At 62.9% G+C, this 56,355-nt stretch carries 57 protein-coding genes and 1 tRNA gene (1 of these 58 only partly in view); 49 read left to right on the top strand and 9 right to left on the bottom strand.

The features are described 5' to 3' along the window. The 36 genes from rpoB to GSQ90_RS03140 form a co-directional block, all read left to right on the top strand. On the top strand, positions 1-53 hold the 3' end of the coding sequence (rpoB, locus tag GSQ90_RS03315; protein ID WP_158813280.1) for a DNA-directed RNA polymerase subunit beta. 4,069 nt of this gene lie to the left of the window's left edge; only the last 53 of its 4,122 coding nucleotides appear in the window; the start codon falls outside the window, past its left edge; its stop codon occupies positions 51-53. Positions 54-169: 116 nt separating this feature from the next. Continuing rightward, positions 170-4,384 carry a DNA-directed RNA polymerase subunit beta' gene (gene rpoC, locus GSQ90_RS03310; RefSeq protein ID WP_158813278.1) on the top strand — a complete coding sequence of 1,405 codons (4,215 nt, stop codon included), beginning with the start codon at positions 170-172 and terminating at the stop codon, positions 4,382-4,384. A gap of 211 nt (positions 4,385-4,595) precedes the next feature. Beyond that, on the top strand, positions 4,596-5,090 hold the full coding sequence (locus GSQ90_RS03305) for a hypothetical protein (protein ID WP_158813276.1): 495 nt from the start codon (positions 4,596-4,598) through the stop codon (positions 5,088-5,090). Between the two features lie 404 nt (positions 5,091-5,494). Further along, positions 5,495-5,866, top strand: a complete 372-nt coding sequence (gene rpsL / locus GSQ90_RS03300; RefSeq protein WP_113889154.1) for a 30S ribosomal protein S12 — start codon at positions 5,495-5,497, stop codon at positions 5,864-5,866. Positions 5,867-5,893: 27 nt separating this feature from the next. Continuing rightward, complete coding sequence (gene rpsG, locus GSQ90_RS03295) at positions 5,894-6,364, top strand: 30S ribosomal protein S7 (protein WP_158813274.1); 471 nt, start codon at positions 5,894-5,896, stop codon at positions 6,362-6,364. Positions 6,365-6,397: 33 nt separating this feature from the next. Further along, complete coding sequence (gene fusA / locus GSQ90_RS03290; protein ID WP_158813272.1) at positions 6,398-8,473, top strand: elongation factor G; 2,076 nt, start codon at positions 6,398-6,400, stop codon at positions 8,471-8,473. A 64-nt stretch (positions 8,474-8,537) separates the two neighbouring features. Then, positions 8,538-9,728, top strand: a complete 1,191-nt coding sequence (tuf, locus tag GSQ90_RS03285) for an elongation factor Tu (RefSeq protein WP_158813271.1) — start codon at positions 8,538-8,540, stop codon at positions 9,726-9,728. 62 nt (positions 9,729-9,790) lie between these two features. Next, positions 9,791-10,099 carry a 30S ribosomal protein S10 gene (gene rpsJ, locus GSQ90_RS03280; protein WP_158813269.1) on the top strand — a complete coding sequence of 103 codons (309 nt, stop codon included), beginning with the start codon at positions 9,791-9,793 and terminating at the stop codon, positions 10,097-10,099. 57 nt (positions 10,100-10,156) lie between these two features. Further along, positions 10,157-10,879, top strand: coding sequence for a 50S ribosomal protein L3 (rplC, locus tag GSQ90_RS03275; protein ID WP_158813266.1), 723 nt, complete (start codon positions 10,157-10,159; stop codon positions 10,877-10,879). Positions 10,880-10,883: 4 nt separating this feature from the next. Continuing rightward, on the top strand, positions 10,884-11,504 hold the full coding sequence (rplD, locus tag GSQ90_RS03270; RefSeq protein WP_158813264.1) for a 50S ribosomal protein L4: 621 nt from the start codon (positions 10,884-10,886) through the stop codon (positions 11,502-11,504). Then, entirely contained in the window at positions 11,501-11,797 is a 297-nt protein-coding gene (locus GSQ90_RS03265) for a 50S ribosomal protein L23 (RefSeq protein ID WP_158813262.1), read from the top strand. Before rplD ends, GSQ90_RS03265 begins: the two co-directional genes overlap by 4 nt. A 9-nt stretch (positions 11,798-11,806) precedes the next feature. Further along, a complete protein-coding gene (gene rplB / locus GSQ90_RS03260) occupies positions 11,807-12,646 on the top strand; it encodes a 50S ribosomal protein L2 (protein ID WP_158813260.1) in 840 nt (279 codons plus the stop codon). Between the two features lie 3 nt (positions 12,647-12,649). Further along, the gene (gene rpsS, locus GSQ90_RS03255) at positions 12,650-12,928 is read left to right on the top strand and encodes a 30S ribosomal protein S19 (RefSeq protein ID WP_158813258.1); all 279 of its coding nucleotides are present in this window, start codon (positions 12,650-12,652) and stop codon (positions 12,926-12,928) included. Positions 12,929-12,933: 5 nt separating this feature from the next. Further along, complete coding sequence (gene rplV / locus GSQ90_RS03250; RefSeq protein ID WP_158813256.1) at positions 12,934-13,329, top strand: 50S ribosomal protein L22; 396 nt, start codon at positions 12,934-12,936, stop codon at positions 13,327-13,329. Between the two features lie 10 nt (positions 13,330-13,339). After that, positions 13,340-14,071 (top strand): 30S ribosomal protein S3, encoded by a 732-nt coding sequence (gene rpsC / locus GSQ90_RS03245; protein ID WP_158813254.1) that lies wholly within the window; start codon positions 13,340-13,342, stop codon positions 14,069-14,071. A gap of 20 nt (positions 14,072-14,091) precedes the next feature. Further along, positions 14,092-14,505, top strand: coding sequence for a 50S ribosomal protein L16 (gene rplP / locus GSQ90_RS03240; RefSeq protein WP_158813252.1), 414 nt, complete (start codon positions 14,092-14,094; stop codon positions 14,503-14,505). Between the two features lie 11 nt (positions 14,506-14,516). Beyond that, positions 14,517-14,732: a 50S ribosomal protein L29 gene (gene rpmC, locus GSQ90_RS03235; RefSeq protein ID WP_158813250.1), complete on the top strand. Its 216-nt coding sequence runs from the start codon at positions 14,517-14,519 to the stop codon at positions 14,730-14,732. A gap of 11 nt (positions 14,733-14,743) precedes the next feature. Continuing rightward, positions 14,744-14,992 carry a 30S ribosomal protein S17 gene (gene rpsQ, locus GSQ90_RS03230; protein ID WP_158813248.1) on the top strand — a complete coding sequence of 83 codons (249 nt, stop codon included), beginning with the start codon at positions 14,744-14,746 and terminating at the stop codon, positions 14,990-14,992. 103 nt (positions 14,993-15,095) lie between these two features. After that, positions 15,096-15,464 (top strand): 50S ribosomal protein L14, encoded by a 369-nt coding sequence (gene rplN / locus GSQ90_RS03225; protein ID WP_158813246.1) that lies wholly within the window; start codon positions 15,096-15,098, stop codon positions 15,462-15,464. Then, positions 15,464-15,781, top strand: coding sequence for a 50S ribosomal protein L24 (gene rplX / locus GSQ90_RS03220; RefSeq protein ID WP_158813244.1), 318 nt, complete (start codon positions 15,464-15,466; stop codon positions 15,779-15,781). The genes rplN and rplX overlap by 1 nt, the downstream gene beginning before the upstream one ends. After that, positions 15,774-16,487 carry a 50S ribosomal protein L5 gene (rplE, locus tag GSQ90_RS03215; RefSeq protein ID WP_246731391.1) on the top strand — a complete coding sequence of 238 codons (714 nt, stop codon included), beginning with the start codon at positions 15,774-15,776 and terminating at the stop codon, positions 16,485-16,487. Before rplX ends, rplE begins: the two co-directional genes overlap by 8 nt. 35 nt (positions 16,488-16,522) lie before the next feature. Next, positions 16,523-16,828 carry a 30S ribosomal protein S14 gene (rpsN, locus tag GSQ90_RS03210; protein WP_158813242.1) on the top strand — a complete coding sequence of 102 codons (306 nt, stop codon included), beginning with the start codon at positions 16,523-16,525 and terminating at the stop codon, positions 16,826-16,828. 12 nt (positions 16,829-16,840) lie between these two features. Next, positions 16,841-17,239, top strand: coding sequence for a 30S ribosomal protein S8 (gene rpsH / locus GSQ90_RS03205; RefSeq protein ID WP_158813240.1), 399 nt, complete (start codon positions 16,841-16,843; stop codon positions 17,237-17,239). Positions 17,240-17,262: 23 nt separating this feature from the next. Further along, positions 17,263-17,796, top strand: coding sequence for a 50S ribosomal protein L6 (gene rplF / locus GSQ90_RS03200; protein WP_158813238.1), 534 nt, complete (start codon positions 17,263-17,265; stop codon positions 17,794-17,796). A gap of 10 nt (positions 17,797-17,806) precedes the next feature. Beyond that, positions 17,807-18,169 (top strand): 50S ribosomal protein L18, encoded by a 363-nt coding sequence (rplR, locus tag GSQ90_RS03195; RefSeq protein ID WP_158813236.1) that lies wholly within the window; start codon positions 17,807-17,809, stop codon positions 18,167-18,169. Positions 18,170-18,236: 67 nt separating this feature from the next. After that, positions 18,237-18,806, top strand: a complete 570-nt coding sequence (gene rpsE / locus GSQ90_RS03190; protein WP_158813234.1) for a 30S ribosomal protein S5 — start codon at positions 18,237-18,239, stop codon at positions 18,804-18,806. Between the two features lie 14 nt (positions 18,807-18,820). Next, positions 18,821-19,015 (top strand): 50S ribosomal protein L30, encoded by a 195-nt coding sequence (gene rpmD / locus GSQ90_RS03185; RefSeq protein ID WP_158813232.1) that lies wholly within the window; start codon positions 18,821-18,823, stop codon positions 19,013-19,015. A 10-nt stretch (positions 19,016-19,025) separates the two neighbouring features. Then, positions 19,026-19,508 (top strand): 50S ribosomal protein L15, encoded by a 483-nt coding sequence (gene rplO / locus GSQ90_RS03180; protein ID WP_158813229.1) that lies wholly within the window; start codon positions 19,026-19,028, stop codon positions 19,506-19,508. Between the two features lie 134 nt (positions 19,509-19,642). Further along, entirely contained in the window at positions 19,643-20,977 is a 1,335-nt protein-coding gene (gene secY, locus GSQ90_RS03175; protein WP_158813227.1) for a preprotein translocase subunit SecY, read from the top strand. Continuing rightward, positions 20,974-21,561 (top strand): adenylate kinase, encoded by a 588-nt coding sequence (locus GSQ90_RS03170; RefSeq protein ID WP_158813225.1) that lies wholly within the window; start codon positions 20,974-20,976, stop codon positions 21,559-21,561. The genes secY and GSQ90_RS03170 overlap by 4 nt, the downstream gene beginning before the upstream one ends. A 52-nt stretch (positions 21,562-21,613) precedes the next feature. Continuing rightward, positions 21,614-22,675 carry an enoyl-CoA hydratase/isomerase family protein gene (locus GSQ90_RS03165; protein ID WP_158813223.1) on the top strand — a complete coding sequence of 354 codons (1,062 nt, stop codon included), beginning with the start codon at positions 21,614-21,616 and terminating at the stop codon, positions 22,673-22,675. Next, the gene (locus tag GSQ90_RS03160; protein ID WP_158813221.1) at positions 22,672-23,151 is read left to right on the top strand and encodes a DUF6163 family protein; all 480 of its coding nucleotides are present in this window, start codon (positions 22,672-22,674) and stop codon (positions 23,149-23,151) included. The genes GSQ90_RS03165 and GSQ90_RS03160 overlap by 4 nt, the downstream gene beginning before the upstream one ends. 195 nt (positions 23,152-23,346) lie before the next feature. Then, positions 23,347-23,859: a transcriptional regulator LdtR gene (gene ldtR / locus GSQ90_RS03155; RefSeq protein WP_158813219.1), complete on the top strand. Its 513-nt coding sequence runs from the start codon at positions 23,347-23,349 to the stop codon at positions 23,857-23,859. Between the two features lie 388 nt (positions 23,860-24,247). Further along, a complete protein-coding gene (locus tag GSQ90_RS03150; RefSeq protein WP_158813217.1) occupies positions 24,248-25,555 on the top strand; it encodes a murein L,D-transpeptidase in 1,308 nt (435 codons plus the stop codon). Positions 25,556-25,621: 66 nt separating this feature from the next. After that, positions 25,622-26,470, top strand: coding sequence for a 3-deoxy-8-phosphooctulonate synthase (gene kdsA, locus GSQ90_RS03145; protein WP_158813215.1), 849 nt, complete (start codon positions 25,622-25,624; stop codon positions 26,468-26,470). Positions 26,471-26,555: 85 nt separating this feature from the next. Continuing rightward, on the top strand, positions 26,556-27,452 hold the full coding sequence (locus GSQ90_RS03140; protein ID WP_158813213.1) for a lysophospholipid acyltransferase family protein: 897 nt from the start codon (positions 26,556-26,558) through the stop codon (positions 27,450-27,452). 13 nt (positions 27,453-27,465) lie between these two features. Here the strand turns inward: GSQ90_RS03140 and queF are convergent, their stop codons facing one another. Beyond that, positions 27,466-27,933 carry a preQ(1) synthase gene (gene queF / locus GSQ90_RS03135; RefSeq protein WP_158813211.1) on the bottom strand — a complete coding sequence of 156 codons (468 nt, stop codon included), beginning with the start codon at positions 27,931-27,933 and terminating at the stop codon, positions 27,466-27,468. A 224-nt stretch (positions 27,934-28,157) separates the two neighbouring features. Further along, positions 28,158-29,462: an MFS transporter gene (locus tag GSQ90_RS03130; protein WP_158813209.1), complete on the bottom strand. Its 1,305-nt coding sequence runs from the start codon at positions 29,460-29,462 to the stop codon at positions 28,158-28,160. A gap of 323 nt (positions 29,463-29,785) precedes the next feature. On the opposite strand from GSQ90_RS03130, the gene GSQ90_RS03125 reads away from it, so the two are divergent. From GSQ90_RS03125 to GSQ90_RS03110, 4 genes are all read left to right on the top strand, one after another. Further along, positions 29,786-35,269, top strand: coding sequence for a GH36-type glycosyl hydrolase domain-containing protein (locus tag GSQ90_RS03125; RefSeq protein ID WP_158813207.1), 5,484 nt, complete (start codon positions 29,786-29,788; stop codon positions 35,267-35,269). A 15-nt stretch (positions 35,270-35,284) separates the two neighbouring features. Then, positions 35,285-35,800 carry a hypothetical protein gene (locus GSQ90_RS03120; protein ID WP_158813205.1) on the top strand — a complete coding sequence of 172 codons (516 nt, stop codon included), beginning with the start codon at positions 35,285-35,287 and terminating at the stop codon, positions 35,798-35,800. Positions 35,801-35,951: 151 nt separating this feature from the next. Beyond that, a complete protein-coding gene (locus GSQ90_RS03115) occupies positions 35,952-37,580 on the top strand; it encodes a CTP synthase (protein ID WP_158813203.1) in 1,629 nt (542 codons plus the stop codon). Positions 37,581-37,667: 87 nt separating this feature from the next. Next, positions 37,668-37,757, top strand: a tRNA-Ser gene (locus GSQ90_RS03110). Positions 37,758-37,798: 41 nt separating this feature from the next. Here GSQ90_RS03110 and GSQ90_RS03105 read toward each other — a convergent pair. From GSQ90_RS03105 to GSQ90_RS03095, 3 genes are all read right to left on the bottom strand, one after another. Beyond that, positions 37,799-38,107, bottom strand: a complete 309-nt coding sequence (locus tag GSQ90_RS03105) for a HigA family addiction module antitoxin (protein WP_158813201.1) — start codon at positions 38,105-38,107, stop codon at positions 37,799-37,801. An 8-nt stretch (positions 38,108-38,115) separates the two neighbouring features. Further along, the gene (locus GSQ90_RS03100) at positions 38,116-38,412 is read right to left on the bottom strand and encodes a type II toxin-antitoxin system RelE/ParE family toxin (protein ID WP_158813199.1); all 297 of its coding nucleotides are present in this window, start codon (positions 38,410-38,412) and stop codon (positions 38,116-38,118) included. A gap of 171 nt (positions 38,413-38,583) precedes the next feature. Beyond that, on the bottom strand, positions 38,584-39,828 hold the full coding sequence (locus GSQ90_RS03095; RefSeq protein ID WP_158813197.1) for an FAD-dependent monooxygenase: 1,245 nt from the start codon (positions 39,826-39,828) through the stop codon (positions 38,584-38,586). A 95-nt stretch (positions 39,829-39,923) separates the two neighbouring features. Between GSQ90_RS03095 and GSQ90_RS03090 the strand changes: the two genes are divergently transcribed. Both GSQ90_RS03090 and GSQ90_RS03085 read left to right on the top strand, forming a co-directional pair. Then, positions 39,924-40,535 carry a TetR/AcrR family transcriptional regulator gene (locus tag GSQ90_RS03090; RefSeq protein ID WP_158813195.1) on the top strand — a complete coding sequence of 204 codons (612 nt, stop codon included), beginning with the start codon at positions 39,924-39,926 and terminating at the stop codon, positions 40,533-40,535. 166 nt (positions 40,536-40,701) lie between these two features. After that, positions 40,702-40,908, top strand: a complete 207-nt coding sequence (locus GSQ90_RS03085; RefSeq protein ID WP_158813193.1) for a hypothetical protein — start codon at positions 40,702-40,704, stop codon at positions 40,906-40,908. Positions 40,909-41,295: 387 nt separating this feature from the next. On the opposite strand, the gene GSQ90_RS03080 is transcribed toward GSQ90_RS03085, so the two are convergent. From GSQ90_RS03080 to GSQ90_RS03070, 3 genes are all read right to left on the bottom strand, one after another. Continuing rightward, on the bottom strand, positions 41,296-42,129 hold the full coding sequence (locus tag GSQ90_RS03080) for an outer membrane protein (RefSeq protein ID WP_158813191.1): 834 nt from the start codon (positions 42,127-42,129) through the stop codon (positions 41,296-41,298). 165 nt (positions 42,130-42,294) lie between these two features. Continuing rightward, positions 42,295-46,614, bottom strand: coding sequence for a translocation/assembly module TamB domain-containing protein (locus GSQ90_RS03075; protein ID WP_158813189.1), 4,320 nt, complete (start codon positions 46,612-46,614; stop codon positions 42,295-42,297). Then, on the bottom strand, positions 46,614-48,608 hold the full coding sequence (locus GSQ90_RS03070) for an autotransporter assembly complex family protein (RefSeq protein WP_246731390.1): 1,995 nt from the start codon (positions 48,606-48,608) through the stop codon (positions 46,614-46,616). The genes GSQ90_RS03075 and GSQ90_RS03070 overlap by 1 nt, the downstream gene beginning before the upstream one ends. Positions 48,609-49,112: 504 nt before the next feature. Here GSQ90_RS03070 and GSQ90_RS03065 point away from each other — a divergent pair. Both GSQ90_RS03065 and GSQ90_RS03060 read left to right on the top strand, forming a co-directional pair. Continuing rightward, the gene (locus GSQ90_RS03065; protein WP_158813187.1) at positions 49,113-49,361 is read left to right on the top strand and encodes a hypothetical protein; all 249 of its coding nucleotides are present in this window, start codon (positions 49,113-49,115) and stop codon (positions 49,359-49,361) included. 335 nt (positions 49,362-49,696) lie between these two features. Further along, entirely contained in the window at positions 49,697-50,470 is a 774-nt protein-coding gene (locus GSQ90_RS03060) for an SDR family oxidoreductase (RefSeq protein WP_158813185.1), read from the top strand. Positions 50,471-50,627: 157 nt separating this feature from the next. Here GSQ90_RS03060 and GSQ90_RS03055 read toward each other — a convergent pair whose 3' ends face one another. Continuing rightward, entirely contained in the window at positions 50,628-52,730 is a 2,103-nt protein-coding gene (locus tag GSQ90_RS03055) for a lytic transglycosylase domain-containing protein (protein WP_158813183.1), read from the bottom strand. Positions 52,731-52,911: 181 nt separating this feature from the next. Between GSQ90_RS03055 and dapA the strand changes: the two genes are divergently transcribed. The 5 genes from dapA to GSQ90_RS03030 all read left to right on the top strand — a co-directional run. After that, positions 52,912-53,805 carry a 4-hydroxy-tetrahydrodipicolinate synthase gene (gene dapA, locus GSQ90_RS03050; protein ID WP_158813181.1) on the top strand — a complete coding sequence of 298 codons (894 nt, stop codon included), beginning with the start codon at positions 52,912-52,914 and terminating at the stop codon, positions 53,803-53,805. A gap of 15 nt (positions 53,806-53,820) precedes the next feature. After that, positions 53,821-54,300, top strand: a complete 480-nt coding sequence (gene smpB / locus GSQ90_RS03045; protein ID WP_158813179.1) for an SsrA-binding protein SmpB — start codon at positions 53,821-53,823, stop codon at positions 54,298-54,300. A 306-nt stretch (positions 54,301-54,606) separates the two neighbouring features. Continuing rightward, positions 54,607-54,945, top strand: a complete 339-nt coding sequence (locus tag GSQ90_RS03040) for a hypothetical protein (RefSeq protein ID WP_158813176.1) — start codon at positions 54,607-54,609, stop codon at positions 54,943-54,945. A gap of 64 nt (positions 54,946-55,009) precedes the next feature. Further along, positions 55,010-55,354: a hypothetical protein gene (locus GSQ90_RS03035; protein WP_158813173.1), complete on the top strand. Its 345-nt coding sequence runs from the start codon at positions 55,010-55,012 to the stop codon at positions 55,352-55,354. Between the two features lie 518 nt (positions 55,355-55,872). Then, the coding region (locus GSQ90_RS03030) for a substrate-binding domain-containing protein (RefSeq protein WP_158813171.1) at positions 55,873-56,355 on the top strand (483 nt) is incomplete at its 3' end.

The following is a 56,355-nucleotide window of genomic DNA, read 5'->3' as shown; positions in this document are numbered from 1 at the left end:
CCTCGACCAAGAAGCAGCTCGGCGAACTGCCGCCGGTCGAGGCGGCTGAGTAAAGCGCCCGCGTGCGTTTGCAAGAACCTTACAGGCGGGGCGATCGCGCGCCGCGCCTGTTTCCATCAACGCGAGCCATGGCGCGGTCGGAGCGCATGGCGGCGCAGGAGATGAAACAATGAATCAAGAAGTGACCAATCCCTTTGCTCCCGCGGTTCAGCCGCAGGCCTTCGATCAGATTCAGATCGCCATCGCCAGTCCGGAGAAGATTCTCTCCTGGTCGTTCGGCGAGATCAAGAAGCCCGAGACGATCAATTATCGCACGTTCAAGCCGGAGCGGGACGGGCTTTTCTGCGCGCGCATCTTTGGGCCGATCAAGGACTACGAGTGCCTGTGCGGCAAATACAAGCGCATGAAATACAAGGGCGTCATCTGCGAGAAATGCGGCGTCGAGGTCACGCTGTCGCGCGTCCGGCGCGAGCGTATGGGCCATATCTCATTGGCCGCGCCCGTTGCTCATATCTGGTTCCTGAAGTCGCTGCCCTCGCGCATCGGCCTGCTGCTCGATATGACGCTGAAGGATCTCGAGCGCATCCTCTATTTCGAATCCTATATCGTGCTCGATCCCGGCCTGACGCCTCTGAAGGACCGCCAGCTCCTTTCGGAGGACGATTACCTGCGCGCGCAGGACGAATACGGCCAGGACAATTTCACCGCGATGATCGGCGCCGAGGCGATCCGCGAGATTCTCAAAGGCATGAATCTCGCCAAGATCGCCGAGGATCTGAAGGTCGAGATCGCTCATTCCAAGAGCGAACTTAAGCCCAAGCGGCTCGCCAAGCGCCTCAAGATCATTGAGGCCTTCATGCATTCGGGCAACAAGCCGGAATGGATGATCCTGACCGAAGTGCCAGTGATTCCGCCCGATCTGCGTCCGCTGGTGCCGCTCGATGGCGGCCGCTTTGCGACCTCGGATCTCAACGATCTCTACCGCCGCGTCATCAACCGCAACAACCGCCTCAAGCGGCTGATGGAATTGCGCGCGCCCGACATCATCATCCGCAACGAAAAGCGCATGCTGCAGGAATCGGTCGACGCTTTGTTCGACAATGGCCGGCGCGGGCGCGTCATCACGGGCGCCAACAAGCGTCCGCTCAAATCGCTCGCCGACATGCTCAAGGGCAAGCAGGGTCGCTTCCGCCAGAACCTGCTCGGCAAGCGCGTCGATTATTCCGGCCGTTCGGTCATCGTGGTCGGACCTGAGCTGAAGCTGCATCAATGCGGCCTGCCCAAGAAGATGGCGCTTGAGCTGTTCAAGCCGTTCATCTACTCGCGCCTCGACGCCAAAGGCCTGTCCGCCACGGTCAAGCAGGCCAAGAAGCTGGTCGAGAAGGAGAAGCCGGAGGTTTGGGACATCCTCGACGAGGTGATCCGCGAACACCCGATCATGCTCAATCGCGCGCCGACCCTTCACCGCCTCGGCATTCAGGCTTTCGAGCCGGTGCTGATCGAGGGCAAGGCGATCCAGTTGCATCCGCTCGTCTGTTCGGCTTTTAACGCCGACTTCGACGGCGACCAGATGGCCGTGCACGTCCCGCTGTCGCTTGAAGCGCAGTTGGAAGCGCGCGTCCTGATGATGTCGACCAACAACATTCTGCATCCCGCCAACGGCATGCCGATCATCGTGCCGAGCCAGGACATCGTGCTCGGGCTCTATTACGTTTCGCTGATGCGCGACGGCGAGCCGGGGCAGGGCATGATGTTCTCCGACATTGGCGAGATCGAGCACGCTTTAGCCGCCAAGGCGGTGACGCTGCACGCCAAAATCAAGGGGCGCGCCTGGTCGTTCGACGCCGACGGCAAGCGTGTCGCCAAAATCTTCGACACCACGCCGGGCCGTCTGATTCTTGGACAGCTCGTGCCCGAGCACACCAAGATTCCCTTCGATGTCGTCAATAAGCTGATGACGAAGAAGGAAATCTCGAACATGATCGACATCGTCTACCGCAATTGCGGGCAGAAGGAGACGGTCATCTTCTGCGATCGCATCATGGCGCTCGGTTTCCGCGAGGCGTTCAAGGCGGGCATTTCGTTCGGCAAGGACGACATGGTGGTCCCGGATTCGAAGCCGCGGTTCATCGCCGAGACCTCGGCTTTGGCCAAGGAATACGAGCAGCAATATAACGACGGCCTCATCACCCAGGGCGAGAAATACAACAAGGTCGTCGACGCCTGGGCCAAATGCTCGGACAAGCTCGCCGAAGAAATGATGGCGGGCATTTCCGCCGTTCGCAAAGACAAGAGCGGGCGCGATCTGCCGATCAACTCGATCTATATGATGTCGCATTCGGGCGCGCGTGGGTCGCCAACCCAGATGCGCCAGCTCGCCGCCATGCGCGGTCTGATGGCCAAGCCGTCGGGCGAGATCATCGAGAGCCCGATCATTTCGAACTTCAAAGAGGGCTTGTCGGTTCTCGAATATTTCAACTCGACTCATGGCGCCCGTAAGGGCCTCGCGGACACCGCGTTGAAGACGGCCAATTCCGGTTATCTGACGCGCCGTCTTGTTGACGTCGCGCAGGATTCGATCATCACCATTCCCGATTGCGGCTCGACGCGCGGCATCGGCATGCGGGCGATTGTCGACGCCGGCACGGTCGTGGCGACGCTGGCGATCCGCATCCTTGGCCGCACCGCGGCCGAGGACATCAAGGACGCCGATGGCAAGGTGATCGTGCCGGCCGGCCGGATGATCGTCGAGGAGGATATCCCCGCGATCAACGCTGCTGGCGTCCAGGAGGTCAAAATCCGCTCGGTGTTGACCTGCGAGGCCGAGAACGGCGTTTGCGGTTCCTGCTACGGGCGCGATCTGGCGCGCGGCACTCCGGTCAATATGGGCGAGGCGGTGGGCGTCATCGCCGCCCAGTCGATCGGCGAGCCGGGCACGCAGTTGACGATGCGCACCTTCCATATCGGCGGCGCGGCGCAGCTCGCGGATCAGTCCTTCATCGAGTCGAGTTTCGACGGCGAGGTGAAGATCCGCAACCGGGCTGTCGCGCGCAATTCGGAAGGCGACATGATGGTGATGGCGCGCAACGTGGCGGTGGTGATCCTCGATCGCGACGGCACGGAGCGCGTGGTTCATCGCGTGCAATATGGCGCCCGTCTGAAAGTCGACGACGGCGACAAGGTCAAACGCGGCCAGCGCATCGCCGAATGGGATCCCTATACCCGTCCCATCATGACGGAAGTGGATGGCACGATCGGCTTCGAGGATCTTGTCGAGGGCGCTTCGATGTCCGAGCAGATCGATGAAGCGACCGGCATCGCCAAGCGCCTCGTTATCGACTGGCGCATGTCGCCGCGCTCGGCCAGTCTGCGTCCCGCGCTGGTCATCAAGGGCAAGGACGGCAAGATCGCCAAGGTGGCGCGCGGCGGCGACGCCCGCTACATGCTGCCGGTCGAGTCGATCATCTCGTTCGAACCTGGCTCCAAGGTCCATGCGGGCGACGTCATCACCCGCATTTCGATCAATAGCGCCAAGACGCGCGACATCACGGGCGGTCTGCCGCGCGTGGCGGAGCTGTTCGAGGCGCGTCGTCCCAAGGATCACGCGATCATCGCGGAAATCTCGGGGACGATTCAGTTCGGGCGCGACTTCAAGAACAAGCAGCGCGTTTCGATCGTTCCTTACGAGGAAGGCGCGGAGCCGGTCGAGTATCTGATCCCCAAGAGCAAGCACATCCATCTCCAGGACGGCGACGTCGTGGAGAAGGGGGATTATATCGTCGACGGCAATCCGGCGCCGCACGACATTCTGGCGATCAAGGGCGTCGAGGAACTCGCCGCCTATCTGGTCAACGAAATCCAGGAAGTCTACCGGTTGCAGGGCGTCAGCATCAACGACAAGCACATCGAAGTGATTGTCCGTCAGATGCTGCAGAAGGTCGATATCGTCGATCCCGGCGACACCGACTTCCTGTCGGGCGAGCAGATCGACGAGACCGAACTTGAATCGGCCAACGAGATCATGAAGGCCGAAGGCAAGAAGCTGGCGACCGGAACCCCCGTTCTGCTCGGCATCACCAAGGCCAGCCTGCAGACGCGCTCGTTCATCTCGGCCGCGTCCTTCCAGGAGACGACCCGCGTCCTTACCGAAGCGGCCGTCAACGGCAAGGTCGATACGCTGGAAGGCCTGAAGGAGAACGTCATTGTCGGACGCCTCATTCCGGCCGGCACCGGCGCTGCGATGACGAAGCTGCGCAGCGTCGCCACCATGCGCGACACGCTGATTCTCGCCCAAAAGGCGGAAGCTTCCAGCGCGCCGCAATTGCCGCCAGCCGCCGTCCCCAGCGAAGTTGCGCGGGCTGCCGAAAAGACCCCGGCGGAGTGAAAATGGTCCAATGAACCGCTTCGGCGGATTCAGCAAAGAGCCGCCTTCGGGCGGCTCTTTTGCGTTGCGGCGGCCATTTTCCGGCGGGCGAGAAGCCTCGCCGTCGCCTCGCCCTCGTCTTTTTTTGGCCCGGAAGTCACGTTCTGTTGCATCCCGTAAACAATTGTTAACGACGAATAGCCTGCGGGCGGAGCAATTAAGGGGCCGAGTCATGAAGTCGCAATTTCAAGCCGCCGCCGACAGCGAGACGGCCCATGCAGCCCCGATGTCGTCGACCAGCGCTTCCCTGCCGCCGCTCCTGGCCGGCGCTCGCGCCCGCGGCATGGCGGACGCTTTTGAGCTGCTTGGCGTCGCGGCGGCCTTCATCGACGAGGCCGGATTCGCGCTTCATATCAATGATCGCGCCCGACGCCTGTTGGGCCCGCAGCTTTGGGTCGATGACGGGCGGCTGAGGGCTGCGGACCGCGACCTGGATGAGGCGCTCAGCGCCGCGATCGAATCAGCTCTAATCAACGGCGCGCCGGCGCGCGCCGCCACGGACATTTCCTTCGCCTCCGAACTGCGGGGCGCCGTGGCCGTCAAGGTCCTGCCGGTCGCCGCCGAGGCGCATGATCCATTCCAGCTCCTCAGGGCCGTGGTCATCATCGAAGAGCAGGGCTACGCTGCTCCCTGGCGGGATAAAGGGCGTCTGGCCGGTCTGAATTGATTGGCGCTAAAACCAACGCGCGGCGCTGTCTGTTTTTTGCATTTTTCCTCCCTTTTTGTCGGATAAAAGGGGTTGACGCATTCGGGCGTCGCGAATATGGTCCGCGGACTTTCGACAGGCAGTAGAGACTTCGTTGTTCGGGGCGACTCGTCCGGAACCCACAGACTCTAAACGCTGACGATTTCATCGACGAGACGGTCATACTAATCGGGCGCGAGCCGGATTGGGCATGGGGCAAGATCGCGGTTCGCCGTGATCCTCTGCAATGGTCGCGCCTTAAGCCTCCGGGCTTAGCGGCGCGGTTTGTTTTGCGCGCAATGTTACCCCCGCGCAAGGCGAGACGGGATTTTGAGAGCGCCGCCGAAGGGCGGGGCGATGTGTTCTGACGCGACAAAGGGCGAGATATGCCGACGATCAGCCAGTTGATCCGCAAACCGCGGCAACCGAAGACATACCGCGAAAAGGCCCGCCATCTTGAGGCGAGCCCGCAAAAGCGCGGCGTGTGCACGCGCGTCTATACGACGACGCCGAAGAAGCCGAACTCGGCCTTGCGCAAAGTGGCGAAGGTCCGCCTCACCAACGGCTTTGAAGTCATCGGCTACATCCCCGGCGAGGGGCATAATCTGCAAGAGCATTCGGTGGTGATGATTCGCGGCGGCCGCGTCAAGGATTTGCCTGGCGTGCGTTACCACATTCTGCGCGGCGTGCTCGACACGCAGGGCGTCAAGGATCGCAAGCAACGCCGCTCGAAATACGGCGCCAAGCGGCCGAAGTAACCGCTTTAAGAGAATCAGGAGCAGGCCATGTCGCGCCGTCACAGCGCTGAGAAACGCGAGATCATCCCGGACGCCAAGTTCGGCGATCTCGTCGTTGCGAAGTTCATGAATACGATCATGTACGAAGGCAAGAAGTCGATCGCGGAAGCGATCGTCTATGGCGCTTTCGAGGGGATCGAAAGCAAGGTCAGGACCGATCCGCTGACTGTTTTCAAGCAGGCGCTTGAGAATGTCGCTCCTGCGGTCGAAGTGCGTTCGCGCCGCGTCGGCGGCGCCACCTATCAGGTGCCGGTCGAAGTGCGCACCGATCGCCGTCAGGCCCTGGCGATTCGCTGGATCATTTCGGCGGCGCGCGATCGCAACGACAAGACCATGGTCGACCGGTTGTCGGCCGAATTGCTGGACGCCTCCAACAATCGCGGCGCAGCCGTCAAGAAACGCGAAGACACGCATCGGATGGCGGAAGCCAACCGCGCCTTCGCCCATTACCGCTGGTAAAGCGGTCGCTGAACGGGATTTGGGATAAAGATTATGGCGCGCAGCCACGCAATTGAGGACTATCGTAACTTCGGCATCATGGCCCACATTGATGCGGGCAAGACGACGACGACGGAGCGTATCCTCTATTATTCCGGCAAGTCGCATAAGATCGGCGAAGTGCACGACGGCGCTGCGACCATGGACTGGATGGAGCAGGAGCAGGAGCGCGGCATCACCATTACGTCGGCCGCGACGACCACCTTCTGGCAAGACAAGCGCCTCAACATCATCGATACGCCTGGCCACGTCGACTTTACGATCGAAGTCGAGCGCTCTCTTCGCGTGCTCGACGGCGCCGTATGCGTCCTCGACGGCAACCAGGGCGTCGAGCCGCAGACGGAAACCGTCTGGCGACAAGCCGACAAATATCACGTGCCGCGCATCGTATTCGTCAACAAGATGGACAAGACCGGCGCCGATTTTTTCCGATGCGTCGATGAAATCAAAACCAAGGTCGGCGGCCGACCGGTTTGCATTCAATTGCCGATTGGTTCGGAAAACAATTTTAAAGGCATTATCGACCTTCTGCGCATGAAGGCTGTCGTCTGGGAAGACGAGGGGCTTGGCGCAAAATATCACGACGAGGAAATCCCGGCCGAACTGCTCGCCCAGGCCGAGGAGTATCGCCACACGCTGATCGAAGCGGCGGTCGAACTCGACGACGATGTCATGGGCGCCTATCTCGACGGCAAAGAGCCCGATTTCGAGACGTTGCAGCGCCTCATCCGCAAAGCGGTTCGCTACATCACTTTCGTTCCCGTGCTGTGCGGGTCGGCGTTCAAGAACAAGGGCGTGCAGCCTTTGCTCGACGCGGTCGTCGCCTATCTGCCTTCGCCGATCGATCGCGAGGCGATCAAGGGCATCGACATGAACACCGGCGAAGAAATCCTTCGCCTGCCCAAAGACACCGAGCCTTTCTCGATGCTCGGCTTCAAGATCATGGACGATCCGTTCGTCGGCACGATCACCTTCTGCCGCGTCTATTCCGGCAAGATCGAATCCGGCACGACGGTTCTCAATTCGACCAAGGACAAGAAAGAACGCGTTGGGCGCATGTTGCTGATGCACGCCAACAACCGCGAGGACATCAAGGAAGCCTATTCCGGCGACATTGTCGCGCTGGCTGGCCTGAAAGATACGCGCACCGGCGACACTTTGTGCGACCTGCAGAAGCCCGTCATCCTTGAGAAGATGGAGTTTCCCGAGCCGGTCATCGAAATCGCGATCGAACCGAAATCGAAAGCCGACCAGGAGAAGCTCGGCGTCGCTTTGGCCAAGCTCGCCGCCGAAGATCCTTCGTTCCGCGTCTCGACCGATCAGGAATCGGGCCAGACGATCTTGAAGGGCATGGGCGAACTGCATCTCGACATCAAGGTCGATATTTTGCGCCGCACCTACAAGGTCGACGCCAATATTGGCGCGCCGCAGGTCGCCTATCGCGAGAAGCTGACGAAGAAGGTCGAGATCAACTACACGCACAAGAAGCAAACGGGCGGCACCGGCCAATTCGCCAAGGTGACGATCGTGTTCGAACCGTCTGAGCCGGGCGTCGGTTCGTCGTTCGAATCGAAGGTCGTCGGCGGCGCGGTGCCCAAGGAATATGTCCCCGGCGTCGAAAAGGGCATCAACAGCGTGATGGGCTCGGGCATTCTGGCGGGCTTCCCTGTCGTGGATGTCAAGGCGACGCTGATCGACGGCGCTTATCACGATGTCGACTCGTCGGCGCTCGCCTTCGAAATCGCTTCTCGCGCGGCGTTCCGCGAAGCCTTGCAAAAAGGTGGAGCGGTTCTGCTCGAGCCGATCATGAAGGTCGAGGTCGTGACCCCCGAGGAGCATACCGGCTACGTGATGGGCGATCTTCTGTCCCGCCGCGGCCAGGTGTTGGGGCAGGACATGCGGGCGAATGCCGCCGTCATCAATGCGATGGTGCCGCTCGCCAACATGTTCGGCTACGTCAATAACTTGCGCTCAGGCACCCAGGGGCGCGCCAATTTTACGATGCAGTTCGACCACTATGAACAGGTTCCGGGCAACGTCGCCAAGGAAATCCAGGAAAAATATACGTGAGGCGCGAGCCAAAGCGTTTCGTTAGAAGCCTATAGTCAATCAGGAAGAAGCAAGGAGTCCGGCCATGGCCAAGGAAAAGTTTTCGCGGGACAAGCCGCATTGCAACATCGGCACGATCGGTCACGTCGATCACGGCAAGACGTCGCTGACGGCCGCGATCACCAAGGTTCTGGCCGAGACGGGCGGGGCGACCTATACGGCCTATGACCAGATCGACAAGGCGCCGGAAGAGAAGGCGCGCGGCATTACGATCTCGACGGCGCATGTCGAATATACGACAAAGGCCCGCCATTACGCTCACGTCGACTGCCCCGGCCACGCCGATTATGTGAAGAACATGATCACGGGCGCCGCGCAGATGGACGGCGCGATCCTGGTCGTGTCGGCCGCCGACGGTCCGATGCCGCAGACCCGCGAGCATATCCTGCTTGCCCGTCAGGTCGGCGTTCCCGCCCTCGTCGTCTTCATGAACAAGGTCGACATGGTGGACGACGCGGAGCTTCTTGAGCTCGTCGAGCTCGAAGTTCGCGAGCTTCTGTCGAAATATGATTTCCCTGGCGACGACATTCCGATCGTCAAGGGGTCGGCTTTGATGGCGCTTGAGAACAAGCAGCCAGAGATCGGCCATGACGCCATTCTCAAGTTGATGGACGCCGTCGACTCTTATATTCCGCAGCCCGAGCGTCCCAAGGATCAGCCCTTCCTGATGCCGGTCGAAGACGTGTTTTCGATCTCGGGCCGCGGCACGGTCGTCACCGGCCGTATCGAGCGCGGCATCGTCAAGGTCGGCGAGGAAGTCGAGATCGTCGGCCTCAAGGACACCGTCAAGACGATCGTCACGGGCGTCGAAATGTTCCGCAAGCTGCTCGATCAGGGCGAGGCTGGCGACAACGTCGGTTGCCTGCTGCGCGGCACCAAGCGCGAAGACGTCGAGCGCGGTCAGGTTCTTTGCAAGCCCGGCTCCGTCAAGCCGCACACCAAGTTCACCGCCGAAGCCTACATCCTCACCAAGGACGAAGGCGGTCGCCATACGCCGTTCTTCACCAATTATCGCCCGCAATTCTATTTCCGCACGACGGACGTGACGGGCATCGTGACCTTGCCGGAAGGCACGGAAATGGTGATGCCGGGCGACAATGTCACCATTCAAGTCGCGCTTATCGTGCCGATCGCCATGGAGGAGAAGCTGCGCTTCGCCATCCGTGAAGGCGGCCGCACGGTCGGTTCCGGCGTCGTTGTTTCGATCACCGAGTAAGAAACGACGATCACAGCCGGGCGGGGGACCGCCCCCGTCCGCGCCGGTCAGGGATTTGAACCATGAATACGCAAAACATCCGCATCCGTCTCAAAGCGTTCGATCATCGCGTGCTCGACGCTTCGACAAAGGAAATTGTGTCGACCGCCAAGCGCACGGGCGCGCGGGTGCGTGGGCCGATTCCGCTGCCGACGCGGATCGAGAAGTTTACTGTCAACCGTTCGCCGCACGTCGACAAGAAGTCGCGCGAACAGTTTGAAATTCGCACTCACAAGCGGGTCCTCGACATTGTCGACCCGACGCCCCAGACGGTCGACGCTTTGATGAAGCTCGATCTGGCGGCCGGCGTCGACGTCGAGATCAAGCTTTAAGGAACTCATCGGGCGCCTCTTCGCGACAAGCGAACGCACCCTTAAGGAATATGCGCCATGCGCTCAGGCATTATTGCACAGAAGCTGGGTATGACCCGCGTCTTTACCGACGCGGGCGATCACGTGCCGGTGACGGTCCTCAAGGTTGAGGGCTGCCAGGTCGTGGCTCATCGCACCCAGGACAAAAACGGCTATACGGCCCTGCAGCTCGGCATCGGCCGCGCCAAGGTCAAGAACGTGCCGAAGGCCGAGCGCGCGCGCTTCGCCGTCGCCAATGTCGAGCCGAAGATGAAGCTCGCCGAGTTCCGCGTCAGCGAGGACCGGTTGATTCCCGTCGGCGCCGAAATCACGGCGGACCATTTCCTCGTCGGTCAGTTCGTCGACGTGACGGGCGTCACCATCGGCAAGGGCTTCGCCGGCCCGATGAAGCGCTGGAACTTCGGCGGCTTGCGCGCGACGCACGGCGTGTCCGTTTCGCATCGTTCGCATGGTTCGACCGGCGGTCGTCAGGATCCTGGCAAGACCTGGAAGAACAAGAAGATGGCCGGCCATATGGGCACGGACCAGGTCACGACGCAGAATTTGCGCGTGGTGCAGACCGACGTTGAGCGCGGGCTCATTCTTGTTGAAGGTTCGGTGCCTGGTCACGCCGGCGGCTGGATCGCGGTGCGCGATGCGGTGAAGAAGCCGTTGCCCAAAGAGGCGCCGCTGCCCGGCAAATTCCGTGTTCACGCGCAGCCGTCGGCCGAAGCCGCCGCGGCCGAGCCGAAGGGAGCCTGAAATCATGAAAATCGACGTCACGTCGATCAGCGGCGCCGCCGCTGGCTCTCTGGAACTCAACGATTCGATCTTCGGCCTCGATCCGCGCGAAGACCTGATCGCCCGCATGTTGCGCTGGCAGCTCGCCAAGCGTCAGGCTGGCACGCATAAGACGCTTGGCCGCGCGGACATTCACCGCACCGGCAAGAAGATGTACAAGCAGAAGGGCACGGGCGGCGCCCGTCACGGCTCGGCGCGCGTGCCGCAGTTTCGCGGCGGCGGACGGGCGATGGGTCCGGTCTTGCGCTCGCATGCGCATGACCTGCCCAAGAAGGTGCGCGCGCTCGCGCTCAAGCATGCGCTGTCGGCCAAATTGCGCGACGGCGGCATTATCGTCTGGGACAAGGCCGATCTGACCGAGGCCAAGACGGCGACCCTGCGCGCGGAATTCGACAAGGCGTCGCTGAAAAGCGTGCTGATCATCGACGGCGCCGTGTTGCAGACCAATTTCGCCAATGCGGCGCGCAACATTCCGCATGTCGATGTGCTGCCCGTGCAGGGCATCAATGTTTACGACATTATTCGCCGCGAGAAGCTCGTGCTGACCAAGGCGGCTATCGATGCGCTGGAGGCGCGGTTCAAATGAACAAGGATCCGCGCCACTACGACATTATCGTCTCGCCGATTATTACGGAAAAGGCGACGCTCGCCTCTGAAAATAATCAGGTGGTTTTCAAGGTGCGCCGCAACGCCACCAAGCCGCAGATCAAGGCGGCGGTGGAGAAGCTGTTCGACGTGAAGGTGACGGCAGTCAATACGCTGCTGCGCAAAGGCAAGAACAAAGTATTTCGCGGCGTTCGCGGCGTGCAGCAGGACGTGAAGAAGGCGGTCGTGACGCTCGCTGACGGCCATCGCATCGACGTGACCACCGGGCTCTGAGGTAGGACAATGGCTCTCAAGACATTCAAGCCGATCACGCCCGGCCTTCGCCAATTGGTGATCGTCGACCGCAGCGGGCTCTATAAGGGCAAGCCGGTCAAGGCGTTGACGGAAGGCAAATCGGAGAAGGGCGGCCGCAACAATACGGGTCGCATCACCGTGCGTTTCCGTGGCGGCGGCCACAAGCAGACCTATCGCGTCATCGATTTCAAGCGCCGCAAGCTTGACGCGCCGGGCACTGTCGAACGGCTGGAATATGATCCCAACCGCACGTCCTTCATCGCCCTCATCAAATACGCCGATGGCGAGCAGGCCTATATCATCGCGCCGCAGCGTTTGGCGGTGGGCGATCAAGTCGTCTCGGGCGTCCAGGTAGACGTGAAGCCCGGCAATGCGATGCCGCTGGCCAATATTCCGGTCGGGACGATCGTCCACAATGTCGAGATGAAGATCGGCAAGGGCGGCGCGATCGCAAGATCGGCGGGCGCTTATGTCCAGATCGTCGGCCGCGACCAGGGTTATGTTTCGCTGCGCCTGAGTTCGGGCGAGCAGCGTCTGGTCCATGGCCAATGCTTCGCCACCGTCGGCGCGGTGTCGAACCCCGACCACATGAATTCGTCGATGGGCAAGGCCGGGCGCAATCGCTGGATGGGTCAACGTCCCCATAACCGCGGCGTGACGATGAACCCGGTCGACCATCCCCATGGCGGCGGCGAAGGCCGCACCTCGGGCGGTCGCCATCCGGTGAGTCCGTGGGGTAAGGGCGCGAAGGGCAACAAGACCCGCAGCAACAAATCGACCGATAAATTCATTGTCGCCTCGCGGCACGTCCGCAAGAAGAAGGGCTAAGCCATGGCGCGTTCAATCTGGAAGGGTCCGTTTATCGACGGCTATCTTCTCAAGAAGGCCGATACGGCGCGCGGCACAGGCCGCTCGGACGTCATCAAGATCTGGAGCCGTCGTTCGACGATCCTGCCGCAATTCGTTGGTCTCACCTTTGGCGTTCACAACGGGCACAAGCACGTGCCCGTCGCGGTCACCGAGGACATGATCGGCCATAAGTTTGGCGAATTCTCGCCGACCCGCACGTTCCACGGCCATACCGCGGACAAGAAGGCGAAGAGAGCTTAATCGTCATGTCCAAACAAGCACACCCTCGCGCCCTGAGCGACACCGAAGCCAAAGCGGTCGTGCGCATGTTGCGCGTCAGCCCGCAGAAGCTCAATCTTCTGGCCCAGCTTATTCGCGGCAAGAAGGTTTCGACGGCGCTGGCCGATCTCGAATTCTCGCGCAAGCGCATTTCCACGGAAGTGCGCAAGGCGCTGGAATCGGCGATCGCCAATGCTGAAAACAATCACGATCTCGACGTCGACGATCTGGTTGTCGGCGAGGCGTTCGTCGGCAAGGCGATGGTGATGAAGCGCTTCAGCCCGCGTGCGCGCGGCCGGGCGGGACGCATCGAAAAGCCTTTCTCGAATTTGACGATTATCGTGCGCGAAGTCGCGGCCAAGCCCGCCGACGCAGCGGCCTGAGGAGACAGCCATGGGTCAGAAGATCAATCCGATCGGGCTGCGTCTGGGCATTAACCGGACGTGGGATTCCCGTTGGTATTCGGGCAAGAACGAGTACGGCAAGCTTCTGCACGAGGATATGAAAATCCGCGAAGTGCTGATGAAGAATTTGAAGCAGGCCGCTATTTCGAAAATCATCATCGAACGGCCGCACAAGAAGTGCCGCGTCAATATTCATTCGGCGCGTCCGGGCGTCGTCATCGGCAAGAAGGGCGCGGACATCGACAAGCTCCGCAAACTCGTCGCCAAGCTGACGGATTCGGAAGTGGCGATCAATATCGTCGAAGTGCGCAAGCCCGAAGTCGACGCAACCCTGGTCGCCGATTCGATCGCTCAGCAGCTCGAGCGCCGCGTCGCGTTCCGCCGCGCGATGAAGCGCGCCGTGCAATCGGCGATGCGTCTTGGCGCCGAAGGCATTCGCATTAATTGCTCCGGGCGATTGGGCGGCGCGGAAATCGCGCGTCTCGAATGGTATCGCGAAGGTCGCGTGCCGCTGCACACCTTGCGCGCCGACGTGGACTACGGCGTTGCGACGGCCCATACGGCTTATGGCACTTGCGGCATCAAGGTCTGGATCTTCAAGGGCGAAATCCTTGAGCATGATCCGATGGCCCAGGACAAGAAACTCGCCGAGGCTGATCATTCGGGCAGCGGCAACCGTCCGCGGCGCGACCGCGAGCCGCGCGACCGCGACGCCGCCTGATCTTTTGAAAGTTTACGATCATGATGCAGCCAAAGAAAACCAAGTTCCGCAAGGCCTTTAAGGGCCGCATTCGCGGCGTGGCCAAGGGCGGGTTCGAACTGAACTTCGGCCAGTTCGGCCTGAAGGCGTTGGAGCCCGAGCGCGTGACCGCCCGTCAGATCGAGGCGGCTCGCCGCGCGCTGACGCGTCACATGAAGCGCGCCGGTCGCGTCTGGATCCGGGTGTTCCCCGATGTTCCGGTGTCGAAGAAGCCGGTCGAAGTGCGTATGGGTAAAGGCAAGGGCGCGCCCGAACTTTGGGTCGTGCGCGTTGCGCCGGGCCGTATCATGTTCGAGATCGACGGCGTGCCGGCCGATATTGCGCGTCAGGCGTTTACGCTCGCCGCCGCGAAATTGCCGATCAAGACGCGCTTCATTCAGCGCATTGCAGAATAGGGGCCCGAGCCATGAAAACGAAAAACCGCCTCGGCGACCTCAAAGTTATGACCGAGGATCAATTGTCCGATGAGATTTTGGCCTTGAAGAAAGAGCAGTTCAATCTGCGTTTTCAACGCGCCAGCGGTCAGTTGCAGAATACGTCGCGCGTGCGCGTCGTGCGGCGCGATATTGCGCGGTCAAAAACGCTCGCCGCCCAGAAGCGCGCGACCAAGAACAAGAGCTGAGGACGAGAACCATGCCGAAGCGAATTCTCCAGGGCGTCGTCGTCAGCGACAAGCAAGACAAGACTTTGGTCGTCAAGGTCGAGCGCCGCTTTACCCATCCGCTCCTTAAAAAGACGGTGCGTCGCTCGAAGAACTACCATGCCCATGTCGAAAACAAGACGCATAAGGTCGGCGACACCGTTTCCATTGAGGAGACCAAGCCGATTTCGAAACTGAAGCGATGGATTGTCGTGGACGGCGCTCTCGCTGCCAAAAGCTGACAGTCGATATTGATTTAACAAGGAGGCGAAGGCTTCCTTCAGACGTAGTCCGGCGCTTGAAAAAGAGGCTGGAAACCGATCTGGAAAGAAAGGCGAATAGGCCATGATTCAGATGCAAACCAACCTCGACGTCGCGGATAATTCCGGCGCGCGTCGCGTGATGTGCATCAAGGTGCTTGGAGGCTCCAAGCGCAGGTATGCTTCGGTCGGCGATATCATCGTCGTCTCGATCAAGGAGGCCATTCCGCGCGGCCGCGTGAAGAAGGGCGACGTCATGAAGGCGGTCGTCGTGCGCACCGCCAAGGACATCCGGCGCTCGGACGGGTCGGTGATCCGCTTCGACTCGAATGCGGCGGTGTTGATCAACGCCCAGTCCGAGCCGGTCGGCACGCGTATCTTCGGGCCGGTGCCGCGCGAGTTGCGCGCCAAGAACCATGTCAAGATCATTTCGCTTGCGCCAGAGGTGCTGTGATGGCCGCTAAAATCAAAAAGGGCGACAGAGTCGTCGTGCTGGCCGGCCGCGACAAGGGTAAGTCCGGCGAAGTGACGCTGGTCAATCCGACCGCGCGTCGCGCTATCGTCCAGGGCGTCAATCTCGTCAAGCGCCATACGCGCCAGACGGCGCAGACCGAGGGCGGCATTATTTCTAAGGAAGCGTCGATCGACCTGTCGAATCTGGCGATCGCCGATCCCAAGAGCGGCAAACCGACCCGCGTCGGGTTCAAAATTCTCGATGACGGCCGCAAGGTTCGCGTCGCCAAGCTTTCCGGAGACCTGATCGATGGCTGATCCGAAATCAGACAAGGGCGCCAAGTCGGGCAAATCCGACAAGGCCGCCAAGACGCCGAAGGCGGAAGCCCCGGTCGAAAGCGCCAAGCAGGCGAAGGCGAAAGCCAAGCAGTCGGCTGCCGAGAAGGCGCCGGCCGGACCGGTCGCGGCTGTGCCGAAGGATTATATCGCGCGCCTCAAGAAGAAGTATCGCGACGATATCGTGCCCAAGCTCGTCAAGGAGTTTGGCTACAAGAACGCGATGGAAGTGCCGCGCCTCGACAAGATCGTGCTCAATATGGGCGTGGGCGAAGCGGTGAACGACACCAAGAAAGTCGCCTCCGCGGCGGCCGACCTCGCGCTGATCGCCGGCCAGAAGCCGATCGTGACGCGTGCGCGCAAGGCCATCTCGACCTTCAAGGTGCGCGAAAATATGCCGATCGGCGCGAAGGTCACGCTTCGCCAGACGCGCATGTACGAATTCCTCGATCGTCTCGTCACGGTGGCTCTGCCACGCGTGCGCGACTTCCGTGGCTTAGACCCGAAGTCCTTCGATGGACGCGGCAATTATGCTCTAGGCGTCAAGGAGCACATCATCTTCCCCGAAATCGATTACGACAAGGCGGAAGCGATGCTGGGCATGGACATCGTGGTTTGCACGACGGCCAAGACCGACGCGGAGGCGCAGGCTTTGCTGGCCGCCTTCAACTTCCCGTTCCGGCAGTGAGCTGAACCGCTCAAACGCGGAAAATGGAGGCCTTAATGGCAAAAAAGAGTGCAATAGAGAATAACAATCGCAAGGCGCGGCTGGTGAAGAAATTCTCCGCCCGGCGCAAGCGCTTGCTCGACATCGCCAACAACGAAAAGAATTCGATGGAAGAGCGCTTCGAAGCGCGCCTGAAACTCAGTGTGACGCCGCGCAATTCGGCGGCCGGCCGGGTGCGCAATCGCTGCGAGGTGACGGGGCGTCCGCGCGCCTATTACCGCAAATTCAAAATGTCGCGTATCGCGTTGCGCGAACTTGGCAACAAAGGCCTGATCCCAGGCCTCGTCAAGTCGAGCTGGTAAGGGGAGACGATCATGGCTGTGAACGATCCCTTGGGCGATATGTTGACCCGCATCCGCAATGCGCAGATGCGCAAACGCGGTAAAGTGTCGACGCCCGGCTCCTCCCTGCGCGCGCATGTGCTCGACGTGTTGGAATCGGAAGGTTATATCCGTGGCTATTCGACGACCGATTACGGCAATGGCCGCACCGAGTTCGAGATCGAGCTGAAATATTTCGATAACGAACCGGTGATTCGCAAGATCGAGCGGGTGTCGAAGCCTGGCCGTCGCGTCTATGCGGCTGTCGATGCGATGCCGCGCGTCGCCAACGGCCTTGGCGTGACGATCATCTCGACTCCCAAAGGCGTGATGGCGGATCACGCGGCGCGCGAAAATCATGTCGGCGGCGAAGTCCTCTGCAAGGTCTTCTGACCGCTAGAAATGGAAAAAGAGCTATGTCTCGTGTTGGCAAAAAGCCCGTCTTGGTCCCCGCTGGCGTCACCGCCAAGTTGGATGGCCATACCGTCGCCGTCAAAGGCGCTAAGGGCGAATTGAAATTTACGGCGCCCGATGACGTCACCGTCAAGATCGAGGGCAATCTCATCAGCATCGATCCGCGCGGCGACAGCAAACGCGCCCGGGCGATGTGGGGAACCTCTCGCTCGAATATTCAGAATCTCGTCGTCGGCGTGACGACGGGCTTCGAGAAGAAGCTTGAGATCAACGGCGTGGGCTATAGGGCTGCGATCGCGGGAAAAAACCTGCAGATGGCGCTTGGCTTCAGCCATGACGTGATCTATCCGATCCCGGTCGGCGTGACGATCGTGACGCCCAAGCCGACGGAAATCACCATTACGGGGATCGACAAGCGGCAGGTCGGCCAGGTCGCTGCTGAAATCCGCGCGTTTCGCGGACCTGAGCCCTACAAGGGCAAAGGCGTGAAATACGCTGGCGAATTCATCTTCCGTAAGGAAGGCAAGAAGAAGTAAGGGCGCTGCAATGGCTAAATCGAACAAGACCGGCGACCGGCGCAAGGCGCGCATTCGCCGCACCGTGATCGCCCGCAGCAACGGGCGTCCGCGCCTCAGCGTGTTCCGCTCGTCCAAGCAGATCTACGCGCAGGTGATCGACGACCAGAAGGGCGTGACGCTCGTCGCTGCGTCCTCGCTGGAGAAGACGCTGCGCGAAGGCCTGAAGACCGGCGCTGACGTCGAGGCGGCGCGCAAGATCGGCAAGGAGCTTGCCGAGCGTGCGATCAAGGCCGGAGTCAAGCAAGTCGTGTTCGATCGCGGCGGCTATATGTATCACGGGCGCGTCAAGGCGCTCGCCGAAGGCGCCCGCGAGGGTGGCCTCGACTTCTAAAGTCGGAATTCAACGAAGCGAGCGGGCGCTATTGGGCGCTCCGCGCAAGTGACGGAATGGAATTGACATGGCGCGTGAAGAAGGCGGCCGCGGCCGCGATCACAATCGAGAGGAGCGGGACAGCGAATTCGTCGATCGTCTCGTTCACATCAATCGCGTAGCGAAGGTCGTGAAGGGCGGACGCCGCTTCGGTTTCGCCGCTCTCGTCGTTGTCGGCGATCAGAAAGGCCGCGTCGGCTTTGGCCATGGCAAGGCGCGTGAAGTGCCCGAAGCGATCCGCAAGGCGACCGAGGCCGCCAAGCGCGGCGTCGTTCGCGTGCCGCTGCGCGAAGGGCGCACGCTGCATCATGACGTGAACGGGCGCCACGGCGCCGGTAAAGTCATTCTTCGCGCGGCTCCCGCCGGAACGGGCATCATCGCTGGCGGCCCGATGCGCGCCGTCTTCGAGACGCTCGGCGTGCATGACGTCGTCGCCAAGAGCCAAGGTTCGTCGAACCCCTACAACATGGTTCGCGCGACGTTCGACGCTCTTCGCCAGGAAGACAGCCCCCGCTCCGTCGCCCAGCGACGCAACATCAAAGTATCCACGTTGCAGTCTCGACGCATTGGCGTCGAAGCTGACGCGTCGGATTCATGATCGGGAAGCCCATCATGTCGACAGCACCGAAAATGATCACGCTCGAACAGACCGTCAGCGCCATCGGGCGACGGCTCGACCAGCGCCAGACCCTCGTCGGGCTTGGCCTCAACAAGATTGGCCGGCGCAGCGCCGTCCTCGATACGCCCGCCGCTCGCGGCATGATCGCCAAGGTCGCGCATCTCGTGCGCGTCATTGACGGCATGTGAGGATCAACCCATGAAACTCAACGACATCACCGACAATCCCGGCTCCTCCCAGGCGCGCACCCGCGTCGGGCGCGGCATCGGTTCGGGCAAAGGCAAGCAATCGGGCCGCGGCGGCAAGGGCCAGACGGCTCGTTCCGGCGTGCGCATCAAAGGCTTTGAAGGCGGCCAGATGCCGCTGCATCGCCGCTTGCCCAAGCGCGGCTTCACCAATCCGTCGGCCAGCGACATCAACGAGGTCAATCTTGGCCGCGTTCAGCAGGCGCTCGACGCCGGCAAGCTCGACGCGGCCAAGGCCGTGACGATCGAGGCGCTGGTCGCGGCGGGCGTCTGCGCGCGTTCGCGCGACGGCGTGAAAATCCTCGGCAACGGCGAGTTGACGACCAAAGTATCTTTCGAAGTGCTCGCCGCGTCCAAGAGCGCGATCGCCGCGATTGAAAAAGTGGGCGGCCAAGTCACCATGCTCAAGGCGGCGGAAGCGGCCCCCGAGGCCTGACGTCTCGCGGGTGGTGACAAATCGCTGCGGGCCGACCATATGACGGGATCGACAGGCATGGCGAGCGTTAGCTCCCTGCCTGCCGGCCAAGTCAGAACTGAACCCGGCGCATAGCGCCGCTCGGAGCGCTTTAAATGGCATCGGCAGCCGAACAGCTCGCAGCCAACATCAATTGGTCCGCCTTCGGCAAGGCCGAAGAACTCAAGAAGCGCATCTGGTTCACGCTTGGCGCTTTGGTCATCTTCCGCCTGGGAACCTATATCCCTCTGCCGGGCATCGATCCCGCCGCTTTCGAGGCGTCGTTCCTCGGCCAGAAGCAGGGCGTGCTCGATCTCTTCAATATGTTCTCGGGCGGCGCCGTCCAGCGCATGGCGATTTTCGCGCTGAACATCATGCCGTATATTTCGGCCTCGATCATCATCCAGTTGCTCAGCTCCGTCATTCCCAGTCTCGAAGCCATCAAGAAAGATGGCGAGGCCGGGCGCAAGATTCTCAATCAATACACGCGTTATCTTTGTGTGGTGCTGGCTGTCTTCCAGGCCTATGGCATTTCGGTCGGCCTGCAGGGACGCGAGGGCATTGTCGCCGAACCCGGGCTGTTCTTCACTTTGTCGACGGTCGTGACGCTGACGGGCGGCACGATGTTCCTGGTGTGGCTGGGCGAACAAATCACCTCGCGCGGCGTCGGCAACGGCTCTTCGCTGATCATTTTCGCCGGCATTGTGGCGCGCTTGCCCGAAGCGATCGTCCAGACGTTCGAACTCGGCCGCCAGGGCTCGCTCTCCACGGCGCTGGTGATCGGCGTTCTGGTGATGGCGATCGCGGTGATCACCTTCATCGTTTTCATGGAGCGCGCGCAGAGGCGCGTGCCGATCACCTATCCCAAGCGTCAGGTCGGCAACAAGATGTACGAGGGGCAGAGCTCGTTCCTGCCGCTCAAGCTCAATACGGCGGGCGTCATCCCGCCGATTTTCGCGTCCTCGCTTCTATTGTTGCCGACCACCGTCGCCAATTTCGCGCAAGGAAGCTCCGGCTCGGGCGTGCTGGCGACCATTTCGACGCTGCTCGGCCGCGGCAGCCCGCTCTACTACCTGCTTTACGTCGGGCTGATCGTCTTCTTCGCGTTCTTCTATACCGCCACTGTGTTCAACCCGACCGACACGGCCGACAATCTCAAGAAACATGGCGGCTTCGTCCCGGGCGTGCGGCCCGGCGAGCGGACCGCGCAATATATCGACCAGATCCTGACGCGCATTACGGTTCTTGGCGCGCTCTATCTCGCGGTCATTTGCCTGTTGCCGGAAATGCTGATTTCCTATGCGGCGCTGCCATTCTATTTTGGCGGCACGTCGCTGCTGATCGTCGTCAATGTCACCATGGACACGGTGGCCCAAATCCACGGACACCTACAGGCCCATCAATACGAAGGCTTGATCCGTAAGGCGAAGCTAAGGGGGAGGAAGAGATGAGGTTGATACTGCTCGGGCCGCCGGGCGCCGGTAAGGGCACCCAGGCAATGCGGCTCGTGGAGAAATTCGGTATCCCTCAACTCTCAACAGGCGATATGCTCCGGGCGGCGGTCAAGGCCGGCACCCCCATCGGCCGGCGCGCTCAGGCGGTGATGGAAGCGGGCTCGCTTGTGTCGGACGATATCGTCGTGAGCATCGTCGCCGATCGCATCGACGAGCCGGACGCCAGCAATGGCTTCATACTCGATGGCTTTCCCCGCACCATCGCCCAGGCAGAGGCGCTCGACGCCATGCTCGCGCGCAAGGGGATGAAGCTTGACGCGGCGATCGAATTGCAGGTCGATTCGAGCAAGCTGATTGATCGGATCTTGCGTCGTGCGGAGGAGGCGAGGGCCGCCGGCCATCCCGTGCGTAAAGACGACGATCCCGAAGTCTTCAAGACGCGGCTTGCCGCTTATCAAAAAGACACTGCGGCCGTAACGCCCCACTATCGCGCCAGCGGCGTGCTGCATGGCGTCGACGGGATGGCGCCGATCGGCGAGGTTTCAGCATCGATCGACGAGATTCTGGCCGCGCATGCTTAACCCTTCTCCCGCTTCGCGGGAGAAGGACTTGCTTGTTGCTTGAGGAGAAGCCATGAGCGAGCCCGAGGTTCTGGTTGAGAGACGCGGCTGCGCGGGCTTCCTGACCCTTAACCGACCCAAAGCCCTCAATGCGCTCAATCTTGGCATGGTGCGCGCCATGGCCGCGGCCCTTGATGACTGGGAGCGGGATGCGGGCGTCACCCGCGTCGTCGTCACGGGCGCCGGCGGACGGGCCTTTTGCGCCGGCGGCGACATTCGCCTGCTTTATGAACAGGGACGGGCGGGCGATGATTCCGCGCAATTGGCGTTCTGGCGCGAGGAATATCAGCTCAACCGCCGCATCAAGCATTATTCCAAGCCCTATGTCGCTTTGGTTGACGGCATTGTCATGGGCGGCGGCGTCGGCGTCTCGGCGCATGGCGCGCGTCTCATCGCGGGCGAGAGTTTCGTCTTCGCCATGCCTGAAGTCGGCATCGGCTTTTTCCCGGACGTCGGGGCGACCTATCTTCTGCCGCGGCTTCCCCATCGCGCGGGCGTCTATCTCGCGCTGACGGGCGCCAGAGCGGGCGCCAGCGACGCCGTCGCGCTCGGGCTCGCCCAGGCTTTGGTTCCCAGCGCGCGCATGAGCGAACTGGGCGTCGCTCTAGAGGATCGCGCGCCGATCGATTCCGTCGTTTCGCAATTCGCTTCGCCCGCGCCGTCCTCCATGCTGACGGCGCAGAACGCGCTGATCGAGACTTGCTTCGGACATTCGACGCCTGCGCAGATTATCGCGGCGCTGGGCGAAGCGGCGCGCGGCGGCTCCGCTTTCGCCAAGGCGGCGCAGGAGGCCATGCTGGCCAAATCCCCGACGAGCCAGGCCATTGCGCTGCGACAAATGCAGACTGGCGGCTCGCTATCCTTCGATGAGGCGATGATCCTGGAGTTTCGAATCGTCTCGCGAATCTGTCGCGGCCATGATTTTTATGAAGGCGTGCGCGCGGTGATCGTCGACAAGGACAATCAGCCGCAATGGCGTCCTGGCGCGGCCGAAGACGTCTCGACCGACGCCGTGGCGGCCTATTTCGCTCCGCTTGGCGAGACCGAGCTGGCGTTCGAGACGATCCGCCGATGACAAAGCAGCCTAAACAAGTCGCGCCGAGCGAGATTCGCGTCATCGAGCGCGCGCCTATTCCCGCCATGCGCATGGTCGGCGCCACCACAACCGACGGCCCCGCCACGCTGCGCTGGACCCTGATGCTCGTCTGGTTCATGCGCACGATGGCTGTGGTCTGGATCGCCAAAGGCTTGTTCGCCTGGACGATCGTGCTGGGGATCAATCACGCGGTGGCCGATTTTCTCGGGCTTCCCGTCGTCATGCAGGCGATGGTCGGTTTTTTCGCCGTCGCCAATCTTATGGCGGCGGTTGGCCTATGGCTCGCCGCGCCCTGGGGCGGCGTGCTTTGGCTGATTTGCGCGGCGACCGAGATCATGTCGGCGACATTAGGGGCCGGCGCCTCGATGACCGGAGCTCTCGGCGTCATTCTGGATGGCGCGCTGATCGCTGTCTATTTCGCCTTGAGCTGGCTCGCGGCGAACGAGCGAGTCTAACTCCCTGCAAGGCTTATCTTTAAGAATTTAGCAAAGTAAACAAAGCCTTGGATTTAGATCAAATTTACCCAAACAAGTAAACCTCGGATTCATCCTGACTTTTAAACTCGTCTTCATGGCCTAACGTTATAGTTCACCTCATAGACGGACCGAATATAAAAGTCGGCCGGGGACAGTCGAACAAGTGGGTGTGCTATGAGAAACGTTGCTAAATCAGAAGAAGTTGTGAGCCGTTCAGAACGAATTGCCGAGGTTCGTCCAGTATATCTCGAAGCGCTTACGATGGTCGAGCGCCTGCATCGTCGCCTCCTTGACGTGATCAAGGACGAATTCGACCGTCGCGGCCGCTCCGACGTCAATGCCGTGCAGGCGCTATTGCTGTACAACATTGGCGATAAAGAGCTCACCGCGGGGGAGTTGCGCACCCGTGGTTATTATCTCGGCTCAAATGTTTCCTATAACGTCAAGAAGCTGGTCGAGATGGGCTATCTGCACCATGCGCGCTCGCGCATCGATCGCCGTTCGGTTCGCATCAGCCTGACGGAAAAGGGCGAGGATGTGCATAAGATCGTGGCGGGGCTCTACGAAAAGCATGCGACGACGGTCGAACAGATCGGCGGCGTCCTGACGGATGACTTTGCCCGTATGAACCAGTCCCTGGCGCGCCTTGAGCGCTTCTGGACCGATCAGATCAAATACCGTTTGTGAAGACGACGGGGGGCTTGGCGGGGGCGGGGAGCCGGATTGCGACCTGCGCTCCGGCCCGGAGAGATCGATAATATTTGGCCCCCCGAGCTGCGCCTTCAGCGACGCGCTTGCCCAGAACAATTCCTGGCATGGCCTCGTCCTAAGGGACCGCAACTCTTTGTGATTGCGCGCGTGGCGCGCTTTCGGGCGCGCGAAGCCATAAAATCGCCCGACTGCTCGGCTCCTGTTAACGCTGGACGTGATATTCCTTCAGCGTGGCGTCGGGGCGATTGAAATTCAACCTGCAGCCGACCAGCGAGGCCTCCAGTTCGGGGGCCCGGCGTCATTTCGGGCGTGCGCAAATTCAGGAATATACGGTGCAAAACTTTAACTGGGGCCTGCCTTGTCTATGAACCAACTCAAATTTCCGGGCGTCAATCGCCGAGCGTTCCTTTCGGCAACAGCACTTGGCGTTCTGGCGGGGCCGCTCGCGGCCTTCCTGGGTTCAGGCGCTCAGGCCCAGCAGGCGGACGGCCTGCGCGAGCCGCAGGCCGAATGGCGGCAAAGCTACGACACTTCCGAACGTCTCGCGGTCAGTCGCGAAACGACCCCCGTCTTGTCGGCGGCGACGCTCTCCGCGACCGAGGCCGCCATCCAGCAATATCAGGGCATCGTTGCGCGCGGCGGCTGGAATGCGGTGCCGGCCGGCGCCGAATTGAGAATCGGCGTGAAATCGAAGGCGGTGCAAGCGCTGCGGCAAAGGCTTGTCGTGTCGGGCGACCTTGATTCGGTCGCCGGGACCGGCCCGGTTTTCGATTCCTTCGTCGAGGCCGCGGTCAAGCGGTTCCAGGCGCGCCATGGGCAGGGCGAGACGGGAATCGTGAACGAACAGACGTTCACCGAGCTTAATATTCCGGCGGAGGCGCGGCTTCGGCAATTGGAGACCAATATCGTTCGTCTGCGCGCCTTTTCCGGCAATCTGGGCGAACGCTTCGTGATGGTGAACATTCCAGCGGCGGCCGTCGAGACCGTCGAGAATGGCGTCGTCTATTCGCATCACGCCGCCGGCGTCGGCAAGATCGATCGTCAGTCGCCGATCATGCAGGCCAAGGCGACGCAGATCAATTTCAACCCCTTCTGGACGGTGCCTCCTTCCCTCATCAAGAAGGACCTGATCCCCAAGATGCAGGCGGATCCGAGCTATCTGACCGAAGAGAAGATCCGCGTCTTCAACAAGGAAGGGCAGGAGGTTTCTCCGCAGTCGATCAACTGGAACTCGCTTGACGCGACCAATTATAAATATCGCCAGGACACCGGCGCCGACATCAATTCGCTCGGCTTCGTGCGCGTCAACATCCCCAATCCTTACGGCGTCTATATGCATGATACGCCGTCGAAGGGCATTTTCGGCGACGATTTCCGCTTCGTCTCCTCGGGCTGCGTGCGCGTGCAGGACGTGCGCGACTATGTCGCCTGGCTGCTCAAGGACACGCCGGGCTGGTCGCGCGATCAGATCGATGAAGTGATTCGCTCCGGTCAGCGTCAGGACGTGACCTTGTCGTCGCCGGTCAATGTCTATTGGGTCTATGTCACCGCCTGGGCGACCCCCGATGGCGTCGTCCAGTTCCGCGAAGACATTTACCAGCGCGACGGCGCCGGCCCCGGCCCGATGGCGACCGCCATCCCCGCCCAGCCGCTGGCTGCGGTGCAGGAGTAAGACTTGCTTCCTCTCTTCTTCTCCCGCAAAGCGGGAGAAGAAGAGAATCGGGGCTTGCGAGATTTCATGCATAACAATCCAATCGTCGAGGTCGGCCGCGGCGCCAGCGCCGTGCGCTTTGGCGCGGATCTGCCAATCGCGCTGATCGCCGGCCCCTGCCAGCTCGAAAGCCGCGCCCATGCGCTGGAGATGGCGAGCGCGCTGAAAGCGATATCCGCCAGACTCGGCTTCGGCCTCGTGTTCAAGACATCCTTCGACAAGGCCAATCGCACTTCGGGCTCCGGCCAGCGCGGAATCGGCTTGAAGGAGGCTCTGCCGATCTTCGCTGAAATTCGCGAGAGCCTGGGTCTTCCCGTGCTGACCGACGTCCACGAACCCGATCAATGCGCGCTGGCCGCGCAAGCGGTCGACGTCCTGCAAATCCCGGCGTTCTTGTGCCGCCAGACCGATCTTCTCATCGCGGCGGCGCGCACGGGGCGGGCGGTGAATGTCAAGAAAGGCCAGTTCCTCGCGCCATGGGATATGAAGCACGTCGTCGCCAAAGTGGCGGGCGCCGGCGGCGCCAATGTGCTGGTGACGGAACGAGGCGTCAGCTTTGGCTATAATACGCTGGTCTCCGACATGCGCGCGCTGCCGATCATGGCGCGCGACACCGGCGCTCCGGTCATTTTCGACGCGACGCATTCGGTTCAGCAGCCGGGCGGGCAGGGCGCCTCATCGGGCGGCCAGCGCGAATTCGTGCCGGTGCTGGCCCGCGCGGCCGTCGCGGTCGGCGTCGCCGGCGTGTTCATCGAGACCCATCAGGATCCCGACCATGCGCCTTCGGACGGGCCCAATATGGTGCCGTTGCGCGATTTTGAGGCGCTGATCGCCGAACTCATGGCGTTCGACCGACTGGCCAAGATTCGCCGATAGGAAGTTCGACAGCCGAGCCGCTATGGCATACAAGGCGCTGGCGCGGCGTCATTATTCAGTCATGCGCCGGGGATATCCGATTCCCATGGACGACTTTCTGTTCAGCTACGCCGCGCCGACCGATCCGCCCGTCAAGCGCAGGCTGATCCGATTGGTGGAAAAGGCGACCGGACAGCCGGCCCTGAAACGTCTCTATCTCGACAATCAGCGCTATCCCCGCCCGAGCGAAAGCTTTTGGGCGGCGGCGGTGCGCTCCTTGGCGCTGAACGTTCTCTATGACGAGGCGGCGCTGGCGCGGCTGCCGCGCACAGGCCCGGCCGTATTTGTCGCCAATCATCCGTACGGCGTGCTCGACGGGCTGGTGATTTCATGGCTCGTGCAGAAGGTGCGGCCTGATTTCCTTGTGTTGACCAACGCGGTTCTGATGCGCGCCGCAGAAGTGCGGGACTATGTTCTGCCGATCGACTTTTCAGACAGTCCCGATGCCCGCGCGATGAACGTCAGCTCCCGCGCGGCGGCCAGGGCTCAACTCGACAAGGGCGGCGCGGTTGTGGTGTTTCCGGCGGGCGGCGTGTCGACCGCGCCCGACCGTCTGGGGCGCCGGCCGGCGATGGATGGGCCCTGGCAGCCCTTTGTCGCCCAACTCGTCCAGCGTTCGAAAGCGACCGTCGCGCCGATCTGGTTCGGCGGGCAGAACAGCCGGCTGTTCCAGATCGCCAGCCACGTCAGCCAGACGCTTCGTCTCTCGCTGCTCTTTTACGAAGTGAAGACGCGGATCGGCGCAACTTTGCCGGTGGCGATCGGCGCGGCTATTCCTTTTGCGGAAATCGCCCATATCAAGGACCGTCAGGCCATGGCCGATCTCCTGATGGCGCGCACCTATGCGCTGGCGCTGCATCCGCCGGGCCCCGGCCGCACGCAAAGCCCCGGCGCCAGATTGCGCGGCAAGCTGCGGGAATTTCGGCGGCGGCTGGCGGCCTGAGGCCTGAGCGCCGCTATCCGCGCCCGCGATAGGGCGCGACGCCCTGGTCGGGCGCCCAGACGCCCTTGGGCAGCGCGCCCGTCTGCCAGAATACGTCGATCGGAATGCCGCCGCGCGGAAACCAATAGCCGCCGATGCGCAGCCAGCGCGGCTTCAAAAGCCCAGCCAGATCCTTGCCGATCCGCACCGTGCAATCCTCGTGAAAAGCGCCGTGGTTACGAAAGCTGCCGAGGTAAAGTTTCAACGATTTCGATTCCACCAGCCAGCGGTCCGGCGTGAAATCGATCACGAGATGAGCGAAGTCGGGCTGGCCGGTGACCGGGCACAGCGAGGTGAATTCGGGCGCCGTGAAGCGCGTGACATAATTGGAATCGGGATGCGGGTTCGGCACGCGCTCCAGAATGCTCGCATGCGGGTGCTCCGGCAGGGCGGAGAGATGACCGAGATGGGACAGGCCGGTGGGCGGTTTTGGCTTGGGCATGGGGCCTTTGGAATTTATCGCGACGGCGCCACTCCCTTCTCCCGCTCCGCGGAAGAAGGTGGCCCGGCGAAGTCGGGTCGCGGACGAATGCTGTGCATTCGCCTTGGGATGAGAGCGGTTAAGCTGGGCGCGGCGAGAAAAGAGAACCATCACGCCGAAAGGCCCTCATCCGACCTCGCTTCGCGAGGCCACCTTCTCCCGCTTTGCGGGAGAAGGGAAGCGTCTTATTCCGCGCCGGCCGACTGCGCGGCGGCCTGCTCGAGCGCAGGGTTATGGCCGAGCACGAGGACGATGACCGCGCCGATGATGGCGCAGGCGGCCAAAAACATCAGGCTGGCGAAGTCGTTGCCTGTGTAGTCCTTTAGCTTGCCAAAAACCTGCGGGCCGAAATAGCCGCCGAGATTGCCGATCGAATTGACGGCGGCGATGCCCGCCGCCGCGCCCGTCCCGGTCAGGAAGGTCGTCGGCAGCGTCCAGAACACCGGCAGCACGGCAAAGAAGCCAAAGCCCGCGACACACAGGAAGATCATCTTGGTCAGCGGCGTCGGCATGACAGCGGCGAGCGCGAGGCCGACCACGATGATCGCCAGCGGAATCACGGTATGCCATTTGCGCTCGGCCGTCTTATCCGAATGGCGGCTCCAGAACAGCATCCCGACCGCGCCCACGGCATAGGGCAACGCCGTGATGCAGCCGACCTCGATATTGCTCAAGTCGCCAAATCCCTTGACGATTTGAGGCAGGAAGAAGCTGAGGCCGTATTGGGGAATGTTGCAGCCCATATAGACGAAGCCGAGCGCGATGACGCGGACGTCGAGCATCGATTGGAACCAGGACAAAGCCCCGTGCCGCTCGCGATTGGCGCGCTCGGCGTCGAGCCGGTCCTGCAGCCACTGGCTTTCCTGCGGCTGCAGCCATTGCGCCTCCTTGGGGCGATCGGTCAGATAATAGAGAACGGCCAGCGTCATCAGGATTGCGGGCACGGCTTCGATAAGAAACATCCATTGCCAGCCATGCAGGCCCGCGACGCCCTCGAGATTTAGGATGAGGCCGGAAATAGGCGAACCGATCACCGTCGAGATCGGAATGGCGAACATGAACCAGCCGACGATTCGCGCCCGATAGGCGGACGGAAACCACAAGGTCAGGAAGAAAATAACCCCGGGGAAAAACCCCGCCTCGGCCATGCCGAGCAAAAGGCGTACGATATTCAGACTGAATTCGCCGACGACAAAAGCCTGCGCGCCCGCGACCAGGCCCCATGTCAGCATGATGCGCGCGATCCACAATCTGGCGCCGAATCGGTCGAGCGCGAGATTGCTGGGCACTTCAAAGAAGAAATAGGCGATGAAGAAAATGCCCGCCGCGCCGCCGAACGCGGCGGCGGTCAGACCGAGATCCTTGCTCATCGAGCCGCCGGCGAAGCCCACATTCACGCGATCGAGATAGGCGATAAAATAGCAGAGCATCAAAAAGGGGACGAGGCGCCAGGTGACCTTGTCCATCGTTCGTTTTTCAATCTCCGGCATTATTCTTTCCTCCCTAGGGCCTGGCGCGATTGGTTCGGCCTCGGCGCGTTCACAATGGTGTCGCGCCTGTTCGCCATGTGAGTTGACAAGAGATTGGCGCCTCACGCAAGCCTCACGCGCGCGGTTCAACGAGCAGGGGTTGCGTAATGCGGCGTCCGCGCCGAGACACGCCAAGCGCTGAAGCAACCAATGCGCGCAAGGACCGTTTCGCATCGGGCGCCATGCCAAGGGCGCCTTTGTCCCCATCAATAGGCCGCCGCGCGGCGCCGCCAGACTTGCGATTCGCCGCGCTATGGACCAATCAAGTCGCGGGAGACGCCGACATGAATTCAGCCGCCGCGACAAGGCCGGGCATGCCGCTTGCGACGATCGTCGCGGGCGCGTTGTTGATCGCCATGGGAATCTGGGCTTCGGTCAGCCTGCAGTCGTGGATCCTCGCGGCGCCGGCCGGCGCGGCGGGTCTTGCGCTGTGGCGCCGCGCTCTGACGTCGGGACCGTTGTCGCCGACGCAGATTGTTCTCGACGCGGCGGCTTTCGCCATCTTCGCCGTGATGCGCAACGATTCGATCGGCTTCTGGCAATTGCCCGGCCCCTGGAGCGACGTTCCCCATTTCAACGTCACCGGCGCTTTGATCGCTTACGTCGTCTATGTCGGCGGTTCACTCGCCGCGCTGCTGAGCCGGCATCGCGGCCTGCGCGCGATCGAGGCTGTGGGCCTCATCGCCGTTCCGTTCCTGTTCAACCTTGTGATGGTTCTGGGCGCCGACTGGCATATGCAGGAACTGGGCGCGCTGCTGAGCCCCGACGTTCCCCGCTCGTTCCAGGGCCAGGTGTTCATCGGCCGCATGGCGCTGCTGTTCGTCGTCGCCGAAGCGTTGCTGCTCGCCTATTCGACGATCGCGACGACCCGGCCGACGACCGATCTCAAGCTGCATGGGCTGATGCTGCTCGGCGCCGCGCTCGCCGCCTTGACGCCTCTCATCGCCAATCTCGCGCAGAGCGTCAGCGCGCCGTTTCTCGCCATCGCCGTCAGCGCGATTCTCGCCGCGCTCGCGCAGGCGCCGCTGTGGGGGATCGTCTATGTCATGACGGGCCTGACGCTCGATTTCCTGGGCGGCAGGCCGCCGACCTTTAGCGCTGCTTATGGCCATTGGCGCGCGGGATTCGTCAAAGGCGCCATTTACGGCGGCGTCTTCATGTTCCTTCTGCTTGCTATCGCCTTGCCCCTGCGCGAGCCGGCGTTCGTCGCGTTCGCCAAGACCAATGCGATTTGGCTGTCGCCGCTGCTCGGCCTGGCCTATCCGCTCATTCAGACTATCGTCGGCAGCGCCGACGGCACGCCGCCGTTCTTTGGCCGCTTGCGCAAGAACTATCACGATCCGCGCGCCTATGCGCGCGGAATCGTCGCGGGCGTCGGCGGCGCCTGGGCGCTGACCTCCGGCCTCAGCGACGCCAGCGGCGGCGCGCGGTTCCTGGCGATGTTCGTCGTCGGCGCGCTCGCTTATGGCGGCGTCGATCTTGTCTTCGATGCGGCGCGCATCGCGTCGGGCGAGCGCCGCACGCTGCAGACATGGCGGCTCTACGGCCTGGGAGTCCTGCTCGGCGGCCTCGTCGCCGGCGCGCTCGGCTGGTATTTCGACGCGGCGCAGATCAATGTCGTCGTCGCAAAATTCTGGGCCTATGCCGATGTGAATTACCGGCTGACCGGCCGCGCGCTCGGCGATTACAATGTCTATCCCCTGTTCAGCAAATATGGCCAGGTCAACCTTGGCGAAGTCGCGGGCGGCGTGCGCCTGTTCTATTCGGAATCACTCGCCGGGGTCATCAACTGGTCGATCGCCGCGCCTCTATTCGGCGTGAATTTCGTGCTGCTTTCGGCGCTCGTGGAGCGCAGCCTGCGGCCCATCAAGGGACTGCTCAGCGGCCAAGGCCTGGAGGGCCTTTTCGCGCAGACGGTGCGTGTGATGCGCTGGGGTCTGTGGATGTCGCCGGTCATCAATTCCTTCTTGCGCCAGTCGCCCGATCCGACCTGGTACAATCAGGACGGCGCGGTGCATACGCTGGTCTCGATCGGCGCCGATATCGGCATGCCCAGCGCCGACTTTCGCGCCTTCAGCCTCACGGTCTTTCTCGGCCTGCTCGCCTATGACTGGCTGCGCGTGCTGATCTGGTTCGACAATATGGGCTTGCGCGTCGCGACGCTGGTCAACCTCACGTTTGTCGGCGGCGATCGCGCGGATGAGGCGGCCGGCCGTTTCCTCGGCCATGCCCAGCGCACGCGCGTCATTCCGGACGGCATCCGCAGATTTTCGACCTGGGCGCCGCTGCTGATCCCCTTCTATATTCCGCGCGGCGCCGACTGGGACAAGGCCTGGACCGGCGCCGAGACTTTGCGCAACACCGGCGCCCCCTTGCCCGGCGCGGTGCGCGCGATGGCTGTCGCCTATGGAATCGCGGGGATTGTCATGGCTCTCGTCGCGCTCGTCATCGCCAGCCGCGCGCGTGAGAAACGCGGCGTCGCGGGCCCCGCGCTCGCCGGCGCGCCCGACGCGCTGAGCGCATTGCCGCGCAGCTTTTCTTTCAACAATGGCGCGGTCGGCGTCGACCTTGAGCGCGACGGGCGCGGCGCGGCCTTTGTGATGGGCGCGGCGCGCGACAGTTTCGCGATCGATCTGACGCGCCGCCCGCTCGACCCGCTGCAGTCGCGCGGCCAGTTCTTTTACATCAGCGAAGAAGGCGAGGCGCCCTGGTCGATCGGCTATGAGCCGGTGCGCCGCGCGGAGAGCTATCGCGTCGAGGAATCGGGGCGCAACGGCCTGATCATCGGCAATGAAATCGGCGGCGTCGACGCGCAGGTGGAAATCGGCCCCGATCCGCGCGACGCCGTCGTTTCATGGCGTGTGCGGCTTGCGGAAAAGTCGGGCCGGGCGCGCCGGTTGCGCGTGACGAGCTTTGCCGAAATCGCGGCGCATGAAACGGGCGCCTATGCGCGCGATCTCGATTTTGCCGGCATGCATGTCGAGACGTTTTTCATCGCGCAATTGAACGCGATTTTCGCGCGCAACCGCCTGTTGCGATCGCCGCGCGCCGGACGCAGCGAGATGGCGTTTTTCGCGGTGCGTCCGGGTTCTGAGGGCGTTCGGCTGGTCGGCTACGAGGATTCGCGTGCGCGTTTCATCGGCGAGGGCTCGCTGGCCCATCCGACGGGCATTGGCGCGCTGCGTTGGCGCAAGACCGACGACGAAGGCAAGCTCTGGAGCTTCGATCCGGCCGCGAGCCTCACGCTGGAAGTCGAACTCGGCGCCCATGGCGTCGCCGAGATCGAATTCATCGCCGGGCGCGCCGACAATGAGCGCGAAGCGGCGGACCTTATCGCGCGCCGCCTCGATCTCGCGCCGATCGCCGATCCCGACCTTGCGAGCCGCATCTATCACAGCCGTTCGGTCGAGCCGACATTCGCCCTGCACAGCCGCTGGCCCTTCTCGTTTTCCCCTGACGGCGCCGAGTTTCGTCTGACTCATCGGACGCCGCGTCCCTGGGCGCATGTGATGGCCAATGAGCAGGGCGCCGGCGTCGTCGTCGCCAATGATGGCGCGGTCTATTCCTTCTTCGGCAATGCGCAGCAAAACGGCCTGACGCCGTTCCGCTTCGACAGCGTCACGACGCCGCAGCCGGGCCAGGTGATCTACATCCACGATCTCGATACGGGCGAAGTCGATGCGCCGGGCTTTGCGCCGTTCCAGCGCGAGGACGCGACCCATGATGTCGTCTTCGAGCCGGGCGTCGCGACATTCCGCAAGACGCGCGGCGCGCTCGCCACCGATTATTGCGTGTTCGTGCCGCCCGACTATCCCGGCGACATGCGGCTGCTGACGCTGCGCAACCTTGGCGACAAGAATTTGCGCCTGCGCGTGACGCCGTTCTTCGACATCGTGCTTGGCGAGGACGCCAACAACACCAGGGATATTATCAAGACGACGATCGTCGACGACGTCCTGATGTTTGAGAATCCGAAGAACGATTTTCAGCGCGGAATCGCCTTTGCCGCGACCAGCCTGTTCGACCCGACCAGGGAGACCATCCGCACGCGGTTCTTCGGCGGGGCGGGGCGCAATATCATATCGCCGGTCATGGTCGAGACAGGAGCGGCGGATGCTTCCCAGCACGACGATGGGCGCAGGGTCGCGGTCTTTTCGCGCGACATCGAAATCGCGCCCGGCGCGCAGACGACGATCGCGATCGTAATGGGCCAGGCGTCCGATCGCATCCTTGCGCTCAACGCCGCCCGCGCGGCGCGCGTTGCCGATGTCGAAGCCCATCTTGCCGCGACCCGCGCCCATTGGGCGGAGGTGTTGGGCAAAGTTCGCGTCACGACCAACCGCCCCGATTTCGACCGACTGGTGAACACCTGGCTGCCTTACCAGACGATCGCGGCGCGCCTGTTTGGCCGCGTCGGGCCCAATCAGCGCGGCGGCGCCTTCGGCTATCGCGATCAATTGCAAGATGTGTTGCCGCTGATCTTCATCGAGCCGCGCCTCGCCCGCAAACAGATCGTGCTGCACGCCGGCCAGCAATTCCTTGAAGGCGATGTGCTGAAATGGTGGCATCGCGCGCCCAATGGCGAGACCGGCCTTGGCCAGCGCACCAAGGCGAGCGATCCGCATCTGTGGCTGCCCTATGTGCTCTCGCGCTATGTCGCGGCGACCGGCGATAAGGGCGTGCTCGACGAGAATGTCTCCTATCTCGAAGGGCCCGGCGCGCCCGATGGCGAGGACACCTGGGTGATCGCGCCGCGCGCGTCGCGTGAAAGCGGCGACGTCTATGAACATTGCCGCCGCGCGATCGACTATACGCTGCGCCATCTCGGCGCCAACGGCCTGCCGCTGCTGGGCGCTGGCGACTGGAACGACGGCATCGATGCGCTCGGCAGGGAAGGGCGCGGCACCAGCGTCTGGATGGGCTTCTTCTTCTATGACGTGCTGACGCGCTTCATTCCGCTGGCCGAGGCCAAGGGCGATCCCGCCTTCGCCGAACGCTGCGAGAGCGCCCGCGCGGCCTTACGCGGCGCGTTGGAAGTCGGCTGGCAGGGAACGCATTACGCGCTCGATTTCGCCGACAGCGGCCAAGCGCTTGATATGCCCAATGCGATGACGACGGGATGGCCGGCCTATTCGGGCGCCGTCGATCATGCGCGCGGAATCGCCGCCATCGAAGGCGGCCTCAAGAGCATCGAGCGCGCCAATCGCATCCTGCTCTTGGAAAAACCGTTCTTCGAACACAGCACGCCCTATCCCGGCCGCATCGCCGATTATCCGCCCGGCGTGCGCGAAAACGGTGGCCAATACAGCCATGGCGCATCCTGGATCATCGACGGTTTCGTGCGCCTTTCGGAAGAAGCGCGCGCCACGGGCGATGCGGCGGGCGCCGCCGGCCTGATGGCGCGGGCGTTCACGATTTTCGAGAAGATATCGCCGCTGAAAAAGACTGATCCCGACAATCTCGCGCGCTATGGCCTCGCGCCCAACCAGCAACCCGCCGACATTTACGACGGCTACGGCCATGATGGGCGCGGCGGCTGGTCCTGGTACACCGGCTCGGCGGCGCGCATGCTGTCGGCGGCCTATGCGATGCTCGGCGTGAAGATGGTCGATGGAGAGGTTGTGGTCGCGCCCGAATTGTTCGAGGCGAAGGGGGAGTTGCAGGTCGAGACGTTGCGCGCCGGCGGGCTGGAGCGGCGCCGGACGACCGCCGGACTGGCGCCCGCGGCAAGCGAGGGCGACGACGCGGTCGAGACAGCGGCGGGTTAACGGGGAAGGCGGCGGATGGTGGCCAGGACTCGCCGAGCCGCGATAGCGGCGATCGCCGCCCTCGCTGTCCCGGCCATGCTCGCCCGTTGCCAAGCAGCCGATTGGCCGCCGGTCGATCCCGGAGAGCCGCGGGCGCGCGTCGCCCTCACCGCCGAATGGGTCGCCGGGCTGCGCGGTCTGCGAAGTTTTCAGGGCCTTCAGGACGCCATTGGGGCGCGCGGCCGGATCATTGCGTTCGAGACCAAGAGCGAGACGCCGCGCGTCGTCTATAGCTGGACGGGCGCGGCCCAAAGCGGGCGCATGCGCGCCTTCGTTTATCGAGATGGCGGCTTTGCCGCGGTCGTCACGCTCAAGGGAGGCGGCGAGGCCGTGCTCAACAATTTCGGCGCCTTTGTCTGCCCGATATGCGCGCCGCCGGTCGACGCCTGCGGGGAGCGACCGTCATGGGTCCCCCATGATCTGCACTGGGACAATTTCGACTGCGCCCACACCATAACCGGTCCGCAAAGCCTGTATCCGCAAGATCCTTGATTCCCAAGGACGTTTCCGCTTCCGCCGGCTGGCGAACATCGAGGACTTAGCGGGCGCCGGCGAAGCGCCCTTCGCGCGTTTCACAGTTAATTCGGCCGTTCGCGATTCTTTTCTCGCCGAATCGAGTTTGAGGCGTTAGACCTCGGCTCCCATGGCTCGCTATATTTTCATCACCGGCGGCGTGGTTTCCTCGCTTGGCAAAGGTTTGGCTTCGGCGGCGCTCGGCGCCCTGCTGCAGGCGCGCGGCTATACCGTGCGCCTGCGCAAGCTTGACCCCTACCTCAATGTCGATCCCGGGACCATGAGCCCGACCCAGCACGGCGAGGTCTTTGTCACCGACGACGGCGCCGAGACCGATCTCGACCTTGGCCATTACGAGCGCTTCACCGGCCGCTCGGCCAACAAGCGCGACAATATCACCACCGGGCGCATCTATCAGGAAATCATCGCCAAGGAGCGGCGCGGCGACTTCCTCGGCGCGACGGTCCAGGTGATCCCCCATGTCACCAACGCCATCAAGGAATTCGTGCTTGAAGGCAATGACGGCGTCGATTTCGTGCTGGTCGAGATTGGCGGCACGGTCGGCGATATCGAGGGCCTGCCGTTCTTCGAGGCGATCCGGCAGCTCGGCAACGATCTGCCCAAAGGCCATTGCGTCTATATTCATCTGACTCTTTTACCGTTCATCCCAAGCGCGGGAGAACTAAAGACAAAACCGACGCAGCATTCGGTCAAAGAGCTGCGCTCGATCGGCATCCAGCCCGATATTCTGCTGTGCCGCACCGATCGCGAAATCCCCAGGGAGGAGCGCCGCAAGCTCGGCCTGTTCTGCAATGTGCGCGAGAGCGCCGTGATCGAGGCGCGCGACGTCGGATCGATCTACGATGTGCCGCGCGCCTATCATGATGCGGGTCTCGACCGCGAGGTGCTATCCGCCTTCGGCATCGAACCGGCGCCCAAGCCCAATATGAGCCGCTGGGCGGGCGTGACCAAGGCGTTCCATAATCCCGAGGGCGAGGTGACGATCGCCATTGTCGGCAAATATACCGGCCTCAAGGACGCCTATAAGTCGCTGATCGAGGCGCTGACCCATGGCGGCATCGCCAATCGCGTCAAGGTCAAGCTCGACTGGATCGAGAGCGAGATTTTCGAGGGCGCCGACCCCGCCCCCCATCTTGAGGGCGTCCACGGCATTCTGGTGCCCGGCGGCTTCGGGCCGCGCGGCGCCGAGGGCAAGATCCTCGCCGCCAAATTCGCCCGGGAGCGCAAGGTGCCCTATCTCGGCATTTGCTTTGGCATGCAGATGGCGGTGATTGAAGCGACGCGTTCACTGGCCGGCGTAAGCCAAGCAAATTCCAGCGAATTTGGTCCGACAGCGGAGCCCGTCGTCGGCCTGATGACGGAATGGCTGCGCGGCAATGAACTCGAGCAGCGGCGCGCCGAGGGCGATCTGGGCGGCACGATGCGGCTTGGCGCCTATCGCGCCGATCTGCTGGAGGGCTCGAAGATCGCCGCGATCTACGGCAAGACCGAAATCTCCGAACGCCATCGCCATCGCTACGAGGTCAACACCGCCTATCGCGAGCGCCTGGAGGCCAAAGGCCTGCTGTTCGCCGGTATGTCGCCCGACGGGTTGTTGCCCGAGACCGTCGAATTCGTCGATCACCCCTGGTTTATCGGCGTGCAATATCATCCCGAATTGAAATCGCGCCCGTTCGAACCGCATCCTTTGTTTGCGAGCTTCATCGCCGCGGCGAAGGCGCAATCGCGGCTGGTGTAGCGCGCGCCCAAAGCTCATTGCCGAGCGGCGTCGGGATGGGCTATGGAACGCGCGCTCCAACGGACGAATGCTTCGCGTTCGCCGCGGGGAAGGGTGGCCGAGTGGTTTAAGGCAGCGGTCTTGAAAACCGCCGTGGGTGCAAGCCCACCGTGAGTTCGAATCTCACCCCTTCCGCCATTTCAGAACAGAACTGCGAACGCCATGAGCAACGCCCAGGGTCAGGCCGCCGTGCCGAGCGGGGTCGCGCGTTCGATCCGCTCGCGCTCGCGGGGACTATTCATCGCCTCCCACAGGTCGCTGCGCCGCTGCACATTCAGCCAGAAGTCCGGACTGTTGCCGAAGACACGCGCGAGGATGAGCGCGGTCGCAGCAGTCACGGTCCGGCGGTTGTTGCACAGCTCGTTGACATGCTTGCGCTGAACGCCCATTGCCTCGGCCAGCGCGGCTTGGGTTAGTCCCATCGGTTGCATGAACTCTTCCACCAGGATTTCGCCGACCGTGGCCGGCTTGCGCTTCGTCGTCACCATGGTTCGCCTCATCTGTAGCTGTGGTTGTCGAGATAGACGCCTTCCGCGTCGCCCCGGCTGCCGTCCCAACGGAAAACCAGCCGCCATTGGCTGTTGACGCGGATCGAGTGGAACCCAACCAGATTGCCGCGCAGCTTTTCGAAGTGATTGCTGGGCGGCGCCCGCAAGTCCTGATCGGTTGTCGCATCGTCGATCATCTGGAGCCTGCGGAAGAGCCGGCCTTCGATGTCGGACGGAATGTGCCGCGACCGCGCGTCTTCGACGAAGAACGCGCGCAGCCACTCGTCCCGAAAGCGCACAATCACGCGGCGGCTCCGTTCATGTGTCTATGTACCACTCCTTGGTACAAAGCGCAATGGCGAAAACCAGAATCGTAGCGACTCGCGTTCGATTGATTGATATCATCGAACTTTCGGCCCGACGCGACAGCAGGGGGGGCGTTCTGAGGGAGGTGACGCCGCGCTTTCGGCCGCGCCTCACTTCCGCCGTTCCTCGTGGAGCCAACTGACATAGTCGGGTAGCCTCAGCGAATTGTGCGCCTGCCCGGAGCCTTCGCTGTGCGACGGCGCCTCTCCCGACGCCTGCATAGCGGCGAGCGTGGCGTTGCGGGCGTCGAGTTCCTCCGGCGTGCGCGGCATGAGAAGGCTGCCGCCCTCCCTGGAGGCCAGCGCCTGGTTCGCTTCCATGAACGGCCGCGCTATTCGTTCATAGGAAGCAAAGGCGTCGACGGGATCGGCATGGGCCGCCAGCTCTCCGGCAAGCACATAGGCGCCGACCAGGGCGAGGCTGGAGCCCTGTCCCGACAAGAACGAGGGCGCGTGAGCGGCGTCGCCGACCAGCGCCACACGGCCGGACGACCAGCGCGGCATGTGAATCTGACTGACCGTGTCGAAGAAGAGGTCATCCGCGCGCTGCATGGCCGCGACCAAACGTCGAATTATCCAGCCGCCGCCGCCGAAAATCTCCGCCGTCCGCTGGCGTTGCTTGTCGAGGTCCGTGTTCGAATGAAACGGCGGTTCATCCGTGGCGAAGTTCAGGAAGGCGTGAAGCGTGCGACTGTCGCCCACCGCATAGACGCCTGCAAGACGGCCCGGTTCGGCATAGACGACGGCTTCGTGTGACAGGCCAAGATCGTTCGGCAGCGAGAAGAGGTTGAAGCAAAAACCAAGATAGCGGTTGAACGGCGCTTCCGGCCCGAACGCCAGAGCGCGCGTGTTTGAGTGCATGCCATCCGCGCCGATCGCGATATCGAACCGCTGTTCCGCTCCGCTTCTGAAGCGGACGTCCACGCCAGCCCCATCGTCCTCCAGAGCGTCGATCGAGTCGTCGAAGCGGTAGCGGACCTCCCGGTCGCGCGTGAGATCGTACAAAACCGAAGTCAGTTCGCCACGCGGCAATTCGATGTCACGACCGGCTGCGCCGCCGGACAGGTCCTCCGGGGCGATGGCGGCGATCGGATTTCCATCGGCATCGACGAATGTCAGCCTCCGCGTGTGGATATGGGCGGCCTGGAGTTGCGAAAGCACGCCCATGCGTTCGACGACGTCGATCGCCGTGCCGCGCACATCGATAGGGTAGCCGCCGCTGCGAATGGCGGCCGCCCGCTCGACCACCGTGACATCGAAGCCATAGCGATCAAGCCAATAGGCTAGCGCCGGTCCGGCAATGCTGGCTCCGGAGATCAGGACCGAGCGGGATTTGGCGCCTTGCGTCTCGAACATACGACTTCTCCAACCAGATAAGATGCGATATGTATCTTATCTGGTTGAGGCTGGATGGTCAATAGGATGCGACATGCATCTTAAGTGGAGGCACGATGAAGGACGACAAAATCCGACGGCGGCGGGGCGCCCAGCTGGAGGACGCGATCCTGGACGCCGCCTGGGATGAACTGGTTGAGCAGGGCTATCCTGGACTCACGCTGGAGGGCGTCGCCAAGCGTGCGGACACCAGTCGACCTGTGCTCCATCGGCGTTGGCCGAGCCGCACTGCACTCGCAACGGCGGCGCTGGGCCGGCATCTTGCGCAGAACCCGATCGTCGTGCCCGATCTCGGCAGCGTTCGCGAGGAACTCCGCCTTCTGCTTCGCGGGCTGTCCGACCGCGCCCGGCCTGACATGATCAGGCTGCTTTTCGACATGCAGAAGGACCTGGCGGACAAGCATTCCAACCTGGCGGAGATGAGGGCGCATCTGCGGGCGCAGATCGTCGACTCCGACGTCATGCAACCTATCCTAAGACGCGCGATCGATCGGGGTGAGATCGCCGCCGCCCGCCTCACCCCGCGGATCATATCGCTTCCGACGGACCTGGCGCGCCATGAGATCCTGATGACCTTCAAGCCCTTGTCGGACGAAGCCATCAAAGAGATTGTCGATGAGGTTTTCCTGCCGCTGGTGAGCCCAAGGGATCAGCGGAGCTCTTCGTGAGCGATCAACGCGGCGGCGATATCGCGAGGCTCGCTGATGGCGAGAGAACTATCAAATATCTGGTTAATAAATTGAAATCGTTGTAATAATTATCGAACAACGGTCGGTGTGCGCGCTTCAGCGGACAAGGGAAAGCTGGATCGCGCCGGGCGTCAACGGATGAAAAATGGCTGAGCAAATAACGGGCCCGGATGAACCGCCAGAAGACGAGAACCGGGACGGCGCGAACATCGCGGCGGTGATCTTCATCATCGCGCTGGTCATAGGCGGCATTTGGCTATTCAATAAGCTCAATTCTTCCAACGACATGCTCAACTGCGTGGCGTCCGGCCGCACCAATTGTCACCCGATCGCTCCCGCCGATGCGCCTTAACATCGCGCCATATTCCCGTCCGAATCGGTCGCCGCTGGAGGGCCGCTTGGTGGGTAGTCCCGTTTTGCTGCGATGCAATCGCGGCGCTGTAAGGCGATGAGTAATTCGCCGAGACCGGACTACCGAATGTGTAGGCCAACCCGAGGCGAACGGCATCCAAATCGTGGTTGAAGCGAGACGTCGCGTTCGCCGTTGTGAGATGAAGCCTCTCACCTTCACCGTAACAGGCATTATTGAATTCGGAGTCGATTGCGATGTCCTGATCCCAAACATGGCGTGCGATCTCATCGAACGCGCGTCGGCGACGGCCTCTTGACCGGCACGCATCCTGCTAGACGCCACGGCCGCCGGCCCACGCCGGCGGCCGTTTCCGTGCTGCGCCTTGATTCAAAATTTGTAATTGACGCCCGCGTGCGCAATGTTCTCCTGGAAACGGCTGCTCGCCTTAAAGCCGCACCCGCTTGCGGTTGGGTTCGCGTTGCACGAGACGCCGCCGGCGACCTGAGCGGCGGTTGCATTCAGCTTGCCAAGGTTGGCGTAGAGATATTCGCCTTTGATCGACCAATTGGCGTTGAGCGCGACTTCGACGCCCCCGCCCAGCGTCCCGCCGACCTTGGTGGCGGAATTGCCGCCGACCGCGCAAGAATCGCCCGGGCAAGCCGCCAGGTTTGCAAATAGGGTGTCTTGTGTTCTGAAACTCACCTTTACGGCGCCATAGGCAAGACCGCCCGTGCCATAGACGAGGACGTTCGGCATCGGCAGGAAACCGGCCCGAAGGCGGGCGGTGCCGAACCAATCCAGCGTTTTCGAAATGGAAGTCGCGAACGGGTCGAAAACGACCCGCGTCGGCACGGGGGTCAGGCTTTCCGAGCCATTGATTTGGGCCCATTGAAGATCGGTCTCGAGGCCCAGCACCCAAGACGGCTCCACCTGCCAATTGTAGCCGATCTGGCCGCCCACAAGGCCGCCGCCGCTGTTCAGGCTGAGGGAGGTCGGAAATATATTAGCCGAAAAGAACCTCGCCAGGGATGGATCGCCAGAAAGCCGCCCATTCTGGCCATCCCAGCCATAGCCGGCGTTAACGCCGATATAAAAACCGGTCCAGTTATAGGGAGCAGGCGGCGGCGGATCCGGCATGCCCTTCCTGGTGGGAAGGTCGGCGGCCAGGGCCGGTCCGATCCACAACAGCGCCAAGGCGACGGCGAAACCGCGTTTCTTCATCCAGCAGACCCCCGCTTGCCGAACGCTTCACTGCGTCAGGACAATCGCTTCTGCTGACAGGTAGCTGAAAAAGGCGATCGGTCGCGTCGCCCGATCGGGGGATGGGGTCGAGCTTCCTCCGCGCTTTCGATGCAAGCTGTCGTGCGAGCGGATTCGTTCACGCCCTTAATGCGCCGCCTCGCCTGGCTTCCCATATTCCCATTGCGCGCCGATGCCGGCGTTCGATCCGCCCGTCGCGTCGACGCCGCTTTGCAGGCGAATGTGGCGGGTGATGTCGAGATCGACGGAAACGCCATTGTCCTCCGGCTTGCTGCCGGTGTTGACGCCGATGCTGATGCGGTCGCTGATCGCTTTCTTGGCGCCGAGCATCGGATTTCCGTTGGCGTCAGTGCCGACGTCGAGACTGTCGACGCCCAAAGTCTTGCGCATTTTCTCGAAATTGTCGCTGCCGCCGGACAGCGTCGAGGCGGTGTTGGCCAGCTCCAGCGCGTGGAAGGGCGAGAGGCTGCCCGAGGGCTTCTCGAACAGAACGCGCGAAAGAATTTCGTCCTGCGGCAAGCTCGGCTGCGAGGTGAAGGCGAAGACCGGCTGGTTCGCCGGTCCCGTCACCTCGATGTTGGCGGTGACGTCGCCCGCCACAGTCTGGGCGATGAAATTGAGCTCGGGCATCGTGTCGCCATGGAATTTGGCGCTTCCCTGCGTGAAATCGAGCTGCTTGCCGACCAAGGACAAGGTTCCGCGCCTCAGATCGAAGCCGCCGGATATCTGGGGATTGGCCGATGTGCCGGCGACTTTCAAATCGCCGCTGAGTTCTGCGTCGATGCCGCGCCCACGCACGAAGATGCGGTTCGGGGCCGAGATGGTCAGCGCCAGCTTGGCGTTGAACGGCGGCGCTCGCTTGGCCGCGTTCTTCGCCTTGGCGTCCATGGCGAGACGCGCCTTGGCGGTCGCGCCTGGCTTGACATGGATCGTCCCGTCGATCGGCCGCAGATTGCCCGGCAATCGGTCCGGCACGCTGATGTCCATCGACGTAATGCCGATGCGGCCGCTGACATGCGGGTCTTGCGCCAGCGCGCCGGTCAAATCCAACGCCAGATCGGCGCTGGCGGAGACGATTTCGTTGGAGATCAGTTGCGCCTTCTGTCCTGTGATGCGGATCGTTCCGGGAAAGCCGGCGCCGGCGTCGAGTCGCACCTGGCCCGCCACATTCAGCGCGCCGCCATTGGGCGTCGTCGCATTGATGCGGTCGATGGTGATCTGATCGCCGCGCCCGCTGATCTTGGCGTCGATCTTCTCCAGCTTCACGCCGGCTTCCGCGTCGGTGAAACCGCCATTGGTCATCACGACGGAGCCCTGCGCCTGGGGCTTGGACGCCGGCCCGCGCAATTGCGCGTCGATGATGGCTTCGCCCGTCACGCGCCGTCCCGAAGCCGCCAGCATGCCGTTGGCGGCCGCGGCTTCGAGCTTGCCTTGCGCCTTGATGTCGAGATCGCCGGCGCTGCTCAAGGGCGCGCTGCCGGTCAGGCGCAGATTGCCCGCCGGCCCGGCGTTGATGGAGACGTCGAGCGTCGTCCGCCCACCGCCAAGGCGGCCCGTTCCGCGCAGATCGATCGCGGCGAGGCCGGCGTCTCGGCTTTGCGGCGCCGTCAGGCGATTGAGGGCGAGGCGCCAGTCGCCGGCCGGTTCGCCGGGCGTTCCCGCCAGCGCCGCGTCGGCGTCCATCGTGCCTGTCAGGCCGAGGCCCGGCGCCGCGATATTGGCCACGGCGAGGGGCAGCGCCTTGACGGCGAGCTTGGCGTCAAGCGTTGCGCCGACGCGCCCATCGAGCGTCAATCGCCCGCCGCCGGAGGTCAGGGCCAGGCCTTTGACGTCGATGCCGCCATCCGCCAGCGTCAGGGTCGCTGGTCCAGCTAGCGCGAGTCTTTGGCCATTGCCCTGCGCGCTCAGGTTGGCGAGCTCCAGCCGCATCGGCGGATCGACGACGAGCCGGGCCTGGCTCTTCAGGGCGATCGCGCGGAATTGTCCGCTGAGGTCAAGATCGCTGCCATCCGTCGCGCCTTTCGCCTTCAAGCGCATATCGGCGATGGTCTGGCCGCCAGCCAGCGCTTTGGCGACATTGATCATACCGTCGGCAATCGGCCGGCTTCGGACGTCGCTCAGCGTCAGGTTGGCGTCGAGCCCTTCGACGTGGTTGGCGCCGATGTCGAGCCTGGCGCTATGGGCCGTCAGCGCGGCGTTTTGCTTGTTATCGGCGGCTGTGAGTTCGATCTGGCTCTTGATCGCGCCGCCAAGTTTGGTCAGCGCGAGCGGCGAGAGATCGTCGAGATTGTCAGTGTTGAAGGCAAGCGCGCCATTGGCGAAGAAACGGGCGTCGAGTTTGACGCCGCCGTTGAGATGGGCGGAGCCGAGATCGAGGCGCAGCCGATCGGCGAACCAGCCTCCGTCGGCTTGTTTGGCGATATGGAAATCGGCGTCGAGGGGCTTCTGGTCGATGGCGCCGGCCAGAGTCGTCTCCGAGTCGATCAATCCGGTGATATCGCGCGCCTTCGCCTCGAGCGCGAGCCCTTGCGTCGGCCGATCCATCAAACGCCCCTCGTCGAGCGTCAGCTTCACATCGCCGTCGAGATGGTGAAGCGCGCCGGTCAGCGCGGCGACGATGCGCGCTTTGCCCGTTGCGTGCGGGTCGAGAAAATGGATCTCCGGCACATCGATTTGGGCGTTGACGGAAGCCTTTTGCTCTGTCGCGGCGCCGTCAATTTGCATTTGGCCATGCGCGCCGGTCAGGACGAGATTTTGAAAGCCGAAGCCACCGTTCGGCAAAGTCTGCGCGGCGCCGGTCAGCCCGAGCCGTCCGCCGGCGAACCCGTCGGCCGCCGCGACGCCCGTCGCGAAATCGTTGACCTTTGCGTCAAGCGCGGCCGTGAACGCGCCTTTATCCGGCGCGCCATCGAGATCGGCGGCGATATCGGCCGCGCCCTTCAGGGCGACATTGGCGATTTCGGCGAAGCGGCTGAGATCGGGCGCTTGCAGCGAGAGCTTGCCATGCACAGCCTTCGGACCGGCGAGGCCCGTATAATCCGCGCTGACGCTTTGCGTCGTGAGATGAAAGGCGTCGATTTGCGTCGCGCCGTCGAGCGCCGCATTGGCGCGCAGGGTCAGCGTCAGCGTCTGGCCGAGCGCCTTGTTCAAAGCCGCGTCGGCCAGGGCGAGGCCGTCCGCCTTGACGTCAGCGGCTAGCGCGATTTTCGTCGCGGCATCGCTCAACAGGCCATTGGGCTTGGCGACGAAGGTCGCCGCGACGTCGCCGAGCTGTCCCTGCGGGCTGCGCAATTGCGCGGCGTCGAACTGGGCGTCGATCCGCGGTCCGGCAGCCGGACCTTTGACGGTCGCATGGAGGTCGAGCTTGCCGACGCCCGTTGGGCCATGATTGTCGGCGTTTGGAATGGCGCCTGCATGAATCGACAGGTCGAGATTTTGATCGGCGTTGACGCCGCCGTTGAAGTCGAGCGCGGCGTTCTTCGAGGCGAGGTTGAATTTGTCGATTTTGACCGAACTGTCGTCGCCGAGGAAAATATCGCCGTTCAGCGCCGTCTGGCCGGCGAAGACGGCGCCGGCAAGGGGCGGCATCAGGCCTTCAATCTGCGATTTCAAGTCGATCGTCAGTCGGCGGCCCGGTCCGTTGCGATTGAGGTTGATCTGGCCGCTGGCGCCGATCGTCGGACCGGCGTCGAAGACCATATTGGCGGCGAAAGAATCGAGCGGCCCGGCGCCGTCGAGGCTGAACTTGACCGGCGGCAGGCCGGGAATATTGGCGAGGCGGGCGAGCAAGCCGCCGGCCGGCTCGTCGAACTTCAACGCAAGGGTCAGGGTCTTGCTCGCCGGGATGAAGCCGAGCTTGGCGGCGAATGAACCCGCCGCGTCGAGGCGATGCGCGTCGAGATGCATGTCGAGGCCTTCGCTGGGCGGCCCGAGCGTCGCAGCGCCCGCTATTCCGAGTTGAGCGGCGGTTCCGACGATCGGTTCGCCCAGCGACAAATTGCTGACGCCAAATTGCTTGATGATCACTTTGAGCGGCAAGTCGGGCAGGATCGACGCGTAGTCGATTTTCGGCGCATTCGGATCGACGGGAGCGGGCAGGGGTTTGCGCAGGATTTCAAGCTTGCCGATCTCCAATTGATCGACTTCCAGCCGGCGCTTGAATAAGGCGAGTCGATTCCAGACGAGCCGCGCCTTGTCGAGCTTCAGCCATGGGCCGTTGCGGTCGGACAAGACGATGTCGCTGATCGTGGCGTCGGAAGAGAGCGCGCCGTCGACAGCGCCGATCGAAACCTGCGTCGTCGGCGAGGACAAAGCCTTGGAGATGAGATCGGCGAGCACGCCCTTGTCGCTGTCGGCGCCGAGCGACGGCGCGGCGGCGAGCCAAGCCGTGGCCAGTAGCGTCGCCCCGCCAATCAACTTCCGCGACGCCGATAGAATTTTCCTCATCAGAAGGACTGCCCGATGCTGACATAGACCGCGACCGGCTTGTCGCCGGGGCGCGGATTGAGCGGCGCGGCGACGTCGAGCCGGATCGGACCGATCGACGTATAATAGCGAAACCCCAGCCCCGCCGCCATTTGCAGCGGTTGTTTGAAATCGGGCGCGCTGCCAGCGAAGGCGTTCCCGGCGTCAAAAAAAGGCACGAGGCCGATGGTCGAGGTTATCTTGACGCGCAATTCGGCCGAAGTCTCGAACAGGCTGCGGCCGCCGATGATCGAATCGCCGGGACCGGCCGGACCGACGGATTGATAGGCGTAGCCGCGCACCGAACCGCCGCCGCCGGCGTAGAAGCGCATATTGGCGGGAATATCGTCGAGCGCGGCGCCCGTCAGCGAACCGAACGCGACGCGCCCGGCCAAGATGTAGTTGGAATCCTCATCGAGAGAATAGTACGTCGAGCCGCTCGCCTTCATCTCGACGAGATTGACAGTCGAGCCAAGAAACATCGGATAGGGCGCGATGGTGGCGTTCAGCCGTACGCCGCGCGTCGGGTCGAGCTTGCTGTCGGTCGAATCATAGAGGAGCGAGATGGGCGCGCCGATCAGCGTGTAATCGATCTTGCCCAGGATGTCGGTCGTCGACCCGCGCTGCGCTTCGACGCCGACCTGAAGCGACAGCGTGTCGCTGAAGCGATGGCGAATGGCGGCCGTCAGATCGACGTCGTTCAGCGTATAGCCGATATAGCTCGCATTGTTGGTGCTGACGCGCTGGGCGAGGCCGTCGATCAGCAGATCGTTGGTCGAGCCGCCCAGGGCCGGCTTCATGAAACTCGCCGAGAGCCTGCCGCCGATATCGACAGACTTGAACTGGCCATAGGTCTGGATCAGGCCATCGTTGGGCGGGGCGTAAAGCAGGTCGCCTTCGAGGCGCAGGCGCTCGGCGCCGCCAAAGACATTGCGGTCCTCCCAATAGACCTGCGACGTCGGGCCCTCGGTGGTCGAATATTTGGCCGAAGCCCCGATGGCGTAGGGCTGGCGGTCCTCGACCTCGACTTTGATGGGCAGATTGCCGTTGGCGTCGAGCTTGCCGGCTTCCGTGATTCGCACCGAGCCGACGGCGGGAATCTCGCGGATGCTGGTCTTCGTGTCGGTCAGGACTTTGGGCGAATAGGGGTCGCCCGGCTCGATATAGATGTAAGAGCGCACGATGCTCGGATCGAAGCCCTGCGGCCCTGAAATGTCGACTTCGCCAAAGCCCGCCTTGGGGCCGGGATCAAGCACGATCGTCACGTCCATCGTATGGGCGCTGTGATCGACGATCGGCGTGATCGAGTCGACCTTGGCCAAGGGATGCGCCTGAGCCCGGAAAGAATCGATCATGCGCGCCTGCGCGGCGCGCAGTTCGTTAGCGCTGGCGGGATCGCCGGGCTTGAGGCCGATGACCTTGCCGGGCAATTGGTCGGCGGTGAAAGGCTCGTTGGGCTTGGCGTTCAGGACGCGGATCGAGCGCAGTGTGAATTGCGCGCCTGGCGCGATGGCGACCTGGATCGGGACGACCGCCCGATTGCGATAGGATTCGGCCGCGTGGGAAAAGGCGGCGAAATCCTGATCGCCGATCTTGAGCGACGCACGATCGACCGACATGGCGACGCTGGCGTCGTAATAGCCCGCGCCCCACAAGGCGTCGACGATCGGCGCAAAATCCTTCATCGCGCGGCGGGCCAGCGAGTCGCCGTCGAGCGGGGCGTCGTGGCGCAATTTATAAAGGCTGGAGGCGTCCTGCGCCGATTGAAGCAAACCCTTGTCGTCGCCCTCGACCTTGAATGTCACGACATAGGGCAGCGCGTCCTGCGAGATCGCCGGCGGCGTATCGTCCGAACCCCAGAGGCCGAAAAAATCGAACGCCAATGCGCGACTGTTTGCGCAAGGCAGGGCCGCGATGAGAGCGGCGGCCAGACTCGCAAACCAGCCCCGTCGCCGCCATATCAACGAAATGCCCACGGCGATCGGCTCCTACGCAACACGATTGTCGGCAAATTACGACGAAGTTCATGAAACGCAAATTTGGCCGGTGCGACGGCGGCGCGGCAATTCACAGGGGCGCGGATGCTGCACGTTTGCGTCAATTGACGCGTTGAGCGCGGTGAAATCCGGGGCCAGATGAAAGAGGGCCGCGCGTCAATAGGGATCTTGAGCCGCATTTGGAGCGTCGTTCGCAGCGGAGATGACAGACATCGACGGCATGCGTGTGACGCACAATCGATCCGGGGGAGATAGCCCCCGCTTGGCGACCAAACAACACGGCGCGCCTCGGCCAGCCGCCAAAGCCGGAGACGGGTTCCCGTCGCGATACGCAACATCGACATCTCCAGTCGGGAAGTCGTCGGCCCCGGTCCGCTATTCTGCTTGCAACCTTTGTGGCTCCTTCCGCGTTCACCGCTCGCCACAGTCGCCCTTTGAAGGTTGGGGATGACGATCGGCTGGACGCTAAACAAGGAAAAACTCATGTCATTACCTCATCGAATAGGCCGCTCTCTGGCGGCGCTCGCGCTCGCCGGCGCTACGATCCTGGCGGCGTCGACCGCCCAGGCTGCGATGGCGCCGGCGCCCGTGAGCGTCTATGCGGCGTCCGATATCGAGTCGGCAGGCTGCCTGCTCGGCGCTCATGTCGGACCTCTGGGCGCCTGCGTTGGCGGCTATCATCATGACCGTCATTGCTGGGTCAATCGTTGGGGCCATCGGGTCTGCAACTGATCGAGCGCCGTTTGCGGCGATAGGCTGCTCTCAATGAGAAATGGTCGCCGGAATCATTCCGGCGACCATGAAAATATTCGCGAGCAACATTGAAAGTCCTAAAAGTCCGCGCGCGCCACCCGTCCGGTCTGCGGCTCGACCGGCGCTTTGGCGAGAGCCTCAGGCGCACCCGATAGACCTGCAGATTTTCGGAAACCCGCTGCACATAATCGCGCGTATCGTCGCCGGTCGTGGCCCACCATTTGCTTCCGATTGAACGATATTCCGCGAATGAGCCGCCGATCGCCGCATGGGATCGGCACTGCCATCCCTATGAGCGTAGCGGGCCGCTTGATATGACTACTATTTTCGACAGATTTTCCTTGCGGGAGCGTGTGGCGCTCATCACGGGAGGCGGGCGTGGGCTTGGCTTCGAGATCGCGCGCGCTTTGGCCGAAGCGGGAGCCCATGTGGTTGTCGCCGGACGCACCGCCGGGACGCTCGACGGCGCCGTCGCCGCCATCGCGAAGGGCGGCGGCAGCGCGCAGGCGGCGATCTTCGACGTAGCGGATGTCGAGGCGGGCCGCGCCGCGATGGCCGATATCCACAAGACCTGCGGCCGGCTCGATATCCTCGTCAATAATGTCGGCGCCCGCGACAGGAGGCCGCTCGCCGCGTTCAGCGACGACGATATCCTTCATCTGATCCGGACGGATCTCCTGTCGGCGATCTCGCTCTCGCGAGACGCGGCGGAAATCATGAAGGCTCAAGGCTATGGCCGCCTGATCGCGGTGACCTCGATCATCGGCGAGATGGCGCTTCCGGGCGACGCTATCTATCCCGTCGCCAAGCAGGGACTGACGGGCCTGATGCGCAGCATGGCTGTCGAATATGGCGCGCATGGGGTGACGAGCAACGCCATTGCCCCGGGAATGTTCGCGACTGAGACCAATGCCGCGTTGGCGGAAAATCCCGACATGCTTTCCTTCGCCCGCCAGCGCGTTCCGCTCCAACGCTGGGGACGGCCGGCGGAAATCGCGGGCGCCGCGCTTTTCCTCGCCAGCGATGCGGCTTCCTTCGTCAACGGACATGTTCTCACCGTTGACGGCGGAATGTCCGTACGGATGTGACGATTGCGCGGCGAGGAAAATTCGTCCGGCGCCAAATCACCATGTCCGTTCATGGCGCAATGCGCCATTTGGGTCTGATGCGGCTCGTCCGATCAGAGCGCCGCAGCGTAGACATCGCGCTCATCTTCGTCGCGGGCCGCCCGCCATTCTCTTCGCCCTAAAAATCCGCCCGCGCCACCCGGCCGGTTTGCGGCTCGACCGGCGCCTTGGCGAGAGCGCTCAGGCGCACCCGATAGACCTGCAGATTTTCGGAAACCCGCTGCACATAATCGCGCGTTTCGTCGAAGGGAATGCTCTCGACCCAATCGACCGGATCGACATTGGCGGCGCGCGGATCGCCGTGCGCTTCGATCCATTGCTGCACCCGGCCGCCTCCGGCGTTATAGGCCGCCAGGGCGAGGACGTAGGAACCGCCCTCGTCATTGAGCAATTGCCCAAGATAGGCCGCGCCCAATTGGGTGTTGTAGGCGGGATCGGCGGTGAGCCGCGCGGCATCGAAGGGAATGCCCATGCGCCGCGCGGTGTCGCGGGCGGTCGACGGCAGGATTTGCATCAGGCCCTTGGCGCCCGCTCCCGATGCGGCGCCCCCGGCGAATTCGCTCTCCTGCCTGGCGACCGAATAGACCGCCGCCAGCTCCGCCGAATTGGTCAGCGGCGCAAAGCCCGGCACGCCGAAGGTCGGGAACGCGCTTTCGTCGAGCGCAAAGCCGCGCTCCGTAGCCTGCTTGCCGATTTCGACGCTGGCGGGCCCATCCAGTCTGGCCGCGGCGATCGCCGCCAGCGCGGCCAATTGCGCTTCATCGCGATAGGACCGCGCGGCCTCGAAGGCGAGCGACCGCGCGAATCCGTCCAGTTTGGCGGCATAGAGAAGTTCGACGATGCGCGTCGCTTCATTGCGCGCTTCGCCGACGGCGACGCTGGCGGGCGCGCGAAGGGTCAAGGCCGGGATGTGGAGCTTGTCGGCGGCGAGTTGCCCGTAATAGGCGATCGGATAGGCGGCGGCGCGCTGATAAAAGTTGCGCGCCTCATCGGCGCGCTGCGCCTGCTCGGCGGCGCGGCCCTGCCAATAGGCGGTGCGGGCGATCGCCAGCGGCGTCTGCGCGATCGCGGCCGCGGCGGCGAAATGATCGGCGCCGGCTTGCGCATCGCCAAGGAAGCGCAGCGCGATCCAGCCGGCGTGGAATTCGGCGTCAATCCGCGATGGGATCGAGACGGCGGAATGTTGGGCGCAAAGCGCATAGGCGTCCTTGATCAGTCCGCCGTCGAGCAGCCGGCGCGCGACCATGCGCCGCTCGTCCCACCAGCGGTCGCCGTCGATCGCGGCGCCGCGCGGCGCGCTGCGGATCAGCGCGGCGGCCTCCAGCACGCGGTCGGTGCGGCGCAGCGTTTGAATGCGGACATAGAGCAGGCCGGGTTGGCTTTTCATCGCCGCCGGCAAGGCGTCCCAGGCGGCATCGGTCAGCGGCTTGCCGATGGCGCCCGCCCAGATTTTGGCGAGGGCGAGTTCTTCGGAGCCGGCCAGCGCCGCGACGCGCAAGGCCGCTCCGATCTTCTCCTGGTAAAGCAGGCGCTCGGCGCGATATTTGTGGTCGGCGCTCGTCAGCAGCGCGCCAAATTCGCTCAGCAGCGCGCCTTCGGTCCAGCCGTCAAAATCATCGTCCCGCCAGATGCTGCGAACAAGCGCGGTCGCCTGATTGAGACGGCCGCCCGCCGATTCTATCCTGGCGAGGGCCAGTTTTCCGACGGGCGTGCGCGGCGGCTCCTGCGCAAATACGGCGACCGTCAACTCGGGATGGGCGCGGTCGTTATAAAGCGCGGCTTCTTGCCGATAACGGATCCAGGTGCTGGCGGGCCATTCGGGATGGGCCGTCTGGAACGTCGTCAGCCGGGCGTAATCGGCGCGCGGCGATGATTTCAGCGCGATCCATTCGAGGGCGGCGCGCTGCAGGGGATCGTCGAGGGCTTTGGCGAGCGCATCGCCGCCGGCAAGATCGCCCTTCTGGTAGAGCGCTGCGGCCGCGAGCATGGGCGAAAGACCGGCGTCTGGGAGAACCGGCGCCGCGATGGGCGCCGGCGCAAGATCAATGCGCGGCGCCGGTTCCTGTTCTCCGCCGATCCGCGAAACGGGCGTGAAGTCCAGCTTGGCCAAGATCGGGCGCGACTTCGCCGGCGCCCCGTTGCGGGCGCGCTCCTGCGAAGCGGCGGCCCAGCACAGCGCCGCGGCGACAATCAGGGACAGAGAAACGCGACCGCCGACCATGGCTTGAACTCCATGATGCGATCCTGCGCCTGCTTTGCTTATCAATTCTTAACCACCGAGCCGTGCGTTCCGGCCGCCCCACCCCTTTCCCCTGCGATGCACAAGGTTTATGTCCTATTTGCGAACGGACGGCCTCGCCGGCTCCGTTCATTCACGCGATCGACCGATTTGGATGGGCGAAATGGAAAAGAGGGCGAAGTTTCACGGGTCGATGCCGGCTCTGGTGACGCCTTTCAAAGACGGCAAGATCGACGAGCAATCCTTTCGCGCGCTGATCGACTGGCAGATCACGGCGGGCTCGCACGGCCTTGTGCCGGTGGGAACGACGGGCGAGGGCCCAACGCTTTCGCATGAGGAGCATCGGCGCGCGGTCGATATCTGCATCGACGAGGCGCGCGGGCGCGTGCCCGTCATCGCGGGGGCGGGGTCGAACAATACGCATGAGGCGGTCGAGCTTGCGCGCCATGCTGAAAAGGTCGGCGCCGACGCGGTGCTGGTGGTGACGCCCTATTACAACAAACCGACGCAGGAGGGGCTCTATCGCCATTTCAAGGCGATCAACGAGTCCATCGATATTCCGATCATTATCTACAATATCCCGTCGCGCTCGGTGATCGACATGTCGGTCGAGACGATGAAGCGGGTGTTCGAGCTGAAGAACGTCGTCGGCGTGAAGGACGCGACCGGCAATGTCGGGCGCATCTCCCAGCAGCGGCAGGCGATGGGGCCGGGCTTCATTCAATTGTCGGGCGACGACATCACCGCGCTCGCCTGCATGGCGGCGGGCGCGCATGGCTGTATTTCGGTCGTCGCCAATGTCGCCCCCGCGCTTTGCGCCGAATTGATGGAGGCGGTGTTCAAGGGCGATTACAGCCACGCCCTGCGCATCCAGGATCGCCTGACGCCGCTGCATCAGGCCATTTTTGTCGAGCCCGGCGTCGCGGGGGCGAAATATGCGCTGAGCGTTCTGGGACGCGCGCGCAATGAAATGCGGCTGCCGCTGGTGCCCGTCACCGAGAGCGCCGAAGCGCTCATTCGCCGCGCTCTGGTGCATGCCGGCCTGTTGAACGCCTGAAATAAGGATTGATTTGTGGCCGCCGCCAAGGAAAAGCCGAACTATAAGATCGTGTCCGACAATAGGCGGGCGCGTTTCGACTATGAGATCGGCGAGGTGTTCGAGGCGGGCCTGATGCTGACTGGCACCGAGGTCAAATCCTTGCGCACGGGCAAGGCGACGGTCGCCGAAAGCTATGCGGCCGCCGACCGCAATGGCGAGATGATTCTCTACAACGCCAATATCCCGGAATATCTGCAGGCCAATCGCTTCAATCACGAGCCGCGCCGCCCGCGCAAACTGCTGCTGCACGCCAAGGAAATCGTCAAGCTTGCCAAAGGCGTCGAGCGCGAGGGCATGACGATCGTGCCGCTGCGCATCTATTTCAACGACAAGGGCCGCGCCAAGATCGCCATTGCGCTCGGGCGCGGCAAGAAGCTGCATGACAAGCGCGAGACGGATAAGTTGCGCGACTGGGGCCGCGAGAAATCGCGCGTGATGCGCGAGAAGGGCTGACGCGGCGACGCCGCAGCGCACGGTCTTTTTCTGAAATATTCTTTAATTGACCCGCGTCTTTATTTGACCGATCACATTCCCAGCGCTTTTTCGACATAAGGGCGCGAGGGAGGACATACCCAAGCAGGGTGCGCCTTGTGAGGCCAAGCATTCGCGCCTCAATTGTCACGCCGTCGCGCTTGCGTCGATAAAGCGATGCCGTGTGGTTCCGTTGCGTGGGTCGGGTGTTCAAGCGTGTCTGGCGCAGGGAAGTCTGCGCTGCTTTTGGTCTCATGGCGACAGATCCAGCGAGATCGGGAGGATGTGATGAAGGGCTCCATCGCGACAATTCTCGTCATCGCCGCCGCTTCTATTTTGTCCATCGCCGCGGCGGATGCGGGGCCCTGCGCGCAAGACATCGCCCAGCTCCAGCAAATTCTCCGTCAGCAGGAAATCAGCAGGCCCGACGGTTTCGGGACAGCCCCTCAATCCATTGACGCCCAGCTCGAACATCAGCCGACGCCCCAGTCGGTTGAACGCGCCAAAAAGTCCGCGCAAGCTTCGATATCGGCGGCTCTGAACCACGCGGAAACATTGGACTCTGAGGGCAAAGCGACGGAATGCCAGAGCGCTGTCGCGACTGCGAGACTCATGCTTAATCCTTGATCCAACCTCGACCGGCGCCTCAAGAGAGAAAATCCGCCATGCGAGAATTTCCTGGAGATCTTCCGTGACGAACAATCGCCGGTTTCTGTCGATCGCCGCGCCGCTGGCGCTTCTCATTTCCGCGCAGGCGCCTCGCGCGGCGGAACAGGGGTCGTGGGACGGCGCCTGGACGGGGTCGCTGGGCAATGTCTCCGCGATCTCGGTGACGATCGCGAACGATAAAGTCGTCGATTACTCCTTCAGAGGCGCGCCCATCAAAATCGTCTACGACAAGGTCGCCGATACAAAAGTTTCGTTTGGCGACCCGGATCACTACAGAGTGACGTTGATCAAGACGAGCGGCACAACCGCGTCCGCCAAATATCATGACCGGACGGGCTATTCCACGGCGGTTTTGACGAGGAATTAGGGTCCGGATCGATATTGGATCGCCGGGCGCTCGCGGGTGAACGCGCCGAGAGCGCTCAACATGCGCGCGCGATGATGCCGGCTATCAGATCTGTCTCGTCATCAGGCGTCGGCCTTAAACGTCTTCATCTGCTTCGACTGGTCGCCCTTTAGCCCGCCATCGATAGTGCGCGACGTCCGTCAAGCCCATCGAGAGAACCGCTTCGGACCAGGCTTCCCGCGGCGTCAGCCCGTCACAACCTGCCGCAGCTTCGCGACGACCTCCTCGACCGCGCGCTCTTCCTCGCTGTTTCAATCGCATCGGCTCCAAAGCCTCACTCCAGTGAGGGCAGCCTTTCTAGCGGCAGGGTGCGAACGCCACGATTATGCAATTATATCTTATTTGAAATTTTGCTCGTCAATATTCGGCTTATAAGCCTTGACAGTTTAGAATGATCGATCAATTATTCAGACAATAAATATCTGCTCATACAAAATTGAGCAAAGGCCGCGACGGGCGGCCACGTGGGAGGGTCGACCATGACAAAGAGCATTTATGCAAAGCTGACTGTCGCCTCGTTGGCGACCGCCTTGATGGCGACGGCCGCTCCGAGCTGGGCCGCCGGCAAACGCATCGGCATGGCGTCGCGTGAAATCACCAATGATTACAACCGCGGCATTATCGCGGGCGCGCAGAAGGTGATCGAGGCCGCTGGCGATACGATGATCGTCGCCAACGGCGAGGCCGACCCGCGCAAGCACAATGAGAACATAGAAAACCTCATCAACTCGCACGTCGATGGGCTCATCATTCAGTTGGGCGACGCCCAGCAACTCGCCCCGGAGGTCGCAAAAGCGAAGGCGGCGGGCATCCCTGTCGTGACCACCTCAGTCGGCGCGCATACCGAAGGCGCCCTGACGGAAGTCGGCGGCGACGAAGACCTGATGGCGACGTTGATGACGCGGGCGCTTCTCTCAAGCATCGATTATACGGGCAATGTCTATGTGGTCTGGGTTCCCGGC

It is taken from the genome of Methylocapsa sp. S129 (assembly GCF_009765995.1).
Lineage (GTDB): Bacteria > Pseudomonadota > Alphaproteobacteria > Rhizobiales > Beijerinckiaceae > Roseiarcus.
The sequence above is the reverse complement of the archived record's forward strand: the minus strand, read 5'-3'. Positions and strand labels throughout refer to the sequence as shown.

Bases quoted from the DNA above. Each gene is read 5' to 3' on its own strand.
- rpoC (WP_158813278.1), top strand. From the start codon at position 170: ATGAATCAAGAAGTGACCAATCCCTTTGCTCCCGCGGTTCAGCCGCAG.
- GSQ90_RS03305 (WP_158813276.1), top strand. From the start codon at position 4,596: ATGAAGTCGCAATTTCAAGCCGCCGCCGACAGCGAGACGGCCCATGCA.
- rpsL (WP_113889154.1), top strand. From the start codon at position 5,495: ATGCCGACGATCAGCCAGTTGATCCGCAAACCGCGGCAACCGAAGACA.
- rpsG (WP_158813274.1), top strand. From the start codon at position 5,894: ATGTCGCGCCGTCACAGCGCTGAGAAACGCGAGATCATCCCGGACGCC.
- fusA (WP_158813272.1), top strand. From the start codon at position 6,398: ATGGCGCGCAGCCACGCAATTGAGGACTATCGTAACTTCGGCATCATG.
- tuf (WP_158813271.1), top strand. From the start codon at position 8,538: ATGGCCAAGGAAAAGTTTTCGCGGGACAAGCCGCATTGCAACATCGGC.
- rpsJ (WP_158813269.1), top strand. From the start codon at position 9,791: ATGAATACGCAAAACATCCGCATCCGTCTCAAAGCGTTCGATCATCGC.
- rplC (WP_158813266.1), top strand. From the start codon at position 10,157: ATGCGCTCAGGCATTATTGCACAGAAGCTGGGTATGACCCGCGTCTTT.
- rplD (WP_158813264.1), top strand. From the start codon at position 10,884: ATGAAAATCGACGTCACGTCGATCAGCGGCGCCGCCGCTGGCTCTCTG.
- GSQ90_RS03265 (WP_158813262.1), top strand. From the start codon at position 11,501: ATGAACAAGGATCCGCGCCACTACGACATTATCGTCTCGCCGATTATT.
- rplB (WP_158813260.1), top strand. From the start codon at position 11,807: ATGGCTCTCAAGACATTCAAGCCGATCACGCCCGGCCTTCGCCAATTG.
- rpsS (WP_158813258.1), top strand. From the start codon at position 12,650: ATGGCGCGTTCAATCTGGAAGGGTCCGTTTATCGACGGCTATCTTCTC.
- rplV (WP_158813256.1), top strand. From the start codon at position 12,934: ATGTCCAAACAAGCACACCCTCGCGCCCTGAGCGACACCGAAGCCAAA.
- rpsC (WP_158813254.1), top strand. From the start codon at position 13,340: ATGGGTCAGAAGATCAATCCGATCGGGCTGCGTCTGGGCATTAACCGG.
- rplP (WP_158813252.1), top strand. From the start codon at position 14,092: ATGATGCAGCCAAAGAAAACCAAGTTCCGCAAGGCCTTTAAGGGCCGC.
- rpmC (WP_158813250.1), top strand. From the start codon at position 14,517: ATGAAAACGAAAAACCGCCTCGGCGACCTCAAAGTTATGACCGAGGAT.
- rpsQ (WP_158813248.1), top strand. From the start codon at position 14,744: ATGCCGAAGCGAATTCTCCAGGGCGTCGTCGTCAGCGACAAGCAAGAC.
- rplN (WP_158813246.1), top strand. From the start codon at position 15,096: ATGATTCAGATGCAAACCAACCTCGACGTCGCGGATAATTCCGGCGCG.
- rplX (WP_158813244.1), top strand. From the start codon at position 15,464: ATGGCCGCTAAAATCAAAAAGGGCGACAGAGTCGTCGTGCTGGCCGGC.
- rplE (WP_246731391.1), top strand. From the start codon at position 15,774: ATGGCTGATCCGAAATCAGACAAGGGCGCCAAGTCGGGCAAATCCGAC.
- rpsN (WP_158813242.1), top strand. From the start codon at position 16,523: ATGGCAAAAAAGAGTGCAATAGAGAATAACAATCGCAAGGCGCGGCTG.
- rpsH (WP_158813240.1), top strand. From the start codon at position 16,841: ATGGCTGTGAACGATCCCTTGGGCGATATGTTGACCCGCATCCGCAAT.
- rplF (WP_158813238.1), top strand. From the start codon at position 17,263: ATGTCTCGTGTTGGCAAAAAGCCCGTCTTGGTCCCCGCTGGCGTCACC.
- rplR (WP_158813236.1), top strand. From the start codon at position 17,807: ATGGCTAAATCGAACAAGACCGGCGACCGGCGCAAGGCGCGCATTCGC.
- rpsE (WP_158813234.1), top strand. From the start codon at position 18,237: ATGGCGCGTGAAGAAGGCGGCCGCGGCCGCGATCACAATCGAGAGGAG.
- rpmD (WP_158813232.1), top strand. From the start codon at position 18,821: ATGTCGACAGCACCGAAAATGATCACGCTCGAACAGACCGTCAGCGCC.
- rplO (WP_158813229.1), top strand. From the start codon at position 19,026: ATGAAACTCAACGACATCACCGACAATCCCGGCTCCTCCCAGGCGCGC.
- secY (WP_158813227.1), top strand. From the start codon at position 19,643: ATGGCATCGGCAGCCGAACAGCTCGCAGCCAACATCAATTGGTCCGCC.
- GSQ90_RS03170 (WP_158813225.1), top strand. From the start codon at position 20,974: ATGAGGTTGATACTGCTCGGGCCGCCGGGCGCCGGTAAGGGCACCCAG.
- GSQ90_RS03165 (WP_158813223.1), top strand. From the start codon at position 21,614: ATGAGCGAGCCCGAGGTTCTGGTTGAGAGACGCGGCTGCGCGGGCTTC.
- GSQ90_RS03160 (WP_158813221.1), top strand. From the start codon at position 22,672: ATGACAAAGCAGCCTAAACAAGTCGCGCCGAGCGAGATTCGCGTCATC.
- ldtR (WP_158813219.1), top strand. From the start codon at position 23,347: ATGAGAAACGTTGCTAAATCAGAAGAAGTTGTGAGCCGTTCAGAACGA.
- GSQ90_RS03150 (WP_158813217.1), top strand. From the start codon at position 24,248: ATGAACCAACTCAAATTTCCGGGCGTCAATCGCCGAGCGTTCCTTTCG.
- kdsA (WP_158813215.1), top strand. From the start codon at position 25,622: ATGCATAACAATCCAATCGTCGAGGTCGGCCGCGGCGCCAGCGCCGTG.
- GSQ90_RS03140 (WP_158813213.1), top strand. From the start codon at position 26,556: ATGGACGACTTTCTGTTCAGCTACGCCGCGCCGACCGATCCGCCCGTC.
- queF (WP_158813211.1), bottom strand. From the start codon at position 27,933: ATGCCCAAGCCAAAACCGCCCACCGGCCTGTCCCATCTCGGTCATCTC.
- GSQ90_RS03130 (WP_158813209.1), bottom strand. From the start codon at position 29,462: ATGCCGGAGATTGAAAAACGAACGATGGACAAGGTCACCTGGCGCCTC.
- GSQ90_RS03125 (WP_158813207.1), top strand. From the start codon at position 29,786: ATGAATTCAGCCGCCGCGACAAGGCCGGGCATGCCGCTTGCGACGATC.
- GSQ90_RS03120 (WP_158813205.1), top strand. From the start codon at position 35,285: ATGGTGGCCAGGACTCGCCGAGCCGCGATAGCGGCGATCGCCGCCCTC.
- GSQ90_RS03115 (WP_158813203.1), top strand. From the start codon at position 35,952: ATGGCTCGCTATATTTTCATCACCGGCGGCGTGGTTTCCTCGCTTGGC.
- GSQ90_RS03105 (WP_158813201.1), bottom strand. From the start codon at position 38,107: ATGGTGACGACGAAGCGCAAGCCGGCCACGGTCGGCGAAATCCTGGTG.
- GSQ90_RS03095 (WP_158813197.1), bottom strand. From the start codon at position 39,828: ATGTTCGAGACGCAAGGCGCCAAATCCCGCTCGGTCCTGATCTCCGGA.
- GSQ90_RS03090 (WP_158813195.1), top strand. From the start codon at position 39,924: ATGAAGGACGACAAAATCCGACGGCGGCGGGGCGCCCAGCTGGAGGAC.
- GSQ90_RS03085 (WP_158813193.1), top strand. From the start codon at position 40,702: ATGGCTGAGCAAATAACGGGCCCGGATGAACCGCCAGAAGACGAGAAC.
- GSQ90_RS03080 (WP_158813191.1), bottom strand. From the start codon at position 42,129: ATGAAGAAACGCGGTTTCGCCGTCGCCTTGGCGCTGTTGTGGATCGGA.
- GSQ90_RS03075 (WP_158813189.1), bottom strand. From the start codon at position 46,614: ATGAGGAAAATTCTATCGGCGTCGCGGAAGTTGATTGGCGGGGCGACG.
- GSQ90_RS03065 (WP_158813187.1), top strand. From the start codon at position 49,113: ATGTCATTACCTCATCGAATAGGCCGCTCTCTGGCGGCGCTCGCGCTC.
- GSQ90_RS03060 (WP_158813185.1), top strand. From the start codon at position 49,697: ATGACTACTATTTTCGACAGATTTTCCTTGCGGGAGCGTGTGGCGCTC.
- GSQ90_RS03055 (WP_158813183.1), bottom strand. From the start codon at position 52,730: ATGGTCGGCGGTCGCGTTTCTCTGTCCCTGATTGTCGCCGCGGCGCTG.
- dapA (WP_158813181.1), top strand. From the start codon at position 52,912: ATGGAAAAGAGGGCGAAGTTTCACGGGTCGATGCCGGCTCTGGTGACG.
- GSQ90_RS03040 (WP_158813176.1), top strand. From the start codon at position 54,607: ATGAAGGGCTCCATCGCGACAATTCTCGTCATCGCCGCCGCTTCTATT.